We start from the raw sequence: 57,671 nt of genomic DNA on the forward strand, positions 1-57,671 counted from the left end.
CCCGTTTTAGGGAAAAAGACGAAGCAGGTAACTGGCGCGGAGGGTCTATGTACGTATTAAGGGCGGCCACGGGACAAAAGTGGTTGGCCTGGCTTTTTGCCCTCTTTGCGGCACTGGCAGCCTTCGGAATTGGCAATATGACCCAAGCCAATTCTACTGCAGAAGCAGTAAATTTGGGTTTTGGCGTCCCTCATATATATACTGGAATAGCGCTGGCTTTTCTAACGGCCCTGGTCGTAATCGGTGGCCTAAAAAGTATAGCCAATGCTACCACCATTCTAATCCCTTTCATGTCCGTGTTGTATACTATTGGTGGTCTGGTATTGTTTTTAATGAACATGGATAAATTGCCGGCTGCTTTTGGTGCAGCATTTTATTATGCCTTCCATGATCCTATGGCAATGCCAGGAGCTGTGGCCGGGTGGACACTCAGGCAAGCGCTGGTAAAGGGCACCGCCCGAGGCATCTTTTCAAACGAAGCTGGCCTTGGGTCGGCCCCGATGGTTCATTGCACAGCCATAACGGATCATCCCGTGCGTCAAGGCACCATGGGCATTTTCGAGGTATTTTTGGATACCATAATTATATGCACAATTACCGTTATAAGCATCATTGCCACGGGTACTCTCACTGGTTATCCTGAACTTACAGGAGCTCAATTAACTCTAACCGCCTTTAGTACCGTTTGGGGCCGCACAGGCGCGATGTTTTTGGCAGTTTCTCTTGCCCTTTTTGCCTATTCGACGGTGCTTGCATGGTACTGGTACGGAGAAACAGGAGCGACTTATATATTGGGAGTGAAGGTGATTCCCTACTACAAGGCTCTTTGGATCATCTGTATAGTTCTTGGCGCTTGGGGTGGAAGTGAGTTTTTACGGAACATTTGGGATTTTGCCGATACTTTAAACGGCCTGATGGCTATACCTAACCTGATAGCTTTATGGTGGGTGTCTGGTGAGGTGCGGCGGTTAGTGAGAGATTTTGATGCCAGACGAGCTCGTGGTGAGCTGACATAGGCGCCAATACAAGAAAAGGAGGCCTAACGGCTTCCTTTTTTCTTTCTTAGGGGGTGTTTTGGTTGGATTTAAGACCTACGAGGTATGAAGTTAACCTGAAAAATTTACAATATAACTTTATTAACATAAGGAATTTCGTCGGACCAAAAGCACAAGTAATATCGGTGGTAAAGGCGAATGGTTATGGCATGGGAATTGCCAGGATCTCAAAGGCTTTAGTGGAAGCTGGTTGTCAGAGGCTTGCCGTCGCTACACCCGATGAGGCCGTAAGTTTACGGGAAGCAGGCATCCAAGAACCCGTGCTTGTCCTTGGTCCCTCACCCCATGAAGCTGCAGAATATTATGTCAGATATGATATAGCTGCAGCATTGACCGATATGTCCTTTGCGCATACAGCAAGCCGGACAGCAGAAAAACAAGGTAAACTAGCACGCCTTCACCTAAAAATTGACACAGGCATGGGGAGAATTGGCTTTTTGCCCGAAGAATTGGCGAAAATATTGCCGGAACTAAAAAGCTTGCCTTGTCTCGATATTGAGGGAGTTTTTACTCACTTTGCTACGGCCGATGAGCCTAACCTGGATTATACGCATTGGCAGTTTAAAAGATTTGCTAGAGCCCTGGACATATTGGAGGAATATGGAAGTAAAACTAGGTTGCGCCACGTTTGCAACAGTCCGGCGACACTCAATACCCCAGACTATCATTTGGATGCTGTTAGGCCCGGGTTGATATTATATGGAATGTGGCCGTCTGAAACATGCAGTAGGCCCTTCGAGCTAAAACCTGTATTTCAGATCAAGACTGAAGTGGCTGTTCTGAGGACATTGCCGTTGGGAAGCGGTGTGGGTTATGGATTGCGCTATATGACTCGAGGGGAGGAAAGAATAGCCGTTTTGCCCATAGGATATCACGATGGCTATCCGCGCAACCTTTCCATGAAGGCAAGCGTTTTAGTAAGGGGAGTGCGTGCTCCCATAGTAGGAAGCATTTGTATGGACCAAATGATGGTAAACGTTACCCACATACCGGACGTAAATGTGAAAGACGAAGTAGTGCTCCTCGGAAGTCAGGGAGAAGAGCGCATAACGCCAGAGGAGATAGCTTGCTTGCTTGGAACCATAAATTACGAGATACCTAATTTATTTACACCGCGAGTTCCTCGTGTATATTTATGAGGATATATTGTATAATCTATGTTGAAGTGATAGTTTTATCTATCTCAAATAATAAAAAAGGAGGCATTTTTTAAATGAGGATAGGTTGTCCGAAAGAGGTAAAAGATAACGAGTTCAGGGTAGGGCTTACTCCAGCAGCCGCGAGGAGCTATGTTGATGCCGGACATGAAGTGGTGGTAGAAAAAGGTGCCGGTACTGGCTCAGGAATCACTGACGAAGAATATAAGGCTGCCGGGGCTAAAATATTGGACACGGCTAAAGAGGTTTGGTCTACTGCTGACATGATCGTAAAGGTTAAAGAACCGCTTCCCCAAGAATACGATCTAATGCGTGAGAACCAGTTAATTTACACTTATTTTCACTTTGCTGCAGATGAGACGTTGACTAAAACCTGCCTGGACAAAAAGATAATAGCTGTAGCTTACGAGACGGTTCAAGAAGCCGATGGCTCGTTGCCTTTGTTAAGACCGATGAGCACCATTGCTGGGCGCATGGCCTGTTTGATGGGAGCTTACTACCTGGGTAAGCCTCATGGGGGTATGGGATTGCTTCCCACGGGCGTTCCGGGAGTTGCTCCAGCCAATATATTGGTAATTGGCGGCGGTGGCGTGGGAAGCAATGCCGCGAGAGTTGGCGCCGGACTTGGTGCAAAGGTGACCATACTTGATGTAAGTCCGAAGGTTCTTGAAAATTTGACTCAAATCATGCCTCCAAATGTGTTCCCTCTGTTTAGCGATAGTCATACCTTGGAAGCAGAGTTAAAAGAAGCAGATATAGTAGTAGGTGCTGTGTTAATACCTGGTGCAAAAACGCCAAAGCTGGTTCGCAAAGAACATTTGAAGCTAATGAAGCCAGGTTCCGTGATCGTAGACGTGGCGATCGATCAAGGTGGATGTGCTGAAACTTCGAAACCAACAACTCACTCTGATCCCGTATTCGTGGTAGATGGCGTGGTTCACTACTGTGTCGCAAATATGCCTGGGGCTTATTCCAGAACTGCCACCTTTGCTCTCAGCAACAATACCATACGATACGGACTACAGATTGCCAATAAAGGTGTAGAGCGTGCCTGCAGGGAAAATCCAGCGCTTTCGAAGGGATTAAACATGTATAAAGGCGTTATTACCTATAAACCCGTGGCAGAAGCCTTTGGCATGGAAGATTTGTATAAGCCTCTAGAAGAAGTCATATAAAAAGCTGCTTCCTCATAACCCGATAGGTTGTCAAAAGGCGGAAGTTATGCGACTTCCGCCTTGATTTATCCAGCCTTCGCCCGTCAAGGCAAGAGATATGAAGAGGTTGCAATAGCCTTTGGTTGCTGGTATAAGGTATGCGTTAACTTTAGCTTGCTGTTTTGTCTATGGATAAAATGTTCAAGTCTATTGTTCTTAATTTTTTTCTGTTGGAGGTAGCCATATGAAAGAATTGCTTCTTTCCCTCACTCATTTTCCTAAAGATGAATTGGATGAGGCGGAGTTAGCGGCTTTCCGCCGTGCTGCTAAAACGTGCCGAGGTTGGATTCTGACAATGACCACGGCAGCAAATAGTGGACATCCCGGAGGTTCCATGTCAAGCATCGAGATGTATTTGCTGACCTATGCCGTTTCGGATTTGCGCAGACAAAACGCCGATGACATAAATAGAGACTTTATCGTCATTAGCCATGGTCATACTGCGCCCGCTGCCTACTCAACACTTGCCTATCTTGGATTCTTTGACCCTACAGAACTTTTGGGAAATTTTAGGCGAGTTGGGAGCCCTTTTCAGGGTCACGTTGAGCGCTCCGTGCGTGGCATAGATTGGGCGAGTGGAAATCTGGGACAAGGATTAGCCGCAGGCGTGGGTTATGCCTTAGCGCAAAAGAAAAGACAAAACAACGGTCACGTATTTGTTTTGATGGGAGACGGCGAACAGACTAAAGGACAAGTGTCCGAAGCGCGAAGAATCGCCGTGAAAGAAGGCTTGGATAACATCACGGCCTTGATAGATTTTAATCATATTCAAATCAGTGGTTTCGTTGAAGAGGTCATGCCTGTTCAATATAAAAAACTGTGGGAAGTTGATGGTTGGCAAGTATATGAATGCGATGGGCATGACCCTTCGAATATTTACTCTGCTCTGAAAAAGGCATACGAGGACCAAAGACCAAGCGTGGTGGTTTGTAACACCACTATGGGCAAGGGGGTCTCTTTCATGGAAGCCATTCCTGATTTTCATGGCAGGGCGCTGAGCAAAGAACTATATGTGAAAGCAATGGAAGAGCTGGGAGAAGACCCATCGATGTTAGAGGATGTGTTAAGTGCGCGGAAAGGTCCTCTGCCCAAGGGCAGGGTTGTTTGTCCCACAGCCTTGCCCATTGAAGTAGGTACTCCTTTTGTTTACCCTCCAACCGCTAAGATGGATAACAGGAGTGCTTTCGGTAAAGCTTTGGCAAACATTGGAGACTTAAATTACGGAAAGCCGGTACCCGTTTTGGTCTTTGATTGTGATTTGGCTTCCTCAGTTAGAGTAGATGAATTTGCAAAGAAGTGTCCTGATTGGTTTATAGAAACTGGAATTCAGGAGCATGCCACAGCTACTGTAGCAGGTGCATCGTCTTGTGGGGGCGCAGTGAGCGTTTGGGCCGATTTTGGTGTGTTTGGGCTTTCTGAAGTATATAACCAACAACGATTGAACGATATCAACAGGACCAATCTCAAGCTTTTTTTGACCCATGTGGGTTTAGACGTAGGAGAAGATGGCATGACCCATCAGTGCATAGATTACTGCGGATTACTTCGCAATCTTTTTGGCTGGAAATCGGTCGTACCCATTGATCCCAACCAAACCGATAAAGTCACCAGATGGGCGCTATGTCAGGAAGGCAACGTATGCGTTGCCATGGGCAGGAGCAAAGTTCCTGTTTTGACGAAAGAAGACGGAGTTACCCCTTTTTATGACGAGGATTACGTCTTTAATTACGGAACTATTGATATGATTAGAGACGGTTACGATGCTTCCGTGTTTGCGATGGGTCATATGGTTTACCGAGCCCTTCAGGCAAGAAAATTGCTGGAAGAAAAAGGCGTTTCCTTGCGCGTTTATGGAGTTTCCTGTCCCTTAGCCTTAGACGATGAAGTTGTGACGGAAGCTGTTAAAATGGGACCTATCTTTACCTATGAAGATCATCATATCCGCACGGGATTGGGTCAGGAGATGATATCAAAGCTCCAACGTTTGGACCTGAGGGGAAGGGTAAAGCCCTTAGGAGTTTGGCGCTTTGGCGATTCAGGACCTTCTGAAGAAGTATTTGAAGCGATGGGATTGGACTCTAAAGCATTGGTCCATTGTATTTTACAGGAGTGACATTGATGTTAGAAGAGGGGACGCTTGTTTTTTTGCGTTCGGCCAATAGAAAAGATAGTTTTTTGGTTTCTTTGGAGAGCGAGGGAAAGCTAGAAACTCGACTAGGTATAGTATTCCACAAAGAGGTCATGAAGGCCGGTTTTGGCGGTAGGGTTTGCTCTCATAACGGCAACGTTTTTTACATCATGAAACCGACCTTGGGGGAATATCTGCGCAGGATTAAACGTAAAACCCAGATAGTTTTTCCGAAGGAAGCAGGTTTTATATTACTTCAACTTGATATAGGACCTGGTGCAAGGGTAGTGGAATGTGGCACAGGGTCGGGAAGTTTAACTACGGCATTCGCTCACTTCGTTGGAGATGAAGGCTGCGTTTATTCTTACGATGCGCGCGAGGAATTTGTTGAGCTTGCTCGCCGTAATTGTAGGAAGTGGGGCGTTGAGCATAGAGTGGAATTTAACGTGAGACACCTTTCCCAAGGCTTTGAAGAAACTGACGTTGATGCAGTGTTTTTAGATTTGCCTGATCCGTGGAACTACTTGCTGCAGGTCAGAAGCGCCCTTGCATTAGGTCGCCGAATGGGAGCGTTGCTTCCAACTTTCAATCAGATAGAAAAATTCCTTCGCGCTTTGGAGGAAAATTATTTCGTTGACATTGAGGTCTTGGAAATATTTCTCAGAAAACTAAGAATCGATCCGGACAGGATAAGACCTGAGGATAGAATGATAGGTCACACTGGCTACCTAATTTTTGCGACATCAATTGCTCCTTTGAATGGCGGTGTTAGATGACATGAAAGTTTTGCTGCACCTTTGTTGTGCTCCCGATGGCACTATACCGCTTGAGCGTTTGCTCTTTGAGGGTAATTTTGTAGTTTGCTTTTTTTATGGCCATAACATCCATCCTCAATTGGAGTACGAAAAGCGTCTTCAAGCCGTAAAGAAGCTGGTTGAATATTTTGGAGTTCAACTTTTAGCACCAGCCTACGATCCCCATCGCTGGTTTCTTGAGACAAAACATTTGGCGAAAGAACCTGAGGGCGGAAAAAGGTGTATGTTGTGCTATCGCCTGCAAATTGAAGAAGCGACGAAGCATGCGATCGCATTTGATTGTGAGGCTTGTGCCACGAGTCTTACTGTCAGTCCACATAAGGATCCTGAATTGATAAACGCGATTGGAAAAACCTTATCAAACAATGTAGGTCTAAGTTGGATAGATCGAGTTTGGAGAAAACGCGGTGGATTTATTGAATCTGTCGCAAAAAGCAAGGATCTCGCGCTTTACAGGCAACGTTATTGCGGTTGTGTTTATAGCATTAGGGGGTGAACGTGTATTGATGGATGACGCTTCCATACCGGTGGGGAAGGTTCCTCCGATTTTACTACAGCCGCTCCTCAAGGAGCTGAGAGGATTTCATAGAGATGAAGTGTTAATAGGACCGCAGATAGGAGAGGACGCAGCCGTTATCGGGTGGCCTGCAGGTGCCTTTCTGCTTGCTACATCCGATCCCATAGTTGGAGCAGTTAAGGGAACCGGCAATTTGTTGGTCAACGTAAATGCCAACGATATTGCGGCCAAAGGCGGCGATCCAGCTTATATGATAGTGGTCATAATATTGCCCAACACGATGGCGCTAGATGATGTGGCTTCGCTGATGAAAGAGGTCGATGAGGAAGCCAAGAAGTTAGGGGTCGCCATCATCGGAGGGCATACGGAATTTTCCGATCGTTACAATTATCCCATAGTAGTAGGTACTATGCTTGGGATTGGTCATAAGGTTTTAAGAGCAAGTTCGATCAGACCTGGTGACCTAATACTTTTGACAAAGCACGTTGGTCTCGAGGGAATGGTTATACTTGCCCATGATAGGGAGGATTTGCTCGCATCTGTTTTATCTTCTGAAGAAATCGCTGAAGTAAAAAGTTGGGATTCTATGCTATCGATACTACCAGAGGCGAGGCTTCTAAGAGATCTTGCTTCCTTCATGCATGACCCCACCGAGGGAGGCGTTGTTGGTGGGATAGCTGAGATTGTTTCTCTGACTTCCTTAAAGGTCAGGTTGGATTTTGATACTTTTCCGATACATTCCATTACGGAAAAGGTTTCCGAGGCTCTAGCCTTCGATCCCTTGCATCTCATTTCTTCGGGAGTGCTTTTGGCAGTCCTGCCGCCCGAGAAAATCGATGTAGCGAAAAATCGCTTGAGAGAACAAGGCATCGCTTATTCAATTGTAGGAAAGTTTGATGATACCGGTATGGGGGCAAGTGATCTCATGACAAAAGAGGAGCTCTGGCAATTGTTGAGTCGTTGATAAAATTTTTATGCCTTTCCGATGGTGTTGGGTCGACGATTAGTTTATAATCATTACTAGCTTTAGTTTAGATGATTGGAGGAGGGAAGGTCATGGAATACGTTTGCACGGTTTGCGGTTATGTTTATGATCCGACGGAGGGTGACCCCGATTCGGGTATTTCGCCGGGAACTGCTTTTGAAGATTTACCCGATGATTGGGTATGCCCCGTATGTGGAGTCGGAAAGGACATGTTCGAACCGGCAGAGTAGAAGACCTTAACCGTTTTATTTTTTGATCTTGCTTAATCGTAGGGACAATTGCGAGAAGTTTTGCTTGACATATCTCGGAAAAGGTATTATAAGAACCATTAAAGTTGACAAATATGGCGCGATGACGGGGAAGAGTAGTTTATTTTAGCGAGCTCCAGAGAGGGAGCTTTTCGGTGTGAGGTTCCTGTTCGCGGATGGATGAAGACCACCCCTGAGCTGCTATCGAAGCCAAAGCTTTTTGGATAAGATAGCGGGGTCCGCCCCTTAAAGCGGAAAGAGATCCGAAAGAATTTGTTTCGGAAAGTGGAGTGGGACCGCGGGAGCCCTCCTCTCGCCTCCAAAAGAGGCTTGAGGAGGGCTTTTGATAACCTTGTGGAAGGTGGAAAGCTGATGGTTTGTTTATTGGAAAAATATGCTCAATATTTCCCGGTGACCTCAAAAACCCCAATTTTATCGCTGGGAGAGGGCAATACCCCTTTGATCCCTCTTGATAATTTGAGCCTGAAACTTGGCGTCGAGCTTTATGCTAAATGTGAGGGGCTTAACCCTACGGGTTCTTTTAAGGACAGAGGCATGGTGCTTGCTGTTTCTAAAGCTCTCGAGTCAGGAGCTTCTGGCATTATATGCGCTTCAACAGGAAATACATCTGCTTCGGCTGCAGCATATGCTGCCAAGGCAAAAATAAAATGTCACGTCGTTCTCCCTGCTGGCAAAGTAGCACAGGGTAAACTCGCCCAAGCTTTGATATACGGGGCAAACGTCTTAGCTATTCATGGAAACTTCGACGTTGCCCTTGGTATGACTCGCAAACTTGCCAATGATTTAGGGCTAAATATAGTGAACTCCGTTAACCCCTATCGATTGTGGGGACAAAGGAGTGGAGCATGGGAAGTATGCGATGAGATTGGGGCTCCCGATTGGTGCGTATTGCCCGTTGGGAATGCCGGCAACATTTCGGCTTATTGGGCAGGTTTCGTTCAATACAGGAGGGCTGGCCTCATCGCCTCCATCCCGAGGATGATCGGAATACAGGCCCAAGGCGCTGCTCCGCTCGTCGTGGGGAGGCCCTTTGAAAAGCCCGAGACCGTGGCTACTGCTATACGAATTGGCAGTCCCGTAAACGCTAAAAAGGCGATGGCTGCTGTTAAAAGCAGCAAGGGGATGTTTTTGGCTGTTTCTGACGAAGAAATACTAATGGCTCAGAAAGACTTGGCGAGCAGCGAGGGTATTTTTGCCGAACCGGCCTCTTGCGCTACCCTTGCAGGTTTGTACAAGTTGAGCAAGCAAGACAATTTGCCAAAGAATGCAAGAGTTGTAATGGTATTAACTGGCAGCGGCTTAAAGGATCCAGAGATAGTTGATAGGATGGCTCTGTCTCCGAATGAAGTTGCTGCAGAATACGAGACGCTAAGGGAGGAGATTTTGTCATGTTGACTGTGATTGTCCCAGCATCGAGTGCTAATGTAGGCTCAGGGTTTGATTCCTTCGGTGTTGCTTTATCTTTGTACAATCGCTACCAAGTGCTTGATTTACTGCCTCCCCATACATATGACATAGAAGTGATTGGCGAGGGCGGAAAAGACATAGCTGCAGGCGAGAATAACTTGATCATCAAATCATTCGAGGCGGCTATAGCAAATTTTGGCATACCTCCCGTGGGATTGAGGCTAAGGTCTTACAATGCCATACCCTTATCTAGAGGGTTAGGAAGTTCTGCTTCGGCTATAGTCGGAGGAGTAATGTTGGCAAAGGCAGTAGGAAAGCCTGAACTCTCGAAAGAAAGACTTCTTCCCTTGATGGTGGAGTTGGAGGGTCATCCCGATAACGTTGTTCCTTGTTGTATGGGCGGATTTGTCATAAGCGCTTGGAACGGAAAAGAAGTAAAATATGTAAAGCTACCGTATTTTAAAGAAAGGATAAAGATAGTGGTTGCCGTACCCGATGTAACTGTGGATACGAAAAAGGCTCGAGAAGCGCTTCCGCAAGAGGTTTCGCTCCAAGATGCTATATTTAACTTAAGTCGGGCAGCATTGCTAGCGGCTTCTTGGGTTACCGGCAAATTAGAAAACTTGCCGTGGGCCATGGAAGACAAACTTCATCAACCCTACAGGGCTAAACTCTTTCCCGGAGGGGAAGAGATATTGGAACGCGTAAAATCTGTGCCAGGTTGCTTAGGGGTTGCAATAAGCGGATCTGGCCCGAGTATGCTGGCCTTTGTGAAGGGTGATCCAACGCGAACGGCAAAAGAAATGTGCTCGGTTTTTACTGAAAAAGGACTGAGGTCTCGTTTCTTCGTTTTAGATATTGACCAGGAAGGCGCAAGAATAAAAGAGGCAGAAGCCAAAATGCTTGAGGAAGCGGATCGATGTTCGACCATTGCGTAGTGTTGAAATTTGGCGGGAGTTCCCTTGCCACGGTGGAGCGAATTCGTAACGTTGCAGCGCGCGTGAAGGGCGATTATTTGGATAAAGGGTTCAATGTGGCCGTCGTTGTTTCGGCCATGGGCAAAATGACCGATGACTTGGTTGAGCTTGCACAAAAGACCTCAAGCGTGTTTAATGGCAGGGAAATGGACCAGCTTTTAGTCATCGGCGAGCAACAAAGCGCAGCTTTATTGGCCATGGCTATGGAAGAAACAGGAATTAAGACCAAGTCCTTTAACGGCTTTCAGGCTGGTTTTATCGCAAGAGGCCACCATACCGAAGGAAGGATAGTAAATGTCAATCCCAAAAGGGTTGCCTCCTGGCTTGGCGAAGGCGGCACCGCCGTAGTTACGGGTTTTCAAGGAGTTAATGAATTTGGAGATTTTATGACCCTGGGTAGAGGTGGTTCTGATCTGTCAGCCGTTGCGCTGTCTGTTGCTTTAAATGCAGAATTTTGTCATATATACACTGACGTAAAGGGGATATATACGGCCGATCCGAGGCTGGTTTCTAACGCCAAGAAATTGTCTAGTGTTTCCTATGAAGAGTGCATTGAGATGGCCGCTTTAGGAGCAAGGATGCTTCAGGCGAGGAGCATCGAGTTTGCCTCATTATATAAGATGCCGATTTATGTTAGTTCAAGTATATTAGATGGGGAGGGAACATGGGTGAAGGAAGCAAACATGGAAGAAGTCATAAAACACGGAGAAGTTAAAGAGGGTTTAACTATTAAGGCTATCGTCCATGACAAAAACATTGCTAAAATAGCCGTGTTGGGCGTTCCCGATGTTCCCGGGATAGCTGCTGGACTGTTTAGCAAACTGGCAGAGCGTGGAATTGGCGTCGAGATGATAATACAAAGTGTTATGCGAGGCGACGTCAATGATATAGCTTTTCTGGTCAAAGAGGCGCTACTTGGGGAGGCCATCGAGGTTTGCAACGACTATGCGCAGGAAATTGATGCTCAGGGTGTTACCTATGATTCGGAGATTGGGAGGGTATCGGTTGTCGGAATTGGCCTGTCGGTATATCCTGATATACCAGCTCAAATGTTTTCGGTTCTCTCGCGAGAAGGCATCAATATTGACATGATTTCCTCTACTTCAAATTCGATCACCTGCGTTATATCCTCCTCCTCGATAGATAAGGCTGTATCTTCTTTACATAGACATTTCATGGAAGGAGAAAAGTAGACATGAAGGTAGCAGTATTGGGCGCAACAGGCCTTGTGGGACAGGAGATAATTAAAGTCTTGGAAGAAAGGAACTTTCCAATTTCTGATTTCGTTCCTTTAGCCTCCAGTAAGTCAGCCGGAAAGGTCGTTGAATTTAGCGGGGCTCAGGTGGAAGTGAGGGAGGTTGCTGATGATGCCTTCAAAGGCGTGGATATCGCATTATTTGCAGCCGGCGCAGGCGTATCCAAAAGATGGGCCAAGGTAGCGGTTTCTAGAGGCGCAGTAGTAATAGATAATAGTTCCGCTTGGAGGTTAGATCCTGAAATTCCTCTTATCGTTCCCGAGGTGAACCCAGGAGACGTTATGCGTCACAACGGCATAATAGCAAATCCCAATTGTGCCACCATTCAGGCTGTTGTGGCCCTGGCTCCCCTTCACAAAAGATTTTGCCTTGAGTATTTTTCGGCGGTTACATTTCAATCGGTATCTGGCACGGGCAGGCAAGCTCTTGTTGAGCTCGATGAGTGCACACGCGCCATTTTGGAGGGCAAATCCTTTGAGCCGCAAGTCTATCCCCTGCCCATAGGGTTTAATGTGTTGCCTCATATTGGAGCAATGGACGAGTCGGGTGTTTCCGATGAAGAGTGGAAGATGTTAAATGAATCCAGAAAAATTTTACATCATCAAAAGTTACAGGTTAGCTGCACTACTGTCAGAGTGCCTGTTAAGCGAGGTCACTCGGAGGCTATAGTGGCTCAATTTGAAGAACGAGTTACGCTTGAAGAAGCAAATGCAATTTTGTCCGAGGCTCCTGGCATAATAGTCATGGCTGAAAATAAGTATATAACTCCTCTGCAAGCCGCTGGTAGCGACCTAGTTTATGTATGTCGTCTGCGGAGCGATCTTGGAATGTCAAGAGCCCTATCCATGTGGGTCGTTTCGGATAATTTAAGGAAGGGCGCAGCGCTCAACGCCGTTCAGATAGCCGAATTAATAGCATCTAGGGCGAAAGCTTTTTAGCGTACTGTAGCATAGGGGGAATAAAATGAATAGGAAAAAATTCCTCGGTGTCTTATTGATCTTTTCATGCCTTTTGCTTTTGTTGCCACATTCATGTCGGGGAGAAGAGAGTGCTATAACCGAAGTTATACTGCATTCTGACGAGCTGTACTACGATCCCAACGCTGGCAGGGTGACCGCGAGGGGAAGTGTTGAGGTCACGAAGGAGGACCTAATTGTAAATGCACCCTTTGCGGAAGGGTTTATAGACGGGGAGCAGTTTAGGTTTTGGGATAACGTTGTCGTTTCTTGGCCTTCGCAAGAAGCAACTTTGACTTGTGTAGAGTTAAAAATTGATCGGGACGAAAGGGGCACTTTGTTTCATTCATTCGGTAAGAGTCATCTGATAAGAGGTCAAGACGAGGAAATCCGCAGCGATGAACTTGAGTGGCTGCAAGGAGAAATAGTTTACTACAGCGCAGTAGGTAATGTAAATGCGCGAATGGGACAGATGAGAATTATAGCAGAAAAAGTGACCAGGCAAGGCGAGAGTTTCAAAGCGATTAAAGTGCGCCAATTTGAAGATAAGGGGCGCGATCTTCGTGTCAGTGCCCAGGAAGTTAGTGGAAAGATAACAGAGGAACAAATAGAGGAATTGTGGGCTACTGGAAATGTTGTAGTTATTCACGAGCCCTCAGATGGTGAAAGAACTCATATCACTGGAAAGCAAGCTCATTATCTTCGTGGCAAGGGAGTTCTTGAAGTTACAGGTGATGCAAAAGCGGTTCAAGAAGGAAGGACCATAGAAGCCGAAAGCCTAATATACTACGTAGATGACAGACATATCGAGGCTTTGGGGAGACCTAAAGTTGTCATTGAAGTCAAGGAGGATTGAAAGCTAACATGGCAGACCTGCTATCTGTTGTCGGATTAGAAAAATCCTTTAAACAGAGAAAGGTCGTTTCAAACGTTACCTTTCAAGTTAGAAGAGGAGAGATAGTAGGGCTACTGGGCCCTAATGGTGCTGGCAAAACTACCACCTTTTACATGATAGTTGGCTTGTTATACCCTGATGCGGGGGAAGTTTATCTTGATGATGTGGAAATAACATCCTTACCAATGCATCACCGAGCAAGGTTGGGATTAGGCTATTTACCCCAAGAAGCCTCGGTGTTTAGGTCTTTAACAGTAGAGGAAAACTTGCGTTTGATTTTGGAGGAACAAAATTTAAAACGCGAAGACGTTGAAGAAAGAGCATCCCGTTTAATGGCGGAGTTTGGATTACAGAAGATTTCGGACGTTAAAGGCCATTCTCTGAGCGGAGGAGAAAGAAGGCGTGTTGAGATTGCCAGGGCCTTGGCAATAGAGCCCGATTTTTTGATGCTGGATGAACCCTTCAGCGGCATAGATCCCATAGCAGTCTACGACATTCAGCAGATGACGTTAGGCTTGCGACATAGAGGTTACGGCATAATACTGACCGATCACAACGTGCGCGAGACCTTGGCCATAACCGATAGGGCTTGCATAATTCACGAAGGACAAATCTTGGTGGAGGGGGACCCTGATATGGTGGCCGAAAGCGAAATCGCGAGGAAGTATTATCTCGGAGAGCGATTTAGCTGGTAAGCAGTGGAATGTCGCGCAACCTTGATGTCGTGATAATTTTAACAAGTTTTCTTGCTGCTTCATGCACAGAAGTGGAAAGTTTTGTGGAGAAACCTCTTGTTTCCGGTTGTATGCCTATTATGGTAACATTGCAATTTTTTATTTGAGATTCTATCAGTGTCAAGAAGGGCAAGCCGTGAGTCAATATAAAGCCCTCGGATTGTGCCAAAGGAATCCTTCTAATGCTTCCGGGCGGCAAATTCATTAAAGCTGCATCTACGATAACGAGTTCTTGGGGCTTTTTTCTCCTCAAGGGTAGAATAAAATTTTCGGGGACACTTTCACATATTGTAACTTCAATATAAGGAGGCGAAAGTCTTTTTAACATCTTGGCGACGAATATGCCGACTCCGTCGTCACCCAAGGTGCTGTTACCGACTCCCCAAACGTGAATTTTTACATTCATTGACATCACCTTATAATAACAGATGTAGTTTTTTACAACCAAAAAGCAAGAAGCGGGAGGATTGAAAATAATTGGCCAAAGCAATCGATACCATTATACGACATTCGATGGTGATGACCATTGGCACCTTTGCCAGCAGGATATTGGGGCTTATACGCGAAACAATTATAGCTGCCTTTTTTGGTGCGACGCGACAACTCGACGCCTTTTTGGTGGCATACACGTTAGCCAACTTGGCAAGGCAGCTCCTTGCGGAGGGTGCTTTATCCGCTACTTTTGTCCCTGTTTTTTCTCGAGCTTTAAGCACGCAAGGAGAAACAAGAGCAAAGGAATTGGGGCGGCAAGCTTTGACACTTTTGATAGCGATTGGTTTCTTTGTAGTTTGTCTTGGTATCATACTATCCCCTCAGTTGGTTTCGCTTATCGCTCCGGGCTTTTCGGGCGAGGAAGCTGCTCTGGCAGTGTCTTTTACAAAAAGGCTTTTCCCCTTCTTGCTAATTATCTCTCTTTCTGCCCTCGTCATGGGGGTGCTTAACAGCTTGGGTTCTTTCTTTGTGCCTGCTGTAGCGCCAGCTGTAAGCAATGTGGTGTTTATCGTGGTTGTCCTTTTCTTTTATGAAAAGTTCGGTATTTCAGCGCTTCCCGTTGCAGTCTTAGCGGGTGGGGTATCTCAATTTTGCGTTCAGTGGATATGGAGCGCCTGGAAGGGATTTGTGCTTTATCCAACTAAAATCAATCGCGCTGACGATGAATTGAAGACGATGATGCGCCTTTTTCTCCCTTACGTGGTAGGCCTTTCCTTCAATCAATTGCATCCCATTATAAGTAGGGTGATGGGTTCTTTTTTGGAGGCAGGTTCTATCTCGGTATTGAATTACGCTGACAGATTGCTTCAACTCCCTTTGGGGTTATTCGTGATAGCCATATCGCAGGCGGTATTGCCGACACTTTCTAAAGTGTCATCTAATAAAGATGAATTTATCGAGATCTTTCGTGATTCGCTTCGGTTTTCCTTCTTTTTAATCTTACCCATCTCGATCATGGCAGTGATATTTTCACCCGAAGCGGTTAATTGTGTATTTTATAGAGGTGCCTTTGACGATTGGGCTTGGAGGGCCACTAGCCAGTCCTTGGCCATTTATTCCCTTGGGTTGCTGGGAATGGCGTTGACTAACGTTACATTAAGGGCAATATATGCCTGCGGCTTGCCTAAGGGTGCCATGCTCGTCACATCCTCCACGGTCGTGGTAAACTTTTTGATAAGTGCCTCTACCATGAGGTGGTTGTCGTACAGGGGTTTAGCCCTCGGCGTGGCTTGTGCTTTTACCAGCGGAGCTTTCTTAGGCATAAGCTATTTGGCGAAGGCAACCGGAAAAAGCTTAAAGATATTTAATCCCAAGTGGTGCGCTAAGTTGGCCCTTTCTGCCTGTCTATTGGTTTTGTTTTCTATAGCCTACAAATTTTTATTACCCTATCCCTTTGGGGGGAGTACAATAGCGAAGGCGCTATGGTTAATGGGTGCCGGAGTTTTAGGGGTATCGGTTTATGGTTTTGTAACTTTGTTTTGCAGATTACAAGAGTGGAAGTGGATAATACGCTCCATCAAAGGGGAAGATTAAAGTGCCTCAAAACGATGAGCATAAAGCAACAGTGCACAGATGCCTACTTGGAACAGGAGATGCTAGGGCTATTGCGGTAGAGGCAACCCAATTGGTGAAATTACTCCAAGATGTACATAATTTGTCTTTTCTGGCAACAGCTGCTCTTGGAAGATTGGTAATGGCCTCCATGATGATGGTGGCCGATCAGAAGGTAAAAAGAGCGAGAATTACCTTAAAGGTTGAAGGAGATGGCCCCTTAGGCGAAGTAGTGGCTGACGCTGAAAATCGAGGAAAAGTAAGAGGTTACGTGAAAAACCCGTGGGTTGAACTTCCTCTTTCTGAAAAGGGCAAGTGGAACGTGAGTGCTGGTGTGGGCAGCAACGGATATCTAACAGTGATAAAAGATCTTGGGCTAAAAAGACCGTTGATTTCCAAAGTTCCTTTAGTCTCAGGTGAAATTGCCGAAGATATAGCTTGCTACTATGCTAAGTCTGAGCAGATTCCAACGGCAATTGCGCTTGGAGTTTTGCAGAAACCCTCTCTGGGCGTCCTGTCGGCCGGAGGCTTAATGGTGCAACTATTGCCCGATGCCGATGAGTCTTTTGTTGGCATGCTCGAAAGATTATTAGAAAAATATGACTCCATCAGCAGGTTGGCAGAACAGGTAGGATCTTCGCAGGATATACTTGAAACAATATTTAAAGATCTGAGTAAAAAATGGCTGGGAAGTACTTCTTTTGAGTTTGGTTGCAGATGTTCAAGGAATCTCGTCAAGGCGTTGCTGCTTTCAATGCCCGAACTAGAGAGTGAACGGGATGTTTTAGAAGTCAGGTGTCATTTTTGCAATAAAGTGTATACTTTTACTCCTGAAGAGATAGAGGAGCTAAAAGGTGGTGGAAGGAGTTGAAGAAACTTTTTTTTCTCATGATAACGATTGTATTGTCCGTATTTATCGCAATAATCACCTTTGGTGCTGGCGAACTCTGCGCTGATGAATTTGAGGACTTGGCGATAAAGCGGATCACTACAATGTACCTTGAGGGCCAAGAGTTTGGAGATTTAGTATTGGGGGCAAGGGCAAGATTTGATTTCCTTTACGTCGATGACTTGCTCGTTAAGGCGTCTATAGCCTCTGGAAAGACGCCAGATTGGCTCAAATGGCACTTGGGTCATTTTGGAAGCCCCCAAGCGCGGGGTAAGGAACTATTTGTGTTGCGATATGAAACCTATAAACCATTCGATTTTGACCCTTTTAAAATAGCAGTCAACGGGATGTATTTATCAGAAAAGGAGGTTTTAACAAAGCTCACGCGAATACCAACAGGATCTTTACCCTCCGGAGCGGTTGGTGACCTTGCTTTTGTGGTTCCTAGGTCTTCGGATGGGGTATATAATATAATTTATGAAGGAAATGAAATTAGAATCGACTTGGATAAATTTAGAAATTGAGCGAATCAAGAAAGGGTGATCTTTTTGCATAAATATCGTTGTGTCAGTTGCGATGCCGAGTTCACAAGTACAACTTTCGCCCACAGCTGTCCTAGCTGCAGAGGAAAAATATTAATTCATTTGGAGGGAGAAGCACCGAGAAAAAAGTCCTGTGCCAGCGGAAGTTGTTCTTCTTGTAATGGTTGTGGCAGGTGACGTTAAATGTTGACCTTGGGCATTGAGACAAGTTGCGACGATACATCGGTCGCGTTGCTTGAAAATAACAAGAATTTACGCTGTTTTTTGGTTGCAAGTCAGTTAAAAGATCACGAGACCTTTGGTGGTGTGGTTCCCGAACTTGCCTCGCGCAAACATTTAGAAAACCTTATACCTTTGCTTTCTCAGCTCTTGGATGAATGCGAGATTAAAAATCCACCACGGGAGATACATTTGATTGCCGTCACGGATGGCCCTGGCTTAATGGGTTCGCTGCTAATTGGAACTACGGCCGCAAAGGCATTGGCTCAAGCTTGGGAGGTTCCCTTAATAGCTGTAAATCATTTGGAGGGCCACATATTTTCAAATTATCTGGCGCATGACGATTTATTGCCTCCTTTTATAACATTAATAATTTCAGGAGGTCACACAGAGCTTATCCTAGTAAGATCCTTCGGAGATTACAAGTTGCTTGGGGCTACCAGGGATGATGCGGTGGGCGAAGCCTTCGATAAGGTAGCACGTTTGTTGGGTTTGGGTTATCCGGGAGGACCGATGATAGAAAAAATGGCAGGAAAGGGAGATCCCTTTGCCATACCGTTGCCCGTCCCAATGGCCAATAGCCCTAGCATCGAGTTTAGTTTCAGCGGTTTAAAGACAGCCGTACTTTGGGCTTTAAAGAGAAATCCGAATTTGAGGGTGGAAGATGTGTGCGCCTCCTTCCAGCACGCAGCTATCGAGGCTTTGCTACGAAAGGTGGATTTGGCTGTAAAAATAACTGGAATAAGCAAAGTTGCTATCTCAGGTGGTGTTGCTGCTAATACTTGGCTTCGGGAAAAAATAAAAGAAAAGTCTTGGCATGCCTATCTTCCGCCAATAGAGCTGTGTACCGATAATGCCGCTATGATTGCCGCGGCTGGCTACAATGCTTATAAGAGAGGAGAAAGGTCGCCGCTGTCCTTCGTACCCGATCCTTCCAAATCTTTGGCGTGAAAACCCCAGAAAAATAAAGAAAATACGACATATCTGCCTCTATTTAGCAGTAAGTTGGCATAAATGCCTTTATTTCTACTTGTAATAAATAGAGGGAGGACCTTAATATATTTATCGGTTTGTTAGCACTGATTGGCAGTGAGTGCTAACAAACCGATAAACGTGATTATCATTCATTTTAGCAAGGAGGGATGTTAAATGCAGCTTAAGCCTCTAGGAGATCGAGTAGTTATTAAGGTTCTAACCCAAGAAGAAAAGACCAAGGGTGGAATAGTACTGCCAGACACAGCTAAGGAAAAACCACAAGAAGGAGAAGTAGTCGCGGTAGGAAGTGGCAGGGTGTTGGAGAATGGTCAGAAGTTGCCCCTTGAAGTAAAAGTCGGGGAAAGGGTAATTTTTAGCAAGTATGCCGGAACAGAAGTAAAGATAGAGGACGAAGAATACCTTATTTTGAGCGAACGTGATATCTTGGCTGTGGTTATGAAATAACTGAAAAATGCCTGATGATCAACCTGAAGCTATAAAGGAGGGAATTTATAATGCCGAAAATACTGAAGTTCGAGGAAGAAGCTCGCAGGGCATTAGAGCGAGGCATAAATAAAGTTGCCGACACGGTGGGTATAACATTGGGGCCCAAAGGGCGAAATGTGGTATTGGAGAAGAAATTTGGCTCCCCCACGATTACCAATGATGGTGTTACCATCGCCAAGGAAATAGAACTGGAAGAGCCCTTTGAAAACATGGGAGCACAGCTTTTAAAAGAGGTAGCTTCAAAGACCAACGATATTGCTGGTGACGGAACGACAACTGCCACGGTGCTTGCTAGAGCCATGATACGTCATGGCATGAAAAACGTTGCTGCTGGAGCCAACGGCATGTTGATGCGAAGGGGCATCGAAATGGCAGTAGACGTAGTTGTAGATGAATTGAGGAAGATGGCAATACCTGTCAAGGATAGATCCAAGATCGCCCAGGTGGCGGCTATTTCTGCCAATGACAAAGGAATTGGTGAACTGATCGCTGAAGCGATGTCCAAGGTGGGAGAAGATGGTGTTATCACGGTTGAAGATAGTCAGTCCGTGGGTACCACTTTGGAGATGGTCGAAGGGCTTCAATTCGACAAAGGGTATATCAGCCCCTACATGATTACCGATCCAGAGCGAATGGAGGCCTCCTTTGAAGATGCATACATCCTGATTCATGACGGAAAAATCAGCAATGTAAAAGATCTGCTTCCCATATTGGAAAAGGTCGTTCAAACCGGAAAACCGCTTTTGATCATTTCTGAGGACGTAGAAGGCGAGGCTTTGGCGACTTTGGTGGTCAACAAATTGCGCGGAATCTTGCAAGTTTGTGCTGTTAAGGCGCCCGGATTCGGCGATAGAAGGAAAGCCATGCTGCAGGATATCGCTATAGTGACTGGTGGTCAAGTCATTAGCGAAGAGCTGGGAATTAAGCTTGAAAACGCTGATCTTTCCATGCTTGGTCACGCCAAAAAGGTGCGCGTTACGAAAGAGGAAACCACAATAGTTGAAGGAGCAGGCGACAGCGAGGCTATAAGGAAACGTGCTGCTCAAATTAAAGCGGAGCTGGAAGAAGCTACATCCGAATACGACAAAGAAAAACTTCAAGAAAGGCTTGCTAAACTAGTAGGTGGCGTAGCTGTTATCCAGGTGGGCGCGGCTACTGAGACCGAACAAAAGGAGCTGAAGCATCGTATAGAAGATGCCTTGAGTGCGACCAGAGCCGCCGTAGAAGAGGGTATCGTAGCGGGTGGCGGAGTTGCATTGCTAAATTGCGTCCCTGCACTGGAGTCCTTCATCGAAACTTTGAATGGGGATGAGAAGATTGGGGCTCAGGTAGTGTTGAATGCCCTCGCTGAACCCCTGCACTTAATAGCTAAAAATGCCGGATTTCAGGGAGACGTGGTTGTGGAAAAGGTACGAAGCTTGCCCAAGGGGCAGGGCTTAGATGCGGTTACTGGCGAGTATGTCGACATGATCGAAGAAGGCATAATAGACCCTCTGAAGGTTACTCGTAGCGCCCTACAAAATGCCGGCTCGATCGCGGCCATGGTGCTCACGACGGAAGTCTTGGTGGCCGAAAAACCGGAGAAAAAAGAAGCTCCAAGGATGCCTGAAATGCCGGAGTATGATTAATACGCGTGCCAATATAAAAAACCGCGTTGATTATAAAGGGCTATGGCTTAAGTGCCATAGCCCTTTATAATTTATAATAGTGATAGATAAAACGGGACGAGAAAGAGGGAACGAGAGCCATGGAAATGCAAAATAGCTTACGGCGTATTTTGGAATTGCTAGAAAATGGGAAAATTGACGTAGATACGGCCATGGAGAATTTATCTTTATTACCCTACGAAGATCTCGGAGATGTCAAATTAGATTGGCATCGATCTATAAGGCGAGGAATCGGTGAAATTATATATACTCCTGGCAAGTCTGACGAACAATTGATAAAGATAGCACAAAGCATTGCCAGGAACCGCTCAAATGCTATCTTTAGCCGTATATCAATGGATAAGCATGAGTTATTGAAGGGCTATATTTCAAATATAGAATATCGCAAGGATTCCAGGTTGTCCCTGTGTCGCTTTGAGCCTCCTCAAAAACGGGGCGAAGTTGCCGTAATCGCTGCTGGGAGCTCTGATAAGCCGGTAGCTGAGGAAGCGGCTGATGTTGCGGAATTTGCAGGTTGTCAGGTGAAGAGATTTTGTGATGTTGGCGTAGCTGGCATACATCGATTATTTCCTCTGCTTCCAGATATTAGAAAGTCGCGCGCGATAGTGGTAGTCGCTGGTATGGAGGGTGCTCTTCCGAGCGTCGTGGCTGGTTTAGTTTCGTCCATTGTCATTGCCGTTCCAACCTCTGTTGGTTATGGTGCAAGTTTTGGCGGACTTGCAGCTTTACTTTCCATGCTCAATGCCTGCAGTGGCGGAGTGGTAGTAGTAAACATCGATAATGGTGTCGGAGCGGGCTTAGCAGCTGCATTAGTGGCGTCAAAATGAAATATACCAGAAGGACTAAAAGAAGGGGACGCAGAATATCCCCTCGAAGGAATATTGCTATAGGCAAACTGGAGCTTAACCCTAGGGGCTTTGGTTTTGTCCGTCCCAGGGATAAGAGGTTGCCCGATATTTATATAGCCGAAGAAGATATGGGCGGTGCCATCCATGGAGACGAAGTTAAGATAGTTATAAGTAAAAACTATCAGAAAAATAGGTTATATGGCAAGGTAAAAAAAGTACTGTCAAGGGGTATCACTGAGATCGTAGGCATAACGAGGTGTCGAAACGGTGTCCCGCTATTGTTTCCCTTAGATCGACGATATAATTTTATTCTCACTTTGGATGATGGCGAGGCTTTGAAGGATGGGGCTGTTGTCGTCGTTGCGATAAAAAAATATCCCCAGTTCCCATTTCCCGGAGAAGGCAAGGTGCTAAGAGTTTTAGGCGATGAGGATGATCCCCAAGTCCGAGTGCTAGCTTTGATGGAAGAATATAAAATTAAATCCAATTTCCCGAAAGATGTGCTCGCAGAGGCTGAAGCTTTAAAAAACACCTCTCCTCTTCGCCGTTTTCCCGGTGAAAGGAAAGATTTTAGAAATAAATTCACTCTTACCATAGATCCTTCGGATGCCAAGGATTTTGACGATGCCCTTTCTATTGAAGAGATTGATGAAGGCTGGCGTTTAGGAGTTCACATAGCGGATGTATCGGAATATGTTCGACCCGATAGCTACATTGACATGGAGGCCAAAGAAAGGAGTTTTTCGGTTTATTTGGTTGATAGGGTAATTCCAATGCTGCCTCCCCAGCTTTCTTCTGACCTATGTAGCTTAATTGAGAACGAGGACAGGTTGTGTCTTACAGTTGAAATGGTGTTAGATCGCAGAGGAGACCTTCTGAAATATGAAATTTTACCAAGCGTGATACGTGTCCGCAAGCGGCTGACCTACGAGGAAGTCCAAGAAGTTTTAGATGGTAAAAAGACCTTGGGAAGAGAGGCTGATAAGGTCTTAAGTCACCTTGCAATTCTGTCTAATATGCTATACAAAAAAAGGAAAAAAGCGGGAATGATAGAGTTCGATTTTCCGGAGACGAAGGTGGAACTTGATGAGAAAGGGACGCCAATCGATATAAGAGCCATTGAGCGTACATTTGCCCATCGCATCATCGAACACATCATGATACTTGCCAATAGCGTAATAGCGGAATATATAATTAGTAATAGTGCATTAACAATCTATAGAGTTCATGAAAAACCAGACGTGGAGAAAGTAATGCAGCTTAAAAAAACTCTTTCTTCCATTGGAGTGAAAACAAAGAAAATAAGTCCATCAAACAAGGCTATAAATCGCCTGCTAAAAGGAGTTGAAGGGCTACCATGCAAGAGATTGGTCCATACTCTAGTTTTGCGTTCCTTGCCCAGGGCACGTTACGATCCCAGGTGTTTGGGGCATTTTGGGTTAGCTCTGAAATATTATTTACACTTTACTTCACCCATAAGAAGGTATCCCGATTTAGTTGTTCATAGGATAGTGCACACCTTGATTCAAAAGAATCGGGAGGCACCGGGTGCCTTTAGCGTCCAAGAGCTTTCGAACCTTTCGGCCTACATCAGCGCAATGGAAGAAAAGACGGAAGAAGCGGAGAGGATCTCCATTAAGATTAAAATTGCTGAATATATGGAGAGTAAAGTGGGGGAGATTTTCGATGGCGTCATATCTTGGGTGACCCCGAGAGGGATGTTCGTCGAGCTTGATAATGCGGCGGAGGGGTTCGTCGCTGTGGAAAGCCTTGAACCTTATGACCAATTTTTTTACGACGAAGACGGTCTTTGTTTGAGGGGACGCAAGGGCAAGGTTTTTCGCTTAGGTGACGTTGTAAGGGTGCGGTTGACATACGTCGATAAGGTTTCAAACTTGATATACTTTCAGTTGTTCCTTGGCAAGGAGTGATGAGCATGAAAGATTCTTTCGTTCATAAATCGCCTCAAGGGGGATATTTGCCATTTTTGCTGGTCTTTGCCTTATTGGCTTTACTTGGCATCTTTATAACTATGCCGATAATTCGTCCTTTGATGTGGGCTGTCATCTTTTCTTTTATTTCATATCCATTGAACGAAATATTGCATAAAAAAGTGTTTCGGGGTAAACACAGAAACTTATCGTCCCTTGTTTCTACCACCTGTGTCGTTTTGCTGCTTTGTGTCCCCATGGGGTTTATCGGGATATCTTTAGCAAAGGAGGCTATAAAGTTTATCTCCAGTTTATCCGATAACCTTGAATCCATACAGCAAGTTTTGATTTCAGCATGGTCTGGTTTGGTAAAGAAACTACCCGATCACTTAATACGATATGCTGGAATTAAAGAGGACCCCGCCTTTTTACAAGATTTAATACATCGTGCGGTTAGCTACTTGGCTTCGTCGTTAGGGGATTTTTCCAGAGGTTTATTGGGCAACGCTTTCAAGATGTGCTATCAGTTATTTGTGATCTCTGTTTCTACTTTTTATTTGCTGCGGGATGGTCATGTAGTGTTAGAATTTTTGAATGATGTATTGCCTTTGCCCAAAGAAGAAAGAGCGGCGCTTTTTGATAGTGCTACCAGGATGATGAAGTCCGTCGTGATTGGCACCACTCTAACAGCGGGAATTCAGGCGTGTTTGGGCGTAGCTGGTTGGGTATTTGTTGGGCTTCCAGCTCCCATCTTGGCCGGTGTGTTTCTTTTTATATGTGCCATGATTCCATTTGTAGGCACTCCCTTCGTCCTCATCCCGGGCGCCTTGTATCTTTTTTTAATTGGAAACGTAAAAGAAAGCTTGATATTGGCCTTCTGGGCTGTCTTGGTTGTTAGCACGATTGACAATTTAATTCGGCCTCTCTTTATATCCGAAGGCAGCAAAGTTCATTTTCTTCTGGTCTTTTTGGGTGTGATCGGTGGAATAAGCGTTTGGGGTTTCCTTGGCGTTTTTTTAGGGCCAATAGTTTTGTCTTTGTTCGTATTTTTCCTTGACTGTTACAGGAGGATTTGGAGGGCTAAACGAGAGTACTCGGATTAGTTTTTGGAGGTGAGGACCATGCCCTATATGGTCTCAGTTTGTGGCCATAAAAGCAGTGGCAAGACAACGTTATGTAAAAGATTGATCGAAATTCTAAGCGGAAGCTTAGGTTTAGATGTGGGATATATAAAACATTGTCACGATAGCGTAATTTCATCTGAAAACACTGATAGTGGTCTCATCGCTAGAGCAGGAATAAAGGTCCTACTGTGGGGAGCAGATGGAATTAGGGCCGAGGTTTTAAAACAAGATTTTACATTGCGCGATATAGAAAGAATCTTCTTCCCACAACAGGACATCGTCCTTGTCGAAGGTGGCAAATCGTTGCCTCTTCCTAAAATATGGGTTGGAGGGAAGTACCCCTCTGCCGATGTAAAGGGTATTTTTGCCGTTTTCGATGGCCCGGAAAACTTGTTTCCAAAGTTACCTCATTTTCAACCCTGCGAGGAAGAGAAGCTTGCTGAATGGATTTTACAAAGAATGGGGAGAAAAAGGGAACATGTGGTTCTCTATGTGGGTGGACAGAAGATTGGATTGAACGATTTCACAATGGACTTCATAGCAGGTACTGTTAAAGGGATGACGAGTTCCTTAAAGGGCATAGAAGGAAAAAGTAAGGATGTTGTTTTGGTAATAAAAGAGCAAGAAAGATAAAATAGAAAGGGATCTTCGGCGTTTTTGTTATTTTCGTTGAAATACTTGCTATATAATTGTATTATGAGATCTTGCGAGTCTCAAAGCATTCTTTTGCAAATGATCGATGACTATTGACCTTGCAAAAATGGTCCATCCTGCCTATAATTAGGAGCGCTTTGATCGAATATCTAATGCGCCCGCCTTCAGATAAAGGCGGGCTTGAAATTATCGTAAATGGGGGGATCTTTTTATGAACGGGTACGCGTTGTGGATTTCAGCAGGCGCAGGTATAATAGCATTATTATATGCTATATTAATAACTAATCATATCGATAATTACAAGGTCGATCATGAACGTATTAATTATCTTTCCAACATCATTCAAAGGGGAGCCATGGCCTTTCTTTATAGGGAATATAGGGCTCTCGTTCCTTTTGTCATTGTTGTATCTTGCTTGCTTGCTTGGAAGTTGGGAGTCCCCCTCGCCGTATCATTTTTATTGGGGGCTTTCTGTAGCGGCATTTCGGGCTTTCTTGGAATGAAGGTCGCGACGCGAGCCAACGGTAAGACCGCTTTTGCTGCAATGAGCGGAATGAATCAGGCTTTAAAGATTGCTTTTTGGGGCGGTTCTGTCATGGGGATGACAGTGGTTGGCGTTGGAGTTTTGGGTATAGTAATTGCCTATATATTATATAAAGATCCAAATATAATAACAGCTTTTGGCTTTGGCGCCAGTTCCATAGCGCTATTCGCGCGCGTGGGAGGCGGCATATACACGAAGGCAGCTGACGTTGGTGCCGATCTGGTGGGCAAAGTGGAAGCTGGGATACCTGAAGACGACCCTCGGAATCCCGCTGTTATCGCCGATAACGTAGGCGATAACGTAGGCGATATAGCAGGAATGGGTGCCGATCTTTTTGAATCCTATGTTAATTCGATCATAGCAGCCATGGCGATAGGAGCGGCTCTCTTTGGAGGAAAGGGAATAACCTTCCCCATGTTACTTGCGGCTGTTGGTATTCTTGCATCTCTAATAGGTACATTTTTCGTGCGCATCAAAGAAAAAGGGGATCCTCAATTAGCGCTAAGGAAAGGCACTTTTGCGACTGGCATTTTGATGATCGTCGGTTCTTTCTTGCTAACGCGGTTCATGTTTGCTGACTTAGCTTTGTTTTGGTCTGTCTTGGCGGGGGTAATTTGTGGGGTAGCAATAGGCTATATTACGGAAGTATACACCTCCTCTTTTTATAGTTCAGTGAAGGAAATTGCCAATGCATCCATCACGGGGTATGCGACTAACATCTTAACAGGGATAGCTGTTGGCATGAAATCCACCATGTGGCCGGTGTTGCTCATATGTGCAGCTATTTTTGTTGCTGTACAATCCGGAGGCCTATACGGCATCGCTTGCTCTGCAGTAGGCATGTTGGCCATCACGGGAATGACCTTGAGCGTAGACGCCTACGGACCAATAGCAGACAATGCTGGTGGTATATCTGAAATGAGTCATTTGCCTGCGGAAGTAAGAAAGATTACCGATAGGCTGGATGCCGTTGGTAACACGACGGCTGCCGTAGGCAAGGGCCTTGCCATAGGTTCAGCAGCGTTAACTGCTATAGCGCTTTTTTCTGCATATGCCAGTGCTGTTGGGCTCAAGATCATTGATCTAATGGATGCACGCGTGTTAATTGGGCTCTTTGTCGGCGGCATGTTGCCATTCGTTTTTTGCTCCAGGGCAATTCAGGCCGTTGGCAGGGCCGCTCAAAGCATGATCGAAGAAGTTCGCCGTCAGTTTAAGGAGATGCCTGGCATTATGGAGGGAACGCAAGAACCTGATTATGAGCGTTGCGTCGATATATCCACCAAGGCCGCTCTCAAAGAAATGATTGTGCCCGGAATGATGGCCATACTATCCCCGGTAATCGTTGGGTTGGTGCTGGGAGCCCCTGCTTTAGGCGGGCTACTCGCCGGTTCCATCGTCACAGGGGTGATGTTGGCAATATTTATGGCAAACGCCGGGGGTGCTTGGGATAACGCGAAAAAATATATAGAAGAAGGAAACTTAGGAGGAAAAGGAACGCCTCCGCATGCTGCCGCTGTTGTTGGCGACACTGTTGGAGATCCTTTCAAGGACACGGCTGGTCCCAGCCTTAATATATTGATTAAATTAATGTCAATCATAGCTTTGGTCATGGCACCTTTGTTAATGTAGTGCGATATGCTGCTATCTATTCATATCTAATATCATAAAAATTTCTTGTAGTTAAGGGCTATTTTTCGGGAGGGCTGATGTCTAACCCCTCCCTTTTCAGTTTTTGGAGGGATAACCCTTGGATAAAACTCAAATAGATGAAATAAAAAGAAGAGTAGATATCCTGGAGGTAGTTGGAGATTATGTAGAGCTACATAAATCTGGCAAAGGTTATAGGGCCCTGTGCCCTTTTCATAGCGAGAAAACACCGTCCTTCTATGTGATGCCTGATAGGCAGTTTTACCATTGCTTTGGCTGTGGTAAAGGAGGAGATGTTATATCTTTCGTCATGGACGTAGAAGGATTTAGTTTCACCGAGGCCATCGAATTGCTTGCAAAGAGAGCCGGTGTGAAGGTTGAAAAAAGAGCCAGAAAAGATAGCTATCCTAATTTTAGCGATGTCTTGGAAAAGGCCCTCAAAATATATCGTGACTACCTTGAAAGTCCCGCAGGCGAAATAGCAAGGAGATACTTAGTACAAAGGAACTTGCCCAAAGAATGGTGGCCTTATTTTGAAATTGGTTGGGCTCCACCAGCGTGGGATTACCTGTGGCGTTCTCTTTCAAGGATGGGTATATCATCTAAGATTGCCGTTGAGTGTGGTTTGGTGGTTGAGGGTCCGCGAGGCATATATGATAGGTTTAGAGGCAGAATAATTTTTCCCATAAGAGACGTTACTGGACGTCTAGTAGGATTTGGAGGTCGGTCAATTTCGGGCGAAGGTGCTAAATATATAAATACTCCAGAGAGCCCGGTGTTTCATAAAGGTTCTTGTTTGTATTTACTTAATTTGTCCAAAAACGACATGCGCAATAAGGGGCGTGCAATTCTGGTTGAGGGTTATATGGATGCTATAAGGCTACACATGGCAGGATTTCACGAAACCGTGGCGTCGCTTGGAACAGCTTTGACGGAAAATCAGGGCGAGTTGTTAAGGCGATATGCAAGGTCTTGTTATGTCTGTTACGATGCTGATACTGCAGGGCAGGAAGCAGCAATAAGGGGTATGTATTTGTTGCAGTCGTTGGGCTTGCAAGTGAGGGTAGTAGCGTTGCCAGCCAATGTGGATCCCGATGAGTTTTTGCAGAAAGAGGGAAGCAACGCCTTCGAGGACCTTTTGAGCAAGAGCCTCCCCCTTCCTTTGTACCACCTTGAGATAAGAGAAGAGTTTTTGAAGGATCTAAATGTTCGAAAAAAAGTGATTGAGGAGTTGCTCGAGGGTTTTTCAAGGATTCCTTTGCCGGATTTAGCTCCTTTTATGTCTCAGATTGCAGCAGCGCTTGAGATTCCCAGATATGCGCTTGAGGCTATGTTGTTAGATTTCAAAGCAAATATGAAAAGGGGAACAGAGAAAAAAGGGAAACGTGGCGACTTCAGCGTATATATAAATAGACAAAAGCAACAAAAACAAAAGAAACACGTAACTGACGCACAAGAAGCAGCGTTGTTTTCGCTTTTGTGGAATGATCCTGCAAAGAGACGGGGCTTAGATGAAGAGCACATATTTCCTTTAATAAAGGATGTGCGATTAAAAAATCTAATAGCGGCGTTATTAAATGGCGAATCCCCGGAAGAGCTGGAGGAGCGTTGGCTAAAATCAGGGGATCGATTTCCATTGGAAGCCCTAGCGCTAGGTAATGCCTTTTGCCAGCAGTTTGACGAGGGAGTGGATATTTTTGACGTAATCTCAAGCTCCCTTAAGACTAAAGCCATGAAATCGAGATATAACGTTCTTTATTCCAAAATGTTGAAAGGCGAGGCAACCCGCGAAGAAATTGAGGAGATGCAGAAAATAGCTTCCGCATTAAAAGGGGGACGGGAAGACAAATGACTGCAGCAGAAAGAAAAAAATTAAATTATGATAAAAACGGCAATAAGAATGCGAATGCAAGAAACTCTAATGATGATGACGAGGAAAAAGAACATAACGAGCCCATTGAGGACCAGGAAGATCTGGACTTCGAAGAAATGGAATCCCAGGAGATAGCAGAGCTTATCGAAAACATTCGCGAGCTTTTACAAGAGGGACGTCAAAAAGGGTTCATCACATACGATGACCTAGAAAAATATTTGCCACAAGAGGCTTTAAGCGAAGCGGAGATAATGGATAGTGTATATTCTAACCTTCTGGAGTTGGGCATAGATGTTCGTGACGAAGAAAAAATACAGGAACTTCAACAGGCCGAATTACTGCCGCAGGCAGACTTAAGCGAACTTACTGAATTAGAAAGCGTTTCAATTGCCGATCCGGTGAGGATGTATTTGCGAGAGATAGGGAAAATCCCTTTGCTTACTAAGGAGGAAGAAGTTGAGCTTGCAAAAAGAGTAGAGGCCGGAGACGAGGAAGCAAAGAAAAAGTTAATCGAAGCAAATTTGCGTCTTGTCGTAAGCATTGCTAAGAAATACATTGGAAGAGGACTTTCTTTCCTAGATTTGATTCAAGAGGGTAATTTGGGTTTGATACGTGCCGTTGAGAAGTTCGATTACAGGAAGGGATTTAAGTTTAGCACCTACGCTACGTGGTGGATAAGACAAGCGATTACAAGGGCTATAGCCGATCAGGCACGTACCATTAGGATACCTGTTCATATGGTCGAGACCATCAATAAACTTATTCGGGTTTCCAGGCAATTGGTTCAACAATTGGGAAGAGAACCAACCGTAGAGGAAATCGCTCAAGCGCTAGAATTGCTGCCGGAGAAAGTAGAAGATATTCAAAGAATAGCTCAAGAACCAGTTTCCCTTGAAACTCCTATTGGCGAAGAGGAAGACAGTCAGCTTGGCGATTTTATAGAAGACAAGGATTCACCCAATCCCGAGGAAGCCACTGCCGGTCAATTGTTGCGCGAGCAATTGGAAGAGATGCTCGGGGAGTTAACGGAAAGAGAGCGAGAGGTGTTGCGTTTGCGATTTGGCTTGGAGGATGGGCGCGCCCATACCTTGGAGGAGGTTGGCAAGCGCTTTAACGTGACTAGAGAAAGGATTAGACAAATTGAGGCAAAAGCCCTTCGCAAGTTGCGCCATCCGAGCAGGAGCAAGCGTTTGCGGGATTATTTGGAATGACGATTGCGGTTAGATGATGGCGCAAATCGCTGTAATTTTGGAAGAGGCAGAATTATATGATCTTGCGTCGAGCTGCTAATATCTTTAATAACAATGGAGGTGAAATTAGTGTTTGAAAGTGTTGCGAAAACTTTATTAAAAGAATGCGAAGGAAGATCGATGCTAATGTCCTTTTACATCGATTGTGACAGGAGTCGTAGATCCGTCAAGGAAATTTCGATTGATCTGAAGAACCTTCAAAAAAAGGCCATTGAAGAGGAAGCTCTTTTTTGCGGAGAGAGCGATTGTAAACAATATAGTGAAAAAATCACTTCTATTTTAAACAGGCTCAACGAGGAACTGGTTCACGGAGGCTTAGGTGAGGCCAAGGGTATCGCTTGCTTTGTTGATCTGCAGGGCGATTATTATCGATTTGTAGAACTTCCAACTCCAGTAAAAAATCAGGTGAAGTTCTCGGATCATCCCTTCTTGGCGCCACTCATAGAAACTCTATGCCCTCACAAGCTTACCCTCGTGGCAGTTGTAGAGGCAAGGAGAGCAAATTTCTTCCGAGTGTATGCAAGTACTGTAGACAAACTTTTGACCTTAGAGGAAGACGTGCCTCCTAAAGTAAAATCGGCTGGTTGGTATGGCCTTGAAGAGACTCGGATTAAAAGGCATGTGGAGAATCACGTTAAAAACCATCTTAAAAATGTAGCAGCTACTCTTAGGGCACTCTACGAAGATGAAGATTATTCCTTGATATTAGTTGGGGGAAACTCAAATTATGCCCTCGTTGTAGCAGACCTCATCAAGGAGATCGTAACTAACATTCCTGTCGATGTCTTAGCAGAATTAGGCATAACTGATCAACCCCATGTAGTCGTGGAGGCTGTGACGTCTTATGCCTTAAAGTCCTTTGTGGTAGAGAGCTCAAAGCTAGTTGAAGAGATAATAACCGAATACGAGAAAGGTGGACTGGCAGTTGCTGGGCTCAGGGGCGTCGTTTATGCCTCCAATCTTTTCGCTGTGCATCAACTTCTAATCGACGAATATGAGCCCGTTGCGGGAAAACAGTGTCAATCGTGTGGTGCTTTGGGGGTCGATGAAGTTGAATGTCCTTTATGCCATGGCGAGATGGGAGAGATTGAAGATTTGATTGATCTTTTAATCTACAAAACGTTGCGAGATAATGGGGACGTATTGGTAATAGGTGGACAATCTCCTTTAAGAGAATATGATGGCATAGGTGCTTCACTTCGCTTTGCTGTGTGAGCTGTATTAAATCAAGTCGAGCAGAAAGGTGTTTTTTCTGCTCGACTTGATTTTTGTAAAAGCGACTTCATTTACGCTTCTCTTTTCGACTTGAACTTTTTAGGCGTTAATTATAGCTAAAGTTTAGTCAAAACTAAAAGCCTTTGTGTTGATCGATGCGCTCATTGTATTTATACTCATGCAGGAGATCACGACAGGGGAAATGAATTTATGAGGATAGATAAGTACTTAAAAATTTCGCGAATGGTGAAAAGACGCACTGTAGCACAGGAGATGATACAGGCTGGTGTGGTAAGGCTTAACGGTAGACCTATAAAGCCTTCTTCTGTCGTTCGGGTGGGCGATGTCATCGAAATAGCTTTCCCGAGAAGAATTTTAAAGGTTGAGGTTCTTTGTGACGATGAAATTATGGTGAAAAAGGGGAAAGAAGCTTACGCAATTTTAGAGGAACGCTCAGTAAGTTTAGACGATTCTACAATATAGTATTTGAAAGGGGTGATTTTAAAATGGGTCATATAGTGGGCGTTTACGCTCGTGAAATTTTAGATTCCAGGGGTAATCCTACTGTAGAAGCGGAAGTATGGTTGGATAGAGGTTTAATGGCGAGGGCTGCTGTTCCTTCAGGTGCTTCTACCGGTAAACATGAAGCCGTCGAATTAAGGGATGGAGATAAACGCTATGGCGGAAAGGGAGTACTCAGGGCTGTTGAAAATGTCAATGAAAAAATAGCTCCAGAGATAATTGGCCTCGATCCCACCGAACAAAATCTAATTGATGAGATAATGATTGAACTTGACGGTACGCCGAATAAAAGCAACTTAGGGGCAAACGCTATTCTTGCGGTTTCATTGGCAGTAGCTAGGTTAGCAGCGCTAGAAAGAGACCTCCCTCTCTGGAGATATATAGGCGGATTGGGACCATTTTCATTGCCGACCCCTCTAATGAACGTCATAAATGGCGGAGCTCATGCGGATAACGACTTGGACATACAGGAGTTCATGATCGTTCCCCATGGAGCTGATAACTTCAATGAAGCTCTTAGAATGGGAGTGGAGATATATCACTCTTTAAAGAAGCTGTTAAAAGATAAGCACAAGAATACTTCTGTTGGCGACGAGGGAGGCTTTGCTCCGAATTTAAATGGAGCAAAAGAAGCACTGGATCTCCTGGTAGAAGCCATAATTGCTGCTGGATATAAACCGGGAGATGAGGTAAGCCTTGCCTTAGACGTGGCCGCATCCGAGCTTTACGAAGATGGTTTTTATCACTTTCAGGGCGAGGGCAAAAAATATAATAAAGAACAATTGGTTGAATATTACGTAGAATTGTGCAAATCTTATCCGTACATCGTATCAATAGAAGACGGGATGGCAGAAGACGATTTCGAGGGATGGAAATTGTTAACACAAGCCCTAGGAAATGAAGTTCAACTCGTGGGTGACGACCTCTTTGTTACCAATGCGCGAAGGCTAATGCAGGGAATAACCGAAGGCATGGCCAACTCAATCTTAATCAAGCTCAACCAAATAGGCACGTTAACTGAAACTCTTGAGGTCATAGACATGGCTATTAAACATTCTTATTCAGCCGTAATATCACATAGATCAGGGGAGACGGACGACTCATTCATAAGCGACTTGGCGGTCGCTGTGGGCGTGGGACAAATAAAGACTGGTGCGCCTGCTAGGATCGATAGGGTTGCTAAATACAATCAACTTTTGCGCATTTCAGATGACCTTGGCGGCTTCGCGAACTTTAGCGGACTATGCACCTTTCGTGGAAAGGGGAGAAAAAGATGAAAATAGCTGAACCCACGGTTGAGAGGTTAGTGCAATACATTCGCTACCTTCAACGTTGCCGAGAGGCTGGCAAAAAGGTAATATCTTCCCAAGAAATCGGGGACGCACTTGGAATAAAGGCGAGTCAGGTGAGAAAAGATCTTTCCTATTTCGGTGAGATCGGGAAAAGGGGGGTCGGTTATGACGTAGAAAAGTTGTACCAACATTTAAACTCCATATTTGCTCCACCAAAAACGTGGAAGATAGCAATGATTGGTATTGGCAACCTGGGCGAGGCATTGCTCGGGTATAAGGCTTTTGAAAGCGAGAAGTTTCGTATTGTAGCTTTGTTTGATATTGATCCTGACAAAGTTGGGCGCAAGATACACGATATTCCGTGTTACGATGTGGGAATGATGCCCCGAGTACTTAATGACGAGGGCGTAGAAGTTTTGATAATAACGACGCCTTCATCTGCGGCTCAGGACGTCGTAGATAAAGCGACATCTAGCGCCTCGATTAAAGGAATATTGAACTTTGCTCCAACAGCATTGGCGGTGCCGGAGCATGTTATACTTTACAATGTTGATATATTTGTTGAGCTTGAAAAGTTACTTTTTTACATAAAACTTAAAGAGGAAAGTGGTAAAGTTTAAAAACTATCGGGGTAATGAGTCCACGCTTCGGTTGCTATGCAATTTATGCCGAAGCAGATGACAGGCTAGTGTAATAATATATTAATATATGCTATTAGGAGGGGTTTTCATTGGGCGGACAAGCTGGATTGTTAGGAATGATGTGGCCGTTGTTACTTTTCATAGTGATATTCTATTTTTTGTTGATAAGACCGCAGAAAAAGCGCCAGAAACAACATCAAGATATGCTGAATTCTATAAAGCGCGGAGACCAAGTAGTGACCGCCGGTGGTATTTATGGAACCGTTAGGGATGTTAAAGATGACAGCTTCATTCTGGAAGTTAGTGATGGCGTAAAAATTCGTGTCCTTAAAAACGCGATATCCTTTAAACGAAGTGCTCCCGAAGCCGATGAAACTGAATCAGAGGAGAGATAAACAGCCAAGATAGTTGCTTTTTAGCAAAAATCTAATTGTTGCTCACTATTTAGGAGGTAGAAGTCAATTGCCTAAACATGAACGCTGGAAAATCATATTGATCTTGGTAGTTCTTTTTGCATCTCTTTGGGCTGTGTATCCTCCCAGTGAAAAAATAAAACTCGGATTGGATCTCAAGGGTGGCGTTCATATATTGCTTCAAGCAAAGGGAACGCCAGAGAACCCTATTAGCAGTGATACTATTGAGCGCTTGATAGCAGTTTTACGAAATCGCATTGACCAGTACGGAGTTGCCGAACCAGTTATACAACGCGAAGGTAATGACAGAGTAGTTGTTGAGTTGCCTGGGCTAGATGATCCCGAAGCCGCCATTGAACTTATTGGAAAAACGGCAATGCTGGAATTTCGTCCAGTCATTGACGCGACGCCTCGACTTCCCCGAAAGCCGGAAAGACAAAACTATGGCAGCGACGAAGAATACGAGTCAGCGATTAAACGATGGGAAGAATATCAGAGACAAGCTTTGGCAATGGAAAAAAAGTTGTGGAAACATGTCGAAGAAAATCCATCGCTGTCTGTCTTAAAGGGCGAAGATGGAGAGGTATACTTGCTGGGAGCTGCAAGCATTACAGGTCAACATTTGTTGGATGCAAAGGTCGCTTTTGATAACCTAGGGAGGCCTGTGGTGACGCTTAAATTTAACAAAGATGGCACACATTTGTTTGACGAACTTACTGCTCACAACATTGGAAGACAAGTGGCGATTGTCCTTGATGGGGTCGTAATATCCGCACCTGTCGTGCAAGAACGGATAAGCGGTGGAGAAGCTCAGATCAGTGGCCGCTTCACGACCGATGAAGCCCAGAGGCTCGCGATAATGCTTCGAGCTGGAGCATTGCCTGTTACGGTTGAGATCCTCGAAACGAGGTCGATAGGGCCCACATTAGGCTCCGATTCGATTAAATCAGGCATTAAAGCTGGGTTGATAGGGGCCGTCCTGGTCTTTCTGTTCATGTTCATATATTACTCTCGTATGGGGTTGGTAGCTAACCTCGCTTTGGTGATGACCATTATTCTTGTCTTGGCTGGCCTTGCAAGTTTTAGAGCTACCCTTACAATGCCTGGAATCGCAGGGATCATCTTGACATTAGGCATGGCCGTGGATGGGAATATATTGATCTATGAGCGCATAAAAGAAGAGCTGCGGAGCGGAAAAACTGTCATGGCAGCCATTGATGCCGGCTTCAGGAAGGCCTTTGTCACAATCGTAGATGCAAATTTAACCACCCTCTTCGCAGCTGTATTTTTGTTCTACTATGGCACTGGGCCTGTTCGAGGTTTTGCCGTTACTTTGAGCATTGGCATAATCGCAAGCCTTTTCTGCGCTGTGTTTGTGACAAAAGTCTTACTGCGACTCTTTGTGGGCAAGCGAAAAAGTTCAGTCCTTTCCATGACTAAGGAGAGATTATGATGTTGGTCAAGTTCAAGGGGAATATCAATTTTATGAAATATCGGAAAATTGCTTTGGCACTCAGCCTGGCATTGGTACTGGCAAGCATAGTATTGTTAATGGTGAGAGGGCTGAATTTTGGGATTGACTTCTCTGGCGGTATACTATTTCAGCTGGAATTTGATGCACCCGTAACGGTCGCTGAGGTTAGAAGTTCCTTGGACAAAATTGGCTTCGGTAGCCCTGTAATACAGTCTTATAGCGAAAGAGGTGTATTGGTTCGCTTAAAGGGCGATAGAGAAAGTGACCAAAGAGAGATACTGAAGTCTCTCAGGGAAACTTTGGGAGTGGATTTTAAAGTTTTGCGTGTTGAGATGGTTGGGCCCGCTGTGGGGAGCCAGTTGCGTAAGAGTGCAACACTGGCCACAATATTAGCATTGCTTGCTATGCTGATCTACATCACCTTTAGGTTTAAGTTTATGTTTGCCGTAGGGGCTGTCATTGCTCTAATGCACGATGTAATCGTTACGCTTGGGATATTTAGCCTTACTTTCCAAGAAGTTTCGATGCCCTTCATTGCCGGGATGTTAACTCTTGTGGGCTATTCGATTAATGACACAATAGTGATTTTCGATAGAGTCAGAGAAAATTTCAAATATTTAAAGGATTGGGGAGTTGTCAATCTTCTTAATAATTCCATAAACCAGTCGTTATCTCGTACCATCAATACGTCACTTACCACCCTCTTTCCTGTATTGACACTTTTTTTGTGGGGTGGAAAGGCCATTTCTGATTTTTCCATGGCACTTTTGGTGGGAATCATTGTGGGCACTTACAGTTCCATATACATCGCCGGGGCGGTTGTGGTGGAATGGTATTTACGATCCCCGGGAGGATCGCGAAAGCTACAAAGGCGTTAAAGATCATTTGAGCGAACTGAGGAAAGGCCTTAGACTTCGTTCGACAGATTAGCGAATGATGATAACTCTGGTTTTGCGAGAAGTTGCATTGTGCTTGTATATATTATATTTGTTAAGTTAGAATAAGTTTAGGGTAAGAGCTTTGAGATAAAAGGAGGGTCCTCCTGTATGGATTCAATAATACAATTACTCTTAGGGGGGTTTGGCGTTAGTGACGACCTTATCTCTCTGTGTAGGTCTTATATGAGTTCTCTTGTGGAAGAAGGAGCCATGGAACGGTGGGCCGCAGAAAAGGTTTTAATGCAGCTTGAAGAGGAACTTGCCAGACGGCGAGATACCTTGGTAAGGGGATTCAAAAATGAGATTGAAAAATTTTTATCCTTCTTTCCTTTAGTAACGATAGAACAATTCGAAGCATTAGAGTCAAGGGTAAAGGCGTTGGAAGAGCAGAGAGCTAACCTTTAAGATAAGTTTTTTGTGAGCTCAAAGGAGGCGTTTTTCATGGTTATGAGTCTAGCAGACCGGCTAAAAGGGATGATTTCTGTAGCTCTCTTAAACCAGGTCGTTAAGTTGATTGAAGATGGAGATGACAAAAAGCTCGCGTCACTATTTGATGGCATATCGCGTTTAGCACCGGCAAAGTTCCAGCGCGAGACCTTTAAAGAACTGGCAGAATTGGCAAGGGAAAATCATCCCTTTGTTGGGGTCTTTAGAAGGGTTTTTGAGGAGCTTCATCCTAATTGCCGAAAGAAGCTAATCGTAAACTTGATAGTAAACTTCATGGTTCTTTCTCGAGGTATTAGAGATAGGAAGATGAATGAGTTAGGGATTCATATTCCTAACTTTATGGTGATAAGTCCAACGATGAAGTGCAACCTAAAATGCAAAGGGTGCTACGCAGGATCATACGATACTTCCAGTGATCTAACCACAGAGGAAATAGATGATCTTATCTGCCAAGCTAAGGAGCTCGGGATGTACTTTTTTACCATATCCGGTGGTGAACCCTTTACAAGAAAGGACTTGTTTGATATTTGGGCTAAACACGATGATTGTTACTTTCAGGTTTACACTAACGGTACGTTGATTACCGATGAGGTAGCCGATAGGTTAGTTGAGCTGGGCAATGTAGCGCCCATGATTTCCATAGAGGGTACGCCAGAAGAAACGGATTTCCGGCGAGGGCCCGGAATGTACGATAAAATAATAGAAACATATCGCAGGCTTAGAAAAAAAGGAGTGCTGTATGGCTTTAGCGCCACCTGCACTCGTACAAGTGCTTCCTATATATCCAGCGATGAATTTATAGAACATATGCTAGAAGAAGGATGTAAGGTTGGCTGGTTCTTCCAATACATACCTACTGGCCATGACCCCGATCTGTCTTACATGGCTACACCGGAACAGAGAGCTTATTTGAAGAAGAAGGTAGATGAGTGGAGGTCGAAATATCCGATATTCTTGGGAGATTTTTGGAACGATGGTCCTTATGTTGATGGTTGCATAGCAGCTGGTTTTAGATATTTGCACGTGATTTCCAATGGTGACGTTGAACCTTGTGTATTCTGTCATTTTGCCGTAGATAACATTAGGGAAAAAACTCTCGTCGAGGTTCTGTCAAGCCCCTTCTTTGAGGCGATACGATCACGTCAGCCTTACGATGATGACAATTTGCTTCGCCCCTGCCTCATCATCGATCATCCGGCGGTATTAAGGGAATTAGTGGCCGAGTATGGTGCACATCCAACCCACCCCGGTGCGGACAAGTTGCTCAATGAACTTGCAGCGGGTTTAGACGAATATGCCAGAAGAATGAAGGAGATATACGATCCGCTTTGGGAGGAAGTTGGGCGGGAAAAATATCTTAAAAATCTTGAAAAAGAAGATAGTCCAATGATTCGAAGCAGATATAATCAACGCTGCATCCATTGCAGTGGGAAAGGTAGAAAATAGTTTAATATATTAATTTTAAAAGGTGGGACTCCCATGAAGAGCTACGTGCTGGCATTAGCATTGGGAATGTTATTAGCGGCTTTTTATGCTGTTCAGAATAGCGGCATGGTGATAGTAAAATTTTTAATGTGGCAGTGGTCACTTCATCAAGGCATATGGGAAGTACTTGTCTTTGCAGCTGGGGCGGTTTTAATGTGGATAACTTCATTTGCTGCTCATATTGAATCTCGAAATAAATATAGAAATGATATCAAGGAGCTAAAAAAGCGCATTGCCGACTTAGAAGAAGAGAAGCGTTCTCTGTTGGATGCTTTGCAACGCGGAAGTGCCTCTTTGACGAAAGAGGCTTCGTCTGAAACTGAATTCGTTGCAAACGAAGGGACAGAATTTGAGAAGTGATTCCTTTACATCCTTATTCGAAATTGCGCGTGTGGAGTTTTGATGATCTTCCCTGTGAGCTGGCGCAATCACTTCAATGTCATGAATTGGTGGCGCTGGCGTTGTATATAAAATATGGCGAACATTTGGATTTTCAAAAGGCTCGGGCATGGTTGCGTCCGAGCCTTGACTTGTTGATGTCAAATCTTTTCTTATGTAGTAGTGGACGAGATGTGTTTGCTATATTGCAATCGCTTCCGAGGGGAAGTAAAGTAGCGCTTTATGGCGATTACGATGTGGACGGCGTTGCCTCCGCTCTTCTTGCAAGCGAGTTTGCAAGCTCTATGGGTTGGCATGCGAGATACTACTTGCCTCACAGATTAAAAGATGGATACGGACTGAACGCCGCTGTAGTGAAGACCATTGCGCGTATGGGATTTAATCTTCTAATCGTTACTGATTGTGGAACCAAAAACGAGACAGAAATTGAACAAGCTTTAAATATGGGCTTAAAAGTTGTCATTTTTGATCACCACCATGCGGATACAATATGTCATCATGGATGTATAATAAATCCTTACCTAGGAGGAGATAATGAAGCCAAAACGTTATCCGCAACAGGAGTGTTATGGTGTTGGTTGTGGCAAAGCGGGCTTATTTCAAAGGATTGGTTGATGGAAAGATTAGAGATCGTGGCTTTGTCCGTGGTTGGAGATTCGATGCCCTTAGGGGTGTTAAATCGTGCTTTAGTAAAAGAGGGCCTTAAAGGGCTGGAAATCACGCGAAGGCCAGGTTTGCAATATCTTTTCGACAAACTCTCCATAGTGTATCCTATGGATGAAAATCAAATTGCGATGAAGATTAATCCTTGCTTAAACTCTGCAGGGAGGATTTCGCTTGCTGAGATCGCATTGCAAGCGCTTGAAGCTTCGCCTAAGAGCAAGCTAGCGGCACGTGAACTTCTTTCCTTGAATTATCAAAGGAAGAAGCTAAGCAGTACCGTGTATGATCAAGCTGCTTCGCGTTTGCGGACTGGACATTTTAGATATGTGTTAGATTCGGCGCATTGGCCTCTTGGCCTTTTAAGCAGCGTAGCAAGTCGTTTGTGCTATGAGTATAATAGACCAATAATTTTAGCTGCACCTCACGGTAGAAATATGAGGGCTTCTCTTCGAGTTCCGGAGGGTTTAAATGCCATCAAGGTGTTGGAGGGCATTGCTTCCTATTTGGCTAGTTGGGGTGGGCACAAAGGAGCAGCTGGATTTAGCGTTGAGGCCAAAAGATGGTCGAGTGTCAAGAGGAAATTGGAGGAAAGCTTGACCGAGATTAGTGCAAACTGCAGCGAAGATCGATTTGAAGACGCTATTTCTTTGGAGCCAAAAACATGGAATCTTAAACTGTGGAATTGTTTCAGGGAGCTAGCGCCCTTTGGGGAAGGCAACGAAATGCCCTACTTTTTTGTCAGCCATGAAGTTGGGGATGTTATAAAGCCCTTGAGGGGCGGAGATAATTACCGTGTTTCGTCGCAAAGGGGAGAATTACTGGCCTTTGGCTTTGACGAGATGTCAAGATATAATAATAGGATTAAGGGCTGGTTATATCGCCCATTTGTGGATTCATTTAGAGGTAAATTGAAAATATCTTCAAAGGTAGAGAAGGTAGTTGTATAGATTAATTAAGGGAGCAATATGATAATGGAAGGTAGCGAAAGCCACATGATATCTGGCTACCAGCAAGGTGAATCAGCACTTTCGTCCTCTAAGGGTATGGAAAGAGCTTTAAGAATATTGCGCGATAGCTTCATGGGTCGCATCCCCGAAGAAGATAGGGCTACTGTTGTCAGTTTGGCTTGGCAAGAACTTTGGAGTAAGGCTGCAAAGTACCTCGGAAAGGACAAACTTAAACTCTTAGGGGAAGCTTTCGTGTTTGCAGCGAACAAACATAAAAAACAAAAAAGGGTAACAGGAGAACCCTACGTCATACATGCTCTCTCAGTGGCAGGGATACTTGCGGACATAAATATAGATATAGAGACTCTTGTAGCGGCGCTACTTCACGATGTGGTAGAGGATACCGATGCCACGTTTGAAGAAGTTAAGGAAAAGTTCGGCACGAATGTGGCCCTCTTGGTAGATGGAGTGACCAAGCTTGGCAACATTGACTTTAAAACCATGGAGGATTATCAAGCTGAAAATTTGCGGAAAATGTTCCTGGTCATGGCTAAGGACATTCGGGTCGTGTTGATCAAGTTGGCCGATAGACTTCACAATATGCGCACCATTCAAGTTTTAAGGAGGGACAAACAGCTTCGCATTGCGAAGGAGACCCTGGAAATATATGCTCCTTTGGCCCACCGACTGGGAATTTATCATATGAAGCGTGAACTCGAGGACTTGGCCTTTAAAGTGCTGGAACCAGATATGTACTATGAAATCCGGCGAAGGGTAAGGAAAAAACTTCCCGAGAGGGAGACGATCATAAAGGAAGCTATAGAAATTTTATCTAAAAAATTAGACGAAGTAGGTACAAAGGCCTTTATAACGGGAAGAGCAAAGCACTTTTATAGTATTTACGAGAAGATGAAGCGCAAGAGCCTCACTGTCGAACAGATGTATGACCTTCTCGCTCTGAGGGTGATAACTAACTCGGTTGAGGATTGTTATCAGGTTTTAGGTATAGTGCATACAATATGGAAGCCGATTCCGGGTCAATTCGACGATTACATAGCTAATCCCAAAAGTAATATGTATCAATCACTTCATACTACTGTAGTGGGGCCGAGCGGAGAACCACTGGAAGTTCAGATTAGGACATGGGACATGCATTGGATAGCTGAATATGGGATCGCCGCCCATTGGAGATATAAAGAAGGTCGAATAAAACCAGATGACTTGGATACCAAATTGACGTGGATAAGGCAAGTTTTAGAGACTCAGCTTGAGACTTCGGAGCCCTCCGAGTTCTTGGAGAATTTAAAGGCCGATGTTTTGTCGACGGAGGTATTCGTATTCACCCCTAAAGGCGATGTGATATCGTTGCCCAAGGGGGCCACTCCCCTAGATTTCGCTTTTGCTATTCATACGGAAATTGGCAGCAAATGTGTCGGTGCGATGGTAAATGGTCGTATCGTACCCTTGAGTTATGAGCTTAAAAATGGAGATATCGTAAGAATTCTCACTTCCCCCCAAGGACATCCTTCTAGAGATTGGCTGAGCATAGTCAGCACCAGCCGCGCTAGATCTAAGATCAGGGCTTATTTCAGGGCAATAGAACAGACTGAGAAGAAGGAGCGCCTGGAGAAGGGACGCGAACTCTTACAGGCTGAACTAACCAAGCACGAAGAATATAGAGACTTTGACATCGAATTATCGTCGAGTTCTTTAAATAAAGTGGCCAGAGATTTCGGCTTGTCCAATAAGGAGGAACTTTTCGTTGCCATTGGTGAGGGAAACATGTCCCCTTCAGCCGTTGTCGCAAAGCTTACTGAAGCCGAGCAATCTAAGGTAAAAGGCCCCGCTAAGGTTCCTATCCAGGACAAGACGAAGGAAACGGATTCTGAAATAATGGTAGAAGGGACGGGCGGGGTTATGGTTTCTCTGGCTCATTGTTGTTGTCCTGTGCCTGGTGATCAAGTTGTAGGTTACGTTACCACGACTAGAGGAATAACAGTCCATAGGGCTGATTGCCCTAATTTATTAAGGACATCTGCTGATCGAAGGGTTGTTGTTTCTTGGGGACAGAGGACTAAAGCCTTTTATACCACTAGGCTCAGGCTAGAAGCAGTCGATAGGGCTGGTTTGTTTGCTGACGTAACACAAGCCATAAGCGCTGCCGAGGGCAGCATCATTTCTATTAGTGCTCATGTTGTGGACGAAAGCAGAGCCAGGATGAACATGGAAATTCAGGTTAAAGACGTCGAACAGCTTTATCGCATTATAGCACGCATTAATTCTATTGAAGGAGTGCTAATGGTCCTGAGGGGGTAAAAGGATATGCGCGTTGTTCTGCAAAAAGTGCTTTGGGCAAGAGTTGAAGTTGATGATGTCGTCGTTGGGGAAATAGGCCCCGGGCTATGTCTTTTAGTCGGGATTTCAAGAGAGGATACCTCAGAAGATGTGAGGTATATGGCTAACAAAATCCCTAATCTAAGGGTTTTCCCTGATGCTGAAGGAAAACTCAACCTTTCATTGATTGATGTAAAAGGTTCGATTTTAGCTATATCCCAATTTACGCTGTTCGGAGATTGCAGTAGAGGCAGAAGACCTTCTTTTTCAAATGCGGCGTCACCGGAATTGGCCCATAAATTTTTCGAAGAGTTTTTACATGAATTAAAAAAAGTTGGGCTCGATGTGCAAACGGGACGTTTTCAAGCGCATATGAAGCTGAGCTTGTGCAACGATGGGCCCATTACTTTGATACTAGATAGCAAAGAGGTGCTTAATAAGTGAGGATTGTGAGATTTCCTTTAGGAGCATTGCTTGCGAATGGTTATTTAGTATACGATGAGCTAGGCAAGGCCTTTTTTGTGGATCCAGGCGGAGATCCCGATGACGTTATAGCTACTATTGATGGAAATTCCATGAAGCTAGAGTGGATTCTTTTGACTCATGGACATGCAGACCACATAGGTGGGCTGAACGCCTTGAGGAGGCGTTACAATTGTCCTATAGCCATACACGAAAGGGACGCCCAAATGCTTATCGATCCTATGAAAAATCTTTCTCAATTTACGGGGGAAAATATAAAAGTTGATCATCCTGTCCGCTTGCTTTCAGACGGAGATGAGATAAAGGTGGGATCGATCTCTATCCTCGTAATACACACTCCGGGGCATACCCCAGGAAGCGTTTGTTATTTGGCAAGTCATGGCAATGAAAAGGCGCTTTTTTCCGGGGACACAATTTTTGCATTGAGCGTGGGTAGAACTGATTTGCCTGGAGGAGATTTTAGCGTCTTGGAGTCATCTTTGATGAAATTGGAAGGCATGCCCGATAATTTAAGAATTTTTCCTGGGCACGGGCCGGAGACAACTTTAGGTAGGGAGAGAAGAAATAATCCCTTTTGGCCGAGAGAGGCACAATGAATATCTACAGTTTGCTAGAGGGCCCAAGGATCCGAAGAACAAAGTTTCAAGTGACCTTAATTTAATTAGAGGGGGTTCGTTTGTTTGTTTAGGTTTTTATCGGGGTTGTTCGCTCGAGATATGGGCATAGATTTAGGGACCGCCAACGTAGTTGTTTATCAAAAAGGGAAGGGCATTGTGGCGGATGAACCGTCGGTCATTGCTTATCGCAAATCACCGAACACAAAGGATGAAATAATAGCCATCGGAAGGCGTGCTAAAGACATGATAGGCAAGACGCCCCAGAGCATCATTACCTTAAGACCGCTTAGACATGGCGTAATTGCAAACTTTGACGTGACCGAAGCGATGCTGCAATTTTATATAAAAATGGTCAATGGAGAGAGACGGCTTTTCGCGCATCCCAGGGTTATCGTAAGCGTTCCAGCTTGTGTTACAGAGGTGGAAAGAAAAGCGGTAATAGACGCCTGCTTGGGCGGAGGGGCAAGGGAGGCCTATATAATTGAAGAACCCCTCGCTGCCGCCCTGGGCGCCGGGTTGCCGATTCACGAACCTAAGGGATCTATGGTCATGAACATTGGAGGGGGCGCCACAGAGGTGGCTGTTTTATCCTTGGGAGGAATAGTTGAGAGTTCTTCCTTGAGAGTAGCCGGAGATGATATCGATGAAGCCATCGTAGAATTACTTCGGCAGAATTTTAAAATGTGCATCGGCGAAGCTACGGCTGAGGAAATAAAGATTTCTGTGGGTTCAGCTTGCCCTCTGGATGAAGAACTATCCATTGAGGTCAAGGGGCGCGACCTGAGCAACGGTTTGCCTAAGACATTGGTTGTTACATCTTCCGATGTCAGGATAGCCTTAGAGCCCTTGATTAGGAGGATGGAAGAAACAGTACGAGAGACATTGGAGCGTACCTCTCCGGAACTAGTCCGGGACATCGTCGAGCGGGGAATAATTTTGACCGGAGGAGGGGCCATGCTAAAGGGCTTGTCCAAACGACTCTCGCTGTCTTTAAATATCCCTGTAATGTGTGCCGAGCAGCCGCTTTATGCTGTGGCCTTAGGGATTGGAAAGGTCTTGGATGAGTTGGAAAAGATGAAACGAGTTTTGATTTCTGTTTAAGTCATAAAAATAACTTTCAAAAAAGAGGTGCTACTTCCTAGTGCGGAATCGGAAGTTAGCTGAGTTCTGGCAAGTCGCGATAGTTCTCATGGCTTTTTCTATGGTGCTTATGGCAGCACTTGAGTATAATACCGGTTTCGACCTAAAAATTAGAAATACATTTTACAAGGGTGCGAAGTACTTGGAGCTGCCCGCCGTGGTGCTCAGAGATACGGTCGAAAGTATATTTATTATTAGCAAGGGAAAAGAAGCATTTTTAGAAGAGATAAACTTGCTTCAAAGGGAGAACATCGCCTTAAGATTGCAGCTCAACAAGTTGCGAGAACAGCAAGATGAAGCAATTGCACAGGCTTATCTTCCTTCTCAGGAAAATAGCAATGCTTTGAGGGCGAAGATAATTTACAGGCATCCCGGTTGGTGGTGGAGGTATATGACTGTCGATAAAGGAGGAAAAGACGGTGTAAAGCGTGGCATGCCTGTACTGAGCGGGGAAAATGTTGTGGGGAGAATTTTTCTGGTCGAGGACACGACATCCGTTGTTGAGCTGATAACCTCGCCCGATTTAAGGATCCCGGTAGTTGTCGATGATACGAGAGACATTGGCGTGCTTTCAGGTGATGGTAAGGGCAAAATGATTTTACACTACATGCCTAAAGATATTACACTGCCAAGCGATATACAAGTAACAACGGCCTTTGCTATGGGCAACTTCCTTCCAGGATTACTTGTTGGCACCATCGAAAGCCTGCAAGAGGACATGAGTGTAGGGGATTTTACGACATACAAGGTAAAGCCAAACGTTAATTTCTCACGGTTGAGAAGAGTCACCATTTTGGAGGTAATGTAGGTGCCTTCTTTGTGGCTCGTTATAGTTATTTCATGGATTGCACAGGACTTATTGAGGGCCCTCATAACCCCTTTTATGGCTGTCCCGGATATGTATATCTTGGCTTTGGGGATGCTGTTTACTAAAGAAAGCTATAACGAGGTTTTAATCTTGGTAGCCGCTTTTATCGGTGGGCTTTTGTGGGATGCGCGGTGGGGTGCTCCTCTAGGTTTTACTTCCATGCTGTACGTTGGATGCTTGATCGTCCTTAAAATAGCCTGGGGAGCAGTATCTCATGCTGCAAAGACTCCCGCTGTGGCGTTTTTTCTCGTTTTCTCGGTACACCTTTGTGCTTCTCTTATTGAGTTGATATTATACCGCAATACGGTCTTATTTCCAGGTTTTTCCTTTATAGCTAAGCAAATAGGTGCACTGATCTTTTGCCTGCTTGTACATGCCCATTTGTTACGCGAGGAGATGGACTGATTGAAGCGACTTGATCGCCCTATCATAATTGATAAACGCCTTTCATCTTGGATGTATTTGCTTTTCGGCACCCTTATTTTTCTGGCGGTTGCTTTGTTTCTGTTTCAATTATGGCATGGCGACGATTACGTTAGACTGGCCACTGAAAATAGATTGAGGGTAATCAGGCTTACTCCACAGAGGGGAACCATTTATGATGCTAATCAGATTCCCTTAGCTGTAAGTTTGAGGACCTTTTCGATCCAAGGTTATCCGCTCGCCATTCAAGAGGATGAAACTATTGAAAGGATTGCTTCTTTTTTCGAGAGACACGGGATCACCAAAACTCCCGAGGAACTCAAAGAGATGTTAAAAGGGCAATACACGGTACCCTACAGGTCGGTGGCTTTGGTCAATAATTTGACGCTTGCTCAAATGGCTTCCATAGTGGCAGACCCCGACTTTCCGCAGGAATTGGTTCCCGTCTCCCAATGGCGTCGAGTTTATCCGGCAGGAGACGTGGTAGCGCACGTTGTAGGTTACATCGGGAGCATTAATAAAGAAGAGTTAAAAAAATATGGCAGCGAAGGGTATCAGGGTGGCGATGAAATTGGAAAGGCGGGAGTTGAGGCGGAATTTGAAAAAGTTTTGCGCGGACAACCGGGTGGCGAAGCCATTGAGGTGGACTCAAGGGGAAGGCTGGTTCGCAAATTGGACCAAAAGCAGCCGAAGCAGGGCGAAAACGTTTCACTTACCATAGATTTGATAGCTCAACAAAAAGTTTCAACTTTAATGGAGGATCAACGTGGAGCTGTCGTTGTGATGGATATACACAATGGTGATGTAGTGGTGCTTTATTCGACCCCTTCATATGATCCGAATCCTATGGTCTGGGGCTTGAGGGATTTTGAATGGAAAGCCTTGACCCAAGACACTTCCTATCCCATGATGAATAGGGCCATAAGTGGTCTTTATTCACCAGCTTCTACTTTTAAAATTGTAGCTGCAATATCCGGACTGTCAGAAGGTGTAATCACACAAAATACTAAGCTGTACTGTCCAGGCTATCTTGAGGTGGGCAATAGGAGATTTCGTTGCATTAAATGGCATGGTACCGAAAACGTCGTAGGTGCTCTAAGGGATTCCTGCAATGTTTTCTTCTTTCAACTCGGCTTAAAATTGGGAATTGACGTATTGTCCGAGTGGGCTTACAAGTTAGGTTTTGGTAGAATTACGGGGATACCGTTGCCTGGAGAGGTCCCCGGAAACCTGGCTGGACGTAAGTGGAAAAAGACAGTTCTTGGCGAGGCGTGGTATCTTGGTGACACTGCTAATTATGTTATCGGTCAGGGATTTGTGTTGGTTACGCCGATACAGCTCGCGAGGGCTTATGCAAGTATAGCGAATGGTGGATTTTTACCTAAGCCCAGGTTGCTTAAAACAGATGCGGTCGATGGGGAATATATATCAGTAAATGAAGAAGTTTTAAGCGTAGTTAGGCGAGGATTGGAGCAGGTGGTAAAAGCTGGCACTGGGCGTTCGGCCGGAAGGTATGGGGTTGAAATAGCCGGTAAGACAGGAACAGCTCAGACGTCGCGGAATAAAAACGATGCTTTATTCGTTGGTTATGCTCCTGCCGCCTCTCCCAAATATGTGGCAGTTGTCTTGCTTGAGGAAGGAGAATCAGGAGGCAGGAAGGTGGCTCCCCTTGCGGGAGAGATTTTGGCCTTTTTGTTGAATGAAAGAGGGGAGTGAACATGGAGTCACATATCCTTTTAAAGGGTACAAAGGAAGGCATACGTTGTATTTTCCCGGAAGATGAAGGTATAATGAAGATCGAAAAGATGTGTGATGAAGTCTTGAAGGAAAGCGGTCGCATAATGTATGACTGTTCTTTGGTCATTGACCTTCAAGGCAGAGAAAGCGACGAAGAGGAAATTATTGCTATTTTAAGGAACCTAGTTTGGCCCTCTGGAGCAAAGAATGTTGTATGGAGATCCTATGATCCCAAGACAAGAAAAATTTTGAAAACGGCTGGGTTTTGCATAGAGGAGTATCCAAGTTATAAAGGTTCTAGGGGCAGAGGTCTGTTCATATATAAATCGCTAAGGTCTGGACAGAAAGTAGAACATGATAGCGATGTCTTCATCATAGGAAACGTAAACGACGGCTCGGAAGTTTGGGCATCGGGAAATATTTGGATATGGGGCAAGCTTCAGGGAGTTGTTCATGCAGGTTGTCAAGGAGATGAAGAGGCACATATTTTGGCAAAGGTCTTTGAATCAAATCAAGTTAGGATAGGGAAGTTATATAGTAGCATCGAGAGAAACAGCTCCTACTGGAGTAAATCCACGTTGATTTATGCTCAAGAAAACACGCTAATTTTTAAAGAAATTTAAAGTCAGCGTTTCAGGGAGGCGGGTGCATTGGCTGCGAGAACTATAGTTATAACATCGGGCAAAGGGGGGGTTGGTAAAACTACCACGGCTGCCAACCTTGCCGTTGAACTGGCTAAAATCGGCATGAAAGTCGTTGCTGTCGATGCCGATATCGGTTTAAGGAACTTGGATGTGGTAATGGGTCTTGAAAACAGAATAGTATACACTCTTGTTGATGTCATTGAAGGAGCCTGTCGGTTAAACCAAGCTCTGGTTCGCGATAAGAGAATCGAAAATTTATATCTCCTTCCTGCAGCGCAGACAAGGACGAAGGATGCAGTAACCTGGGAGCAGATGTGTGAAATTTGTTCCATGCTCTCCGGCGAGTTTGATTTTGTCCTCATCGATAGCCCGGCGGGTATAGAAAGCGGTTTTAAAAACGCTGCAGCTCCGGCTCAAGAAGCTCTTGTCGTCACTACTCCTGAGATATCTTCCGTGAGGGATGCCGATCGCATCATTGGACTTCTGGAATCCATGGAAAAAGAGAGCATTTCTTTGGTCATCAACAGGCTTTCCCCGAAGATGATCAAAAGGGGTGATATGCTAGACATATCGGATGTGGTTGAAATACTATCCGTCAACCTGATTGGCATCGTCCCTGAGGATGAAACGGTGATTATTTCCACCAACAAAGGAGAGCCTTTGACGTTAGAATCCACAAGTCCAGCTGCAAGGGCGTTTAGCAATCTCGCCAGGCGCCTTCTCGGCGAAAAGATACCCTTCGACGAGCTTGAGTACGTGAACAGTAAGGGTATGTTGGGGCGCATCAAGAAGTTTTTGGGACTCTAGCTTTATAATTATTAGACGTAAATTTGGAGGCATGGAATATGGCTTTTTTGGAAAGATGGTTTGGAAAGGATAAGACAAAAAATCAAGCCAAGGAGCGCCTTCAGCTCGTCTTGATTCACGATAGGACCGATCTTGCTCCAGAGTTGTTGGAGCAATTGAGAGCCGAGCTGATAAAAGTTATATGCAACTATCTTGAAGTGGATGATGAACGCATCGAGCTAGGCCTTGAAAAGGAAGACCGCGCTGTTGCCCTGGTGGCAAATATACCTGTTAAAAACGTAAAAAGATATTTATCAAGTGCAAAATAGATAAGCAATAGATGGTTAAGCGTGGTAAATTGCCCCAAATATTTGGTTTGATCGATTTGCCACTTCTGTTAGTTGTTATAATATTGTACGTCCTTGGCATTGTAACGATATATAGTGCAACCTACAGGCAAGGGTTTACTTTTGTCGAAAAGCAGTTAATTAATGGCCTCATAGCTGCCGTTTCTTTGGTTGTCTTCTTTTGTTTCGGCGTAAAAAGGCTATTTAACTGGTCTTACTTTCTATATGGTGGACTCATTTTTGTTTTGGTAGCGCTTCTGTTTTTAGGAGACGCAACGCGCGGCTCGCATAGATGGCTTTACGTTGGAAAGTTTGCCCTTCAGCCTTCCGAGGCAGGCAAGCTTATATTATGTTTAACTCTGGCTCGATTTTTGGCTCGGGAAGGGGCGAACACCCCTGGAAGATTGCTAAAAGTTTTCGCACTGTCTGGTACAAGCGGCGTGTTGATCCTGTTGGAGCCCGACCTGGGCACGTCAATAGTTTATGGCGTCATTACGTTGTCCTGTCTTTGGTCATGCGGTTCGCCAAAAAAATATTTTTCGGTCATGTTTGCTTTATGCCTTGCTGCCCTACCTCTAATGTGGGCGTTTCTTAAAGATTACCAAAAGCTTCGAATCTTGGCGTTTTTAAATCCCAATCTTGACCCTTTAGGTGCGGGGTATAATGTGATTCAATCTCGAATAGCTGTCGGTTCGGGCAGTATTTTCGGAAAAGGTTTTTTGCAGGGGACACAAAGCAAACTGCAATTTTTGCCTGAACCGCACACTGATTTTATATTTGGTGTCTTTGCCGAAGAATTTGGGTTTATAGGCAGCCTAGTAGTGCTTGCGCTATTTGCTTTTCTAGTCTGGAGGATCGTTCTTATAGCTTTAAAAAGCAAGGACGTGAGAGTTAAAATCTTTGCCGGCGGCTTTTCCGGCTGGCTTATCTTCCATGTATTTGAGAGCGTGGGCATGAGCGTGGGACTAATGCCCGTGACGGGTCTTGCTCTGCCTTTCATGAGTTATGGGGGAAGCTCACTTATTGCGATAAGCAGCGCTTTAGGTCTCCTTTTGAGCGCCTGCCTAGATTACCCTAAAAGATATGAGTAGTTAAAAATTTTGGCTTTTTGCGAGGGGGATCAAATGGAAGATCTTTCGTTAGATTTGTATTGGGATAGACGGTGGGATTATCTTACCCAGGTGAAGCGGCCCTCGCGATATATAGGAGAGGAATGGGGAACGTTGCCGCCAAAAAGTGGCAAGGAAGATCTAATCAACCTCTGTCTTGCATATCCCGATGTTTATGAAGTAGGCATGAGTTATGTGGGCTATCAAATTTTATATTTTTTAGTTAAATCCCTTGATATAGCCGACGTCGACAGGGTTTATGCTCCTTGGCCGGATATGGAAAAATTGCTTTTAAGTGACCGAGAACCCTTGATATCCTTGGAGATGAAACGTCCCCTGAAAAGTTTTGACGTCATTGGTTTTACTCTGCAGTATGAGTTGAATGCTACCAATATCCTGACTATGCTTGATTTGTCCTTCATTCCCTTGCGTTCTGTGAATCGTAGCGAAGGTGACCCAATAATCATCGCGGGGGGTCCGGGGGCTTTGGCTCCAATGCCTTACGCTCCTTTCATCGACGTCTTTTGCATGGGCGATGGGGAGGAGTTGGTTGTAGAGCTCTTAACTTTTCTGTCGGAGAGTCGTTTACTGAAGAGGCATGAAAAATTGAAGTTGCTTTCCGAGATCGACGGATGCTATGTGCCCATGATTTCCGGCCCAAATAAAAGCGTTAAAAGAAGAATACTGTCTTTACAAAGGGCATTCGCTCCGGAAGGTTGTATTGTGCCTTCGGATAAAATAGTACATGACCGCGCCTCGGTCGAGGTTTTCAGAGGTTGCTCAAGGGGTTGCAGGTTCTGCCAGGCAGGGATGATCTACAGGCCGGTGCGCTATAGAAAACCTGAAGAGGTGTGCCGGTTAGCGAAAAAAATTCTTTCCAAGAGTGGCTACGAAGAGTTGGGTCTAGTTTCTCTTTCAACGTGTGATTATCCATGGCTTAAGGATGTTTTGGATAATTTGAGCCCCTTTCTGTCAGAAAACAAGGCGGTCCTAAACCTTCCAAGCTTGAGGATGGATAAAAAGGCTGTCGATATAGCTTTAAAGTTGGAGCACATGAGGAAAAAGAGCCTTACATTTGCCCCGGAGGCGGGGACTCAACGCTTGAGAAACGTAATAAACAAGGGCGTCACGGAAGAGGATATAAAAAACACGTTGGAGACAGTCTTTGAAGCAGGATGGAACAGGGTTAAACTTTATTTCATGATGGGGTTGCCCACGGAAAGAGATGAAGATCTTCAAGGCATAGTTGATGTTACACGGCTCGCTTATTCTATTGGTCGATCCTTTAATAAAAGGGCTTCCCTTTCGGCTTCGATAGCTGGATTTGTACCAAAAGCACATACCCCTTTCCAGTGGGAGCCCCAGGATTCTATAGATGAGCTTAAAAATAAGGGGCTTTGGATTAAAAGCCGGTTCCACGAGAGAAACATATCGGTGAGTTATCACGAACCTACTCAAAGTTTTATCGAGGCGGTAATAGCAAAAGGTGATGAAAGGGTGGGCGACGTCATAGAAAGGGCTTGGAAGTATGGGGCAAGATTCGATGGCTGGGGAGAGACCTTTAAGTTTTCTCTTTGGCAAAGGGCATTAGAAGATTGCGGAGTAGATCCCTACAAAATAACGGCAAGACAACTTTCTTACGATGAAGTCCTTCCTTGGGATCATATAGATGTTGGTGTAACGAAAGAATTTTTATGGTTGGAGCGAACTAAGGCATTAAAAGGAGAAGTGACCGAGGATTGTAGGTGGAGCAGTTGTAACGAATGTGGCTTGCAAAGGTTGTGTTTTGTAGATGAGGGTGCACCATGAGAGTTAGGATCACCTATGAAAAGACTGGCACGGTATGTTTCGTCCCCCACGTGGAAATGCCAACCCTGTTTTCAAGGTCTTTGAGGAGAGCAGGCCTAAGGCAGGTCTTCACGGAAGGCATGTCTCCCCATCCAAAGGTAAGCCTGGGTCCTCCTTTGCCGGTCGGGGTGTTTTCATTGTGTGAGTTGGCGGACTTTTGGCTAGAGCAATGGACGTCTTCTGATTTAACTTCTTGGAACAAATGTCTACCTGAAGGCTTGAAAGTAACAAAGGCCTGCCATACAGAAGGCAGGTCTTTGAGCAAATTGTGTGACGCCGCTCAGTACATACTACAGTTTAGGTCAATGAAAGAAGCCTCTGCTGCCCTTTGTGTTTTAAAAGAGTCCGTCGAATGGGCTAGGATTGCTCCATCGATTGAAAATAGCATAGAGGTAGTGCTCCTGAGACCCTATCAGGCAAGTCCTACCCTTTTTGTCAAAGTACTTTCTGAAAGAGGAGTTATATCTTCTTGGAAGGACATTAGAATTGTGAGGACAAAACTTGGAAGATTTCATGCACAAGTCGTAGTTTCCCTTCTGTGACTTTTCCGTTTTTAGGAGGTAGTGTTTTTGAACAACGGAGATAAAAATATCATAGCAAACGTCATAGACCCGGAAGAAGCTCGAGTTGCCATATTAGAGGAAGGGCATTTAGTGGAGCTTTTTGCTGAAAGGATGTGGGAAAGGCAAAGAGCGGGCGAAATATATAAGGCTAGGATCGATAATGTCCTTCCCGGAATCAACGCAGCCTTCGTAAACCTAGGTGAGGGAAGAAACGCCTTTTTGTATCTAGATGACGCAAAAAACGTCAACGTGAAACCCAATGGCGAAATAGTTGTTCAAGTGACAAAAGTTGCAAGAAAAGACAAAGGGCCGAGGGTCACTGCTCGTATATCTTTGCCTGGAAGATATGTTGTATTGCTACCCTGCGCTCGCGAGGTGGGGGTTTCTCGGCGCATTGACGATGCTCGCGAGAAAGAGCGACTGAAGGGACTAGCCAAGCAATCCGTGCCTCCAGGATTTGGAATAATTATTCGTACTGCAGCGGCAGGGATCGACGGGGAAACTTTAAAAGGAGAGATTGATGAGCTTCTAAGTCTATGGCAGGAAATAATGGATCTGGCCGCCAAAATGCCCACGCCTTCTCTTTTATATCGCGATACAGGTTTGCTTGGGAGAGTTCTTCGGGACGAGTTAGATGAAAGGGTTTCTCGGATAGTAGTTGATGACCCGGATCATCACGAGCAAGTGTTGGATTACGTGGCTAAATATGCCAATCAAACTCATCCTACTGTTGAGTTGTATAGTAAAAATATTCCTATATTTGAGTATTTCGACATAGAAAGAGAGATCAGCGCCATCCTAGAAAGGAAGCTATGGCTTACGTCAGGTGGGTTTTTGATTATAGATCAAGCGGAAGCGATGACAGTAATAGATGTTAACACCGGCAAGTATGTGGGAACCAGCGATTTGAGACATACAATTTTAGAGACGAACATTGAAGCGGCTAAAGAAATTGCAAGACAGCTGAGACTACGAGCGATTGGAGGCATAGTCATCGTCGATTTCATAGACATGGACTATTCCGAAGACAAACAGAAGCTTTTGGATTGCCTGGAGGAGCTTTTTAGAGAAGACAGACACAAATCCAAAGTTTACGGCGTAACGAAGCTTGGCCTGGTAGAAATCACTCGTAAACGCTCAAGGCCTGACCTTAAAACCTATATGACCAGGCCTTGCCCTTTTTGTTCCACGAAGGGGTGGGTGTTAAAAGAAGACGTAGTCGCAATGGATATAAAGCGTTTTATGCGCAAGGTGATATTATCAAGCAGGACGGAAGCTTTAATACTAGAAGCTCATCCATCGATAGCATGCTATATCGGCGAAATTTTTTTGTCCCAATGGGTCGAGGAACTTGGACGAGCCATATTTATCGTCGGATCAAAGGATCTGGCATGGGATAAATATCGAATAGAGTTTCAAGGCGCCCTAGATCAAGCTCTATACAAAATAAACTTGCTTGAAGAAGAAGGAGATCTCGTTGTATATAGAGCGCATCGCCCTTAATGGGTTTAAAAGCTTCGGAGAGCATGTAGAAATATTGCTATCGAGGAAATTAACCGTCATTGCGGGTCCAAATGGGAGCGGGAAGAGCAACATTTTGGATGCTGTTAGATGGGTATTGGGAGAACAATCTCCGACCCGCTTGAGGATCTCAAAGCAAAGCGACTTGCTCTTTCAAGGAAGTCCCTCGTGGCCACCGGCCAAGGAAGCATGGGTTTCGTTTGTGGCTAAACATGATGGTAAATCACGAATCTTCAAGCGCATACTTGATGAAAATGGCTCCACCTTTATAGTGGATGGAAAAAAGATCAGACTCTATGAAATGGAAGAAGAAAAGCGCCGTTTGGGATTAGAGGGGATTGATTTTGCCTTCATAAGCCAGGGCGAAGTATTGGAAGTTATAAACCAAAGACCCAACGACAGAAGAGAAAACCTGGAACTCCTATTTGGCATAGCTTCCTATCGCAAAAAGAGGGAAGAAGCGCTTTTAAAGCTTGTTGGCGTAGATGAGGAAGCACGAAGACTTAAAACATTGATTGATGAGCTAAAACTTAGGCGAAATGATATTCACCCACAGGTGTTAAAGGCTACGAGAAAGAAAGAGCTTCAAGATTCCTTGGAAAATATTACAAAGAGGATGAAGGAGCTTGAATACGCAAAAATTTTGCGTGACCTTGAGGTTCATATAGCGCACAAAACAGAGATAAATCGCAAATGTTCCGCTGCAGAGATGTGGGTTTTACTTTGGGAAAGGGCTTTGAATTTTTTTGAAGAAAAAGTCAAGGCCCTGGAGATCAAGTACAAGGAAAATAAAGAAAACCTTTTAAATCTTTCTGCAGAAGTTAGAAATTTGAAGAAGAAATTGTCTTCTTTATCTTTGGAACGTAAGAGTACAAAAGACCTCTACTTGCGATTGAAGAAAGAGATTGATGTGGCTCGTAGGTCCATGCAAAAACTTGAGTCGGAGAAGGGAAAATTAGAGTTCGTCATCGAGGACTTAAGTAGCGAGTTAAACGCGAGGAAAAGACAATATAGTGAATTGGGATCGATGATAAATGAGCGGATTTCAAAGATAAAGGAGCTTGCTATAACCAAGGAAAAACTGCTCGAAAAAAAAGCTTATTATGAGGCAGCTGCTCTAGATTTAAAGCGCAAGATCCGTTTTATGGGGAAAAGCTACGGTGATTTAGTGGCCCAAAGGCTAAATATTCAAAAAGAGCTGTTGAAATATGAAGAGACTTTAAAGGAGATTGATTTCCACTTACATGTGGAAGAGAAGGCCTTTGAGGATCTATCGTCAGAGCGCTCTAAGGCCTTTGCTCAGGTCCAAAATTTAGCCTCTGAGTTGCAGTCCAGAAGGAAAGAAGAGATCAAACTAAGCTCTGATATCGAAAGAATAAAGGACATGCTGGCTTCCGGGGCTTATCCCAGGCCTGTGGAATTTCTATTGGCAGCCAAAAGGCTCGGAAAGCTAAACGTCGATTTCAAGGCATTTGTTGATGTTATATCTTGTCCGAAGGAGTACATTGTTGCCTTGCAATCCTTTTTGGGTGGCAGGCAGTTTTGGATGCTGGTACATGACGAAGACAGCGCTTTCAAGTGTATCGACTATATAAAGAGGGCAAACGTGGGAAGAGCCACCTTCCTGCCTTTAAATAGAGCCAATCCGCGGAGGAAAGCTCTAAATATCTTGCCTGACGGAACAGACGTGATAGGTTGGTTAATTGAACTGATTGATTACGATACCAAGTGGGAGAA

The 57,671-nt window shown here is 44.8% G+C and carries 54 protein-coding genes and 1 other annotated feature (1 of these 55 running past the window's edge); of the genes, 53 read left to right on the plus strand and 1 reads right to left on the minus strand.

All coding sequences use genetic code 11. From position 1 onward, the window contains the following. The 14 genes from Q7P41_RS00405 to lptB form a co-directional block, all read left to right on the plus strand. The coding region (locus tag Q7P41_RS00405; RefSeq protein WP_303881164.1) for a sodium:alanine symporter family protein at nt 1-1,016 on the plus strand (1,016 nt) is incomplete at its 5' end. Nucleotides 1,017-1,078: 62 nt separating this feature from the next. Next, a complete protein-coding gene (gene alr, locus Q7P41_RS00410) occupies nt 1,079-2,194 on the plus strand; it encodes an alanine racemase (RefSeq protein WP_303881166.1) in 1,116 nt (371 codons plus the stop codon). A 74-nt stretch (nt 2,195-2,268) separates the two neighbouring features. Beyond that, nucleotides 2,269-3,387 (plus strand): alanine dehydrogenase, encoded by a 1,119-nt coding sequence (ald, locus tag Q7P41_RS00415; protein ID WP_303881168.1) that lies wholly within the window; start codon nt 2,269-2,271, stop codon nt 3,385-3,387. Nucleotides 3,388-3,610: 223 nt separating this feature from the next. Further along, nucleotides 3,611-5,539 (plus strand): transketolase, encoded by a 1,929-nt coding sequence (locus Q7P41_RS00420; RefSeq protein WP_303881171.1) that lies wholly within the window; start codon nt 3,611-3,613, stop codon nt 5,537-5,539. 5 nt (nt 5,540-5,544) lie between these two features. Beyond that, entirely contained in the window at nt 5,545-6,330 is a 786-nt protein-coding gene (locus Q7P41_RS00425) for a tRNA (adenine-N1)-methyltransferase (RefSeq protein WP_303881174.1), read from the plus strand. A gap of 1 nt (nt 6,331) precedes the next feature. Further along, complete coding sequence (locus Q7P41_RS00430) at nt 6,332-6,865, plus strand: epoxyqueuosine reductase QueH (protein ID WP_303881176.1); 534 nt, start codon at nt 6,332-6,334, stop codon at nt 6,863-6,865. A 10-nt stretch (nt 6,866-6,875) separates the two neighbouring features. Then, nucleotides 6,876-7,850: an AIR synthase-related protein gene (locus tag Q7P41_RS00435; protein WP_303881289.1), complete on the plus strand. Its 975-nt coding sequence runs from the start codon at nt 6,876-6,878 to the stop codon at nt 7,848-7,850. A 92-nt stretch (nt 7,851-7,942) separates the two neighbouring features. Then, nucleotides 7,943-8,101 (plus strand): rubredoxin, encoded by a 159-nt coding sequence (gene rd, locus Q7P41_RS00440; protein ID WP_303881179.1) that lies wholly within the window; start codon nt 7,943-7,945, stop codon nt 8,099-8,101. A 112-nt stretch (nt 8,102-8,213) separates the two neighbouring features. Continuing rightward, nucleotides 8,214-8,443 (plus strand) — a binding site (T-box leader). A 48-nt stretch (nt 8,444-8,491) separates the two neighbouring features. Then, nucleotides 8,492-9,535 carry a threonine synthase gene (thrC, locus tag Q7P41_RS00445; protein WP_303881181.1) on the plus strand — a complete coding sequence of 348 codons (1,044 nt, stop codon included), beginning with the start codon at nt 8,492-8,494 and terminating at the stop codon, nt 9,533-9,535. Continuing rightward, nucleotides 9,529-10,485: a homoserine kinase gene (gene thrB, locus Q7P41_RS00450; RefSeq protein ID WP_303881183.1), complete on the plus strand. Its 957-nt coding sequence runs from the start codon at nt 9,529-9,531 to the stop codon at nt 10,483-10,485. Before thrC ends, thrB begins: the two co-directional genes overlap by 7 nt. After that, nucleotides 10,467-11,717, plus strand: coding sequence for an aspartate kinase (locus tag Q7P41_RS00455; protein ID WP_303881184.1), 1,251 nt, complete (start codon nt 10,467-10,469; stop codon nt 11,715-11,717). Before thrB ends, Q7P41_RS00455 begins: the two co-directional genes overlap by 19 nt. Nucleotides 11,718-11,719: 2 nt before the next feature. Then, entirely contained in the window at nt 11,720-12,718 is a 999-nt protein-coding gene (locus tag Q7P41_RS00460) for an aspartate-semialdehyde dehydrogenase (RefSeq protein ID WP_303881186.1), read from the plus strand. Between the two features lie 25 nt (nt 12,719-12,743). Beyond that, complete coding sequence (locus Q7P41_RS00465; protein WP_303881189.1) at nt 12,744-13,592, plus strand: LptA/OstA family protein; 849 nt, start codon at nt 12,744-12,746, stop codon at nt 13,590-13,592. An 8-nt stretch (nt 13,593-13,600) separates the two neighbouring features. Beyond that, a complete protein-coding gene (gene lptB / locus Q7P41_RS00470; RefSeq protein WP_303881191.1) occupies nt 13,601-14,326 on the plus strand; it encodes an LPS export ABC transporter ATP-binding protein in 726 nt (241 codons plus the stop codon). Here the strand turns inward: lptB and Q7P41_RS00475 are convergent. Continuing rightward, on the minus strand, nt 14,316-14,771 hold the full coding sequence (locus Q7P41_RS00475; protein ID WP_303881193.1) for a hydrogenase maturation protease: 456 nt from the start codon (nt 14,769-14,771) through the stop codon (nt 14,316-14,318). The two genes, lptB and Q7P41_RS00475, sit on opposite strands and share 11 nt — an antisense overlap. A 71-nt stretch (nt 14,772-14,842) precedes the next feature. On the opposite strand from Q7P41_RS00475, the gene murJ reads away from it, so the two are divergent. The 39 genes from murJ to smc form a co-directional block, all read left to right on the plus strand. Beyond that, nucleotides 14,843-16,390, plus strand: coding sequence for a murein biosynthesis integral membrane protein MurJ (gene murJ / locus Q7P41_RS00480; RefSeq protein WP_303881195.1), 1,548 nt, complete (start codon nt 14,843-14,845; stop codon nt 16,388-16,390). Nucleotide 16,391: 1 nt separating this feature from the next. Further along, the gene (gene hslO, locus Q7P41_RS00485; protein WP_303881197.1) at nt 16,392-17,279 is read left to right on the plus strand and encodes an Hsp33 family molecular chaperone HslO; all 888 of its coding nucleotides are present in this window, start codon (nt 16,392-16,394) and stop codon (nt 17,277-17,279) included. Next, nucleotides 17,276-17,821, plus strand: coding sequence for a hypothetical protein (locus tag Q7P41_RS00490; protein WP_303881198.1), 546 nt, complete (start codon nt 17,276-17,278; stop codon nt 17,819-17,821). Before hslO ends, Q7P41_RS00490 begins: the two co-directional genes overlap by 4 nt. Before the next feature lie 201 nt (nt 17,822-18,022). Further along, complete coding sequence (gene tsaD / locus Q7P41_RS00495; protein WP_303881200.1) at nt 18,023-19,009, plus strand: tRNA (adenosine(37)-N6)-threonylcarbamoyltransferase complex transferase subunit TsaD; 987 nt, start codon at nt 18,023-18,025, stop codon at nt 19,007-19,009. Between the two features lie 198 nt (nt 19,010-19,207). Beyond that, nucleotides 19,208-19,498: a co-chaperone GroES gene (gene groES / locus Q7P41_RS00500; RefSeq protein ID WP_303881203.1), complete on the plus strand. Its 291-nt coding sequence runs from the start codon at nt 19,208-19,210 to the stop codon at nt 19,496-19,498. A gap of 50 nt (nt 19,499-19,548) precedes the next feature. Then, a complete protein-coding gene (gene groL / locus Q7P41_RS00505; protein ID WP_303881206.1) occupies nt 19,549-21,168 on the plus strand; it encodes a chaperonin GroEL in 1,620 nt (539 codons plus the stop codon). 119 nt (nt 21,169-21,287) lie between these two features. Continuing rightward, nucleotides 21,288-22,034: a nickel pincer cofactor biosynthesis protein LarB gene (gene larB, locus Q7P41_RS00510; RefSeq protein ID WP_303881209.1), complete on the plus strand. Its 747-nt coding sequence runs from the start codon at nt 21,288-21,290 to the stop codon at nt 22,032-22,034. After that, entirely contained in the window at nt 22,031-23,986 is a 1,956-nt protein-coding gene (gene rnr, locus Q7P41_RS00515) for a ribonuclease R (RefSeq protein WP_303881212.1), read from the plus strand. Before larB ends, rnr begins: the two co-directional genes overlap by 4 nt. Nucleotides 23,987-23,991: 5 nt before the next feature. Then, nucleotides 23,992-25,089 (plus strand): AI-2E family transporter, encoded by a 1,098-nt coding sequence (locus Q7P41_RS00520; RefSeq protein WP_303881214.1) that lies wholly within the window; start codon nt 23,992-23,994, stop codon nt 25,087-25,089. An 18-nt stretch (nt 25,090-25,107) separates the two neighbouring features. Further along, nucleotides 25,108-25,743: a molybdopterin-guanine dinucleotide biosynthesis protein B gene (locus Q7P41_RS00525; RefSeq protein ID WP_303881216.1), complete on the plus strand. Its 636-nt coding sequence runs from the start codon at nt 25,108-25,110 to the stop codon at nt 25,741-25,743. Nucleotides 25,744-25,975: 232 nt separating this feature from the next. Further along, a complete protein-coding gene (locus tag Q7P41_RS00530; RefSeq protein ID WP_303881219.1) occupies nt 25,976-27,937 on the plus strand; it encodes a sodium-translocating pyrophosphatase in 1,962 nt (653 codons plus the stop codon). Between the two features lie 118 nt (nt 27,938-28,055). Further along, on the plus strand, nt 28,056-29,807 hold the full coding sequence (gene dnaG / locus Q7P41_RS00535; RefSeq protein WP_303881222.1) for a DNA primase: 1,752 nt from the start codon (nt 28,056-28,058) through the stop codon (nt 29,805-29,807). Then, a complete protein-coding gene (rpoD, locus tag Q7P41_RS00540) occupies nt 29,804-31,039 on the plus strand; it encodes an RNA polymerase sigma factor RpoD (RefSeq protein ID WP_303881225.1) in 1,236 nt (411 codons plus the stop codon). The genes dnaG and rpoD overlap by 4 nt, the downstream gene beginning before the upstream one ends. Nucleotides 31,040-31,147: 108 nt before the next feature. Beyond that, nucleotides 31,148-32,293, plus strand: a complete 1,146-nt coding sequence (locus Q7P41_RS00545; RefSeq protein WP_303881227.1) for a hypothetical protein — start codon at nt 31,148-31,150, stop codon at nt 32,291-32,293. A 210-nt stretch (nt 32,294-32,503) separates the two neighbouring features. Next, nucleotides 32,504-32,776 carry an RNA-binding S4 domain-containing protein gene (locus tag Q7P41_RS00550; RefSeq protein ID WP_303881230.1) on the plus strand — a complete coding sequence of 91 codons (273 nt, stop codon included), beginning with the start codon at nt 32,504-32,506 and terminating at the stop codon, nt 32,774-32,776. Between the two features lie 23 nt (nt 32,777-32,799). Next, nucleotides 32,800-34,092 (plus strand): phosphopyruvate hydratase, encoded by a 1,293-nt coding sequence (gene eno / locus Q7P41_RS00555; RefSeq protein ID WP_303881232.1) that lies wholly within the window; start codon nt 32,800-32,802, stop codon nt 34,090-34,092. Next, nucleotides 34,089-34,727: a redox-sensing transcriptional repressor Rex gene (locus tag Q7P41_RS00560; protein WP_303881235.1), complete on the plus strand. Its 639-nt coding sequence runs from the start codon at nt 34,089-34,091 to the stop codon at nt 34,725-34,727. The genes eno and Q7P41_RS00560 overlap by 4 nt, the downstream gene beginning before the upstream one ends. 110 nt (nt 34,728-34,837) lie before the next feature. Further along, the gene (gene yajC / locus Q7P41_RS00565) at nt 34,838-35,143 is read left to right on the plus strand and encodes a preprotein translocase subunit YajC (RefSeq protein WP_303881237.1); all 306 of its coding nucleotides are present in this window, start codon (nt 34,838-34,840) and stop codon (nt 35,141-35,143) included. 67 nt (nt 35,144-35,210) lie between these two features. After that, nucleotides 35,211-36,614 carry a protein translocase subunit SecD gene (secD, locus tag Q7P41_RS00570; protein ID WP_303881240.1) on the plus strand — a complete coding sequence of 468 codons (1,404 nt, stop codon included), beginning with the start codon at nt 35,211-35,213 and terminating at the stop codon, nt 36,612-36,614. A 32-nt stretch (nt 36,615-36,646) separates the two neighbouring features. Further along, nucleotides 36,647-37,513 carry a protein translocase subunit SecF gene (secF, locus tag Q7P41_RS00575; protein ID WP_303881242.1) on the plus strand — a complete coding sequence of 289 codons (867 nt, stop codon included), beginning with the start codon at nt 36,647-36,649 and terminating at the stop codon, nt 37,511-37,513. A 168-nt stretch (nt 37,514-37,681) separates the two neighbouring features. Further along, nucleotides 37,682-37,978 carry a hypothetical protein gene (locus Q7P41_RS00580; RefSeq protein ID WP_303881244.1) on the plus strand — a complete coding sequence of 99 codons (297 nt, stop codon included), beginning with the start codon at nt 37,682-37,684 and terminating at the stop codon, nt 37,976-37,978. Between the two features lie 36 nt (nt 37,979-38,014). After that, nucleotides 38,015-39,466, plus strand: coding sequence for a radical SAM protein (locus Q7P41_RS00585; protein WP_303881246.1), 1,452 nt, complete (start codon nt 38,015-38,017; stop codon nt 39,464-39,466). Nucleotides 39,467-39,499: 33 nt separating this feature from the next. After that, nucleotides 39,500-39,865, plus strand: coding sequence for a LapA family protein (locus Q7P41_RS00590; protein WP_303881248.1), 366 nt, complete (start codon nt 39,500-39,502; stop codon nt 39,863-39,865). 101 nt (nt 39,866-39,966) lie between these two features. Beyond that, on the plus strand, nt 39,967-41,514 hold the full coding sequence (locus Q7P41_RS00595) for a DHH family phosphoesterase (RefSeq protein ID WP_303881250.1): 1,548 nt from the start codon (nt 39,967-39,969) through the stop codon (nt 41,512-41,514). Between the two features lie 24 nt (nt 41,515-41,538). After that, nucleotides 41,539-43,830, plus strand: a complete 2,292-nt coding sequence (locus Q7P41_RS00600; RefSeq protein ID WP_303881252.1) for a bifunctional (p)ppGpp synthetase/guanosine-3',5'-bis(diphosphate) 3'-pyrophosphohydrolase — start codon at nt 41,539-41,541, stop codon at nt 43,828-43,830. Nucleotides 43,831-43,836: 6 nt separating this feature from the next. After that, nucleotides 43,837-44,292, plus strand: a complete 456-nt coding sequence (gene dtd / locus Q7P41_RS00605) for a D-aminoacyl-tRNA deacylase (RefSeq protein WP_303881253.1) — start codon at nt 43,837-43,839, stop codon at nt 44,290-44,292. Next, the gene (locus Q7P41_RS00610; protein WP_303881256.1) at nt 44,289-44,927 is read left to right on the plus strand and encodes an MBL fold metallo-hydrolase; all 639 of its coding nucleotides are present in this window, start codon (nt 44,289-44,291) and stop codon (nt 44,925-44,927) included. Before dtd ends, Q7P41_RS00610 begins: the two co-directional genes overlap by 4 nt. 84 nt (nt 44,928-45,011) lie before the next feature. Then, a complete protein-coding gene (locus Q7P41_RS00615; protein ID WP_303881259.1) occupies nt 45,012-46,049 on the plus strand; it encodes a rod shape-determining protein in 1,038 nt (345 codons plus the stop codon). A 40-nt stretch (nt 46,050-46,089) separates the two neighbouring features. Beyond that, entirely contained in the window at nt 46,090-46,896 is an 807-nt protein-coding gene (gene mreC / locus Q7P41_RS00620) for a rod shape-determining protein MreC (RefSeq protein ID WP_303881262.1), read from the plus strand. Next, nucleotides 46,897-47,361 (plus strand): hypothetical protein, encoded by a 465-nt coding sequence (locus tag Q7P41_RS00625; RefSeq protein WP_303881263.1) that lies wholly within the window; start codon nt 46,897-46,899, stop codon nt 47,359-47,361. Beyond that, entirely contained in the window at nt 47,362-49,095 is a 1,734-nt protein-coding gene (gene mrdA, locus Q7P41_RS00630; RefSeq protein ID WP_303881266.1) for a penicillin-binding protein 2, read from the plus strand. Nucleotides 49,096-49,097: 2 nt separating this feature from the next. Beyond that, nucleotides 49,098-49,739 (plus strand): septum site-determining protein MinC, encoded by a 642-nt coding sequence (gene minC, locus Q7P41_RS00635; protein WP_303881268.1) that lies wholly within the window; start codon nt 49,098-49,100, stop codon nt 49,737-49,739. 27 nt (nt 49,740-49,766) lie between these two features. Further along, nucleotides 49,767-50,567: a septum site-determining protein MinD gene (gene minD / locus Q7P41_RS00640; RefSeq protein ID WP_303881270.1), complete on the plus strand. Its 801-nt coding sequence runs from the start codon at nt 49,767-49,769 to the stop codon at nt 50,565-50,567. Nucleotides 50,568-50,605: 38 nt separating this feature from the next. After that, the gene (gene minE, locus Q7P41_RS00645) at nt 50,606-50,875 is read left to right on the plus strand and encodes a cell division topological specificity factor MinE (protein ID WP_303881273.1); all 270 of its coding nucleotides are present in this window, start codon (nt 50,606-50,608) and stop codon (nt 50,873-50,875) included. A gap of 11 nt (nt 50,876-50,886) precedes the next feature. Then, on the plus strand, nt 50,887-51,984 hold the full coding sequence (rodA, locus tag Q7P41_RS00650) for a rod shape-determining protein RodA (RefSeq protein WP_303881275.1): 1,098 nt from the start codon (nt 50,887-50,889) through the stop codon (nt 51,982-51,984). A 33-nt stretch (nt 51,985-52,017) separates the two neighbouring features. Beyond that, complete coding sequence (locus Q7P41_RS00655) at nt 52,018-53,811, plus strand: TIGR03960 family B12-binding radical SAM protein (protein ID WP_303881277.1); 1,794 nt, start codon at nt 52,018-52,020, stop codon at nt 53,809-53,811. Further along, complete coding sequence (locus Q7P41_RS00660) at nt 53,808-54,392, plus strand: TIGR03936 family radical SAM-associated protein (protein WP_303881280.1); 585 nt, start codon at nt 53,808-53,810, stop codon at nt 54,390-54,392. Before Q7P41_RS00655 ends, Q7P41_RS00660 begins: the two co-directional genes overlap by 4 nt. Before the next feature lie 27 nt (nt 54,393-54,419). Continuing rightward, entirely contained in the window at nt 54,420-55,916 is a 1,497-nt protein-coding gene (locus Q7P41_RS00665) for an Rne/Rng family ribonuclease (protein ID WP_303881283.1), read from the plus strand. After that, a protein-coding gene (gene smc, locus Q7P41_RS00670) for a chromosome segregation protein SMC (protein WP_303881285.1) crosses the window boundary here: on the plus strand, nt 55,891-57,671 show its 5' portion. 1,627 nt of this gene lie beyond the right edge of the window; 1,781 of the gene's 3,408 nt are visible here — the first part of the coding sequence; the start codon lies at nt 55,891-55,893; the stop codon falls past the right edge of the window. The genes Q7P41_RS00665 and smc overlap by 26 nt, the downstream gene beginning before the upstream one ends.

It is taken from the genome of Acetomicrobium mobile (assembly GCF_937920065.1).

Coding starts and splice junctions, on each gene's coding strand:
- ald (WP_303881168.1), top strand. CDS start 2,269: ATGAGGATAGGTTGTCCGAAAGAGGTAAAAGATAACGAGTTCAGGGTA.
- Q7P41_RS00420 (WP_303881171.1), top strand. CDS start 3,611: ATGAAAGAATTGCTTCTTTCCCTCACTCATTTTCCTAAAGATGAATTG.
- Q7P41_RS00425 (WP_303881174.1), top strand. CDS start 5,545: ATGTTAGAAGAGGGGACGCTTGTTTTTTTGCGTTCGGCCAATAGAAAA.
- Q7P41_RS00430 (WP_303881176.1), top strand. CDS start 6,332: ATGAAAGTTTTGCTGCACCTTTGTTGTGCTCCCGATGGCACTATACCG.
- Q7P41_RS00435 (WP_303881289.1), top strand. CDS start 6,876: ATGGATGACGCTTCCATACCGGTGGGGAAGGTTCCTCCGATTTTACTA.
- rd (WP_303881179.1), top strand. CDS start 7,943: ATGGAATACGTTTGCACGGTTTGCGGTTATGTTTATGATCCGACGGAG.
- thrC (WP_303881181.1), top strand. CDS start 8,492: ATGGTTTGTTTATTGGAAAAATATGCTCAATATTTCCCGGTGACCTCA.
- thrB (WP_303881183.1), top strand. CDS start 9,529: ATGTTGACTGTGATTGTCCCAGCATCGAGTGCTAATGTAGGCTCAGGG.
- Q7P41_RS00455 (WP_303881184.1), top strand. CDS start 10,467: ATGTTCGACCATTGCGTAGTGTTGAAATTTGGCGGGAGTTCCCTTGCC.
- Q7P41_RS00460 (WP_303881186.1), top strand. CDS start 11,720: ATGAAGGTAGCAGTATTGGGCGCAACAGGCCTTGTGGGACAGGAGATA.
- Q7P41_RS00465 (WP_303881189.1), top strand. CDS start 12,744: ATGAATAGGAAAAAATTCCTCGGTGTCTTATTGATCTTTTCATGCCTT.
- lptB (WP_303881191.1), top strand. CDS start 13,601: ATGGCAGACCTGCTATCTGTTGTCGGATTAGAAAAATCCTTTAAACAG.
- Q7P41_RS00475 (WP_303881193.1), bottom strand. CDS start 14,771: ATGAATGTAAAAATTCACGTTTGGGGAGTCGGTAACAGCACCTTGGGT.
- tsaD (WP_303881200.1), top strand. CDS start 18,023: ATGTTGACCTTGGGCATTGAGACAAGTTGCGACGATACATCGGTCGCG.
- groES (WP_303881203.1), top strand. CDS start 19,208: ATGCAGCTTAAGCCTCTAGGAGATCGAGTAGTTATTAAGGTTCTAACC.
- groL (WP_303881206.1), top strand. CDS start 19,549: ATGCCGAAAATACTGAAGTTCGAGGAAGAAGCTCGCAGGGCATTAGAG.
- larB (WP_303881209.1), top strand. CDS start 21,288: ATGGAAATGCAAAATAGCTTACGGCGTATTTTGGAATTGCTAGAAAAT.
- rnr (WP_303881212.1), top strand. CDS start 22,031: ATGAAATATACCAGAAGGACTAAAAGAAGGGGACGCAGAATATCCCCT.
- Q7P41_RS00520 (WP_303881214.1), top strand. CDS start 23,992: ATGAAAGATTCTTTCGTTCATAAATCGCCTCAAGGGGGATATTTGCCA.
- Q7P41_RS00525 (WP_303881216.1), top strand. CDS start 25,108: ATGCCCTATATGGTCTCAGTTTGTGGCCATAAAAGCAGTGGCAAGACA.
- Q7P41_RS00530 (WP_303881219.1), top strand. CDS start 25,976: ATGAACGGGTACGCGTTGTGGATTTCAGCAGGCGCAGGTATAATAGCA.
- rpoD (WP_303881225.1), top strand. CDS start 29,804: ATGACTGCAGCAGAAAGAAAAAAATTAAATTATGATAAAAACGGCAAT.
- Q7P41_RS00550 (WP_303881230.1), top strand. CDS start 32,504: ATGAGGATAGATAAGTACTTAAAAATTTCGCGAATGGTGAAAAGACGC.
- eno (WP_303881232.1), top strand. CDS start 32,800: ATGGGTCATATAGTGGGCGTTTACGCTCGTGAAATTTTAGATTCCAGG.
- Q7P41_RS00560 (WP_303881235.1), top strand. CDS start 34,089: ATGAAAATAGCTGAACCCACGGTTGAGAGGTTAGTGCAATACATTCGC.
- secF (WP_303881242.1), top strand. CDS start 36,647: ATGAAATATCGGAAAATTGCTTTGGCACTCAGCCTGGCATTGGTACTG.
- Q7P41_RS00580 (WP_303881244.1), top strand. CDS start 37,682: ATGGATTCAATAATACAATTACTCTTAGGGGGGTTTGGCGTTAGTGAC.
- Q7P41_RS00585 (WP_303881246.1), top strand. CDS start 38,015: ATGGTTATGAGTCTAGCAGACCGGCTAAAAGGGATGATTTCTGTAGCT.
- Q7P41_RS00590 (WP_303881248.1), top strand. CDS start 39,500: ATGAAGAGCTACGTGCTGGCATTAGCATTGGGAATGTTATTAGCGGCT.
- Q7P41_RS00600 (WP_303881252.1), top strand. CDS start 41,539: ATGGAAGGTAGCGAAAGCCACATGATATCTGGCTACCAGCAAGGTGAA.
- dtd (WP_303881253.1), top strand. CDS start 43,837: ATGCGCGTTGTTCTGCAAAAAGTGCTTTGGGCAAGAGTTGAAGTTGAT.
- minC (WP_303881268.1), top strand. CDS start 49,098: ATGGAGTCACATATCCTTTTAAAGGGTACAAAGGAAGGCATACGTTGT.
- minE (WP_303881273.1), top strand. CDS start 50,606: ATGGCTTTTTTGGAAAGATGGTTTGGAAAGGATAAGACAAAAAATCAA.
- rodA (WP_303881275.1), top strand. CDS start 50,887: ATGGTTAAGCGTGGTAAATTGCCCCAAATATTTGGTTTGATCGATTTG.
- Q7P41_RS00655 (WP_303881277.1), top strand. CDS start 52,018: ATGGAAGATCTTTCGTTAGATTTGTATTGGGATAGACGGTGGGATTAT.
- Q7P41_RS00660 (WP_303881280.1), top strand. CDS start 53,808: ATGAGAGTTAGGATCACCTATGAAAAGACTGGCACGGTATGTTTCGTC.